General features: G+C 70.7%; 50 protein-coding genes, 2 tRNA genes and 2 pseudogenes (2 of these 54 only partly in view). 35 read left to right on the top strand and 19 right to left on the bottom strand.

Annotation, left to right across the window (positions count from 1 at the left end; all coding sequences use genetic code 11):
* Nucleotides 1-439 carry the 3' portion of a GNAT family N-acetyltransferase gene (locus AB5J55_RS15275; protein ID WP_369271211.1) on the top strand. Its footprint begins 71 nt before the window's first position, so only the last 439 of its 510 coding nucleotides appear in the window; its start codon lies off the left edge, out of view; its stop codon occupies nt 437-439.
* Nucleotides 440-470: 31 nt separating this feature from the next.
* On the opposite strand, the gene tesB is transcribed toward AB5J55_RS15275, so the two are convergent.
* From tesB to AB5J55_RS15290, 3 genes are all read right to left on the bottom strand, one after another.
* Entirely contained in the window at nt 471-1,337 is an 867-nt protein-coding gene (gene tesB, locus AB5J55_RS15280; protein ID WP_369271212.1) for an acyl-CoA thioesterase II, read from the bottom strand.
* Between the two features lie 35 nt (nt 1,338-1,372).
* Entirely contained in the window at nt 1,373-2,530 is a 1,158-nt protein-coding gene (locus AB5J55_RS15285) for an acyl-CoA dehydrogenase family protein (protein ID WP_369276191.1), read from the bottom strand.
* Nucleotides 2,531-2,642: 112 nt separating this feature from the next.
* Nucleotides 2,643-3,323 (bottom strand): DedA family protein, encoded by a 681-nt coding sequence (locus AB5J55_RS15290; protein ID WP_369271213.1) that lies wholly within the window; start codon nt 3,321-3,323, stop codon nt 2,643-2,645.
* A 105-nt stretch (nt 3,324-3,428) separates the two neighbouring features.
* Between AB5J55_RS15290 and AB5J55_RS15295 the strand changes: the two are divergent.
* Both AB5J55_RS15295 and AB5J55_RS15300 read left to right on the top strand, forming a co-directional pair.
* Nucleotides 3,429-3,546, top strand: a pseudogene (locus tag AB5J55_RS15295) (sensor histidine kinase); the annotation flags it as partial.
* A pseudogene (locus tag AB5J55_RS15300) lies at nt 3,543-4,174 on the top strand (LuxR C-terminal-related transcriptional regulator); the annotation flags it as partial. The pseudogenes AB5J55_RS15295 and AB5J55_RS15300, both read left to right, overlap by 4 nt.
* Nucleotides 4,175-4,208: 34 nt before the next feature.
* Here AB5J55_RS15300 and AB5J55_RS15305 read toward each other — a convergent pair.
* On the bottom strand, nt 4,209-4,805 hold the full coding sequence (locus AB5J55_RS15305; protein WP_369271214.1) for a TetR/AcrR family transcriptional regulator: 597 nt from the start codon (nt 4,803-4,805) through the stop codon (nt 4,209-4,211).
* A 97-nt stretch (nt 4,806-4,902) separates the two neighbouring features.
* Here AB5J55_RS15305 and AB5J55_RS15310 point away from each other — a divergent pair, with 97 nt between their 5' ends.
* Genes AB5J55_RS15310 through AB5J55_RS15325 form a run of 4 tightly spaced genes read left to right on the top strand, consistent with a single transcriptional unit; the run spans nt 4,903 to nt 10,594 of the window.
* A complete protein-coding gene (locus AB5J55_RS15310; protein ID WP_369271215.1) occupies nt 4,903-6,519 on the top strand; it encodes a carboxyl transferase domain-containing protein in 1,617 nt (538 codons plus the stop codon).
* A 14-nt stretch (nt 6,520-6,533) separates the two neighbouring features.
* A complete protein-coding gene (locus tag AB5J55_RS15315; protein WP_369271216.1) occupies nt 6,534-8,498 on the top strand; it encodes an acetyl-CoA carboxylase biotin carboxylase subunit in 1,965 nt (654 codons plus the stop codon).
* On the top strand, nt 8,495-9,427 hold the full coding sequence (locus AB5J55_RS15320) for a hydroxymethylglutaryl-CoA lyase (RefSeq protein WP_369271217.1): 933 nt from the start codon (nt 8,495-8,497) through the stop codon (nt 9,425-9,427). The genes AB5J55_RS15315 and AB5J55_RS15320 overlap by 4 nt, the downstream gene beginning before the upstream one ends.
* 6 nt (nt 9,428-9,433) lie before the next feature.
* Nucleotides 9,434-10,594, top strand: a complete 1,161-nt coding sequence (locus tag AB5J55_RS15325; protein WP_369271218.1) for an acyl-CoA dehydrogenase family protein — start codon at nt 9,434-9,436, stop codon at nt 10,592-10,594.
* Between the two features lie 3 nt (nt 10,595-10,597).
* On the opposite strand, the gene AB5J55_RS15330 is transcribed toward AB5J55_RS15325, so the two are convergent.
* The 3 genes from AB5J55_RS15330 to AB5J55_RS15340 are packed head-to-tail and all read right to left on the bottom strand — an operon-like array spanning nt 10,598 to nt 13,130.
* A complete protein-coding gene (locus tag AB5J55_RS15330) occupies nt 10,598-11,755 on the bottom strand; it encodes a sensor histidine kinase (protein ID WP_369271219.1) in 1,158 nt (385 codons plus the stop codon).
* On the bottom strand, nt 11,748-12,422 hold the full coding sequence (locus AB5J55_RS15335) for a response regulator transcription factor (protein WP_369271220.1): 675 nt from the start codon (nt 12,420-12,422) through the stop codon (nt 11,748-11,750). The genes AB5J55_RS15330 and AB5J55_RS15335 overlap by 8 nt, the downstream gene beginning before the upstream one ends.
* Before the next feature lie 9 nt (nt 12,423-12,431).
* Complete coding sequence (locus tag AB5J55_RS15340; protein WP_369271221.1) at nt 12,432-13,130, bottom strand: VanZ family protein; 699 nt, start codon at nt 13,128-13,130, stop codon at nt 12,432-12,434.
* Between the two features lie 249 nt (nt 13,131-13,379).
* Here AB5J55_RS15340 and AB5J55_RS15345 point away from each other — a divergent pair, with 249 nt between their 5' ends.
* The 6 genes from AB5J55_RS15345 (at nt 13,380) to AB5J55_RS15370 (ending at nt 20,483) form a co-directional block, all read left to right on the top strand.
* Nucleotides 13,380-14,426 (top strand): ABC transporter substrate-binding protein, encoded by a 1,047-nt coding sequence (locus AB5J55_RS15345; protein WP_369271222.1) that lies wholly within the window; start codon nt 13,380-13,382, stop codon nt 14,424-14,426.
* An 8-nt stretch (nt 14,427-14,434) separates the two neighbouring features.
* Complete coding sequence (locus AB5J55_RS15350) at nt 14,435-15,301, top strand: siderophore-interacting protein (protein WP_369271223.1); 867 nt, start codon at nt 14,435-14,437, stop codon at nt 15,299-15,301.
* A 173-nt stretch (nt 15,302-15,474) separates the two neighbouring features.
* A complete protein-coding gene (desA, locus tag AB5J55_RS15355; protein WP_369271224.1) occupies nt 15,475-16,917 on the top strand; it encodes a lysine decarboxylase DesA in 1,443 nt (480 codons plus the stop codon).
* On the top strand, nt 16,901-18,178 hold the full coding sequence (locus AB5J55_RS15360) for a lysine N(6)-hydroxylase/L-ornithine N(5)-oxygenase family protein (RefSeq protein ID WP_369271225.1): 1,278 nt from the start codon (nt 16,901-16,903) through the stop codon (nt 18,176-18,178). Before desA ends, AB5J55_RS15360 begins: the two co-directional genes overlap by 17 nt.
* The gene (locus tag AB5J55_RS15365) at nt 18,175-18,714 is read left to right on the top strand and encodes a GNAT family N-acetyltransferase (protein ID WP_369271226.1); all 540 of its coding nucleotides are present in this window, start codon (nt 18,175-18,177) and stop codon (nt 18,712-18,714) included. Before AB5J55_RS15360 ends, AB5J55_RS15365 begins: the two co-directional genes overlap by 4 nt.
* Nucleotides 18,711-20,483, top strand: a complete 1,773-nt coding sequence (locus AB5J55_RS15370; protein ID WP_369271227.1) for an IucA/IucC family siderophore biosynthesis protein — start codon at nt 18,711-18,713, stop codon at nt 20,481-20,483. Before AB5J55_RS15365 ends, AB5J55_RS15370 begins: the two co-directional genes overlap by 4 nt.
* 174 nt (nt 20,484-20,657) lie before the next feature.
* On the opposite strand, the gene AB5J55_RS15375 is transcribed toward AB5J55_RS15370, so the two are convergent.
* Entirely contained in the window at nt 20,658-22,187 is a 1,530-nt protein-coding gene (locus AB5J55_RS15375; RefSeq protein WP_369271228.1) for a beta-N-acetylhexosaminidase, read from the bottom strand.
* A gap of 157 nt (nt 22,188-22,344) precedes the next feature.
* On the opposite strand from AB5J55_RS15375, the gene AB5J55_RS15380 reads away from it, so the two are divergent.
* Nucleotides 22,345-23,229 (top strand): DUF4429 domain-containing protein, encoded by an 885-nt coding sequence (locus AB5J55_RS15380; RefSeq protein WP_369271229.1) that lies wholly within the window; start codon nt 22,345-22,347, stop codon nt 23,227-23,229.
* 25 nt (nt 23,230-23,254) lie between these two features.
* Here AB5J55_RS15380 and AB5J55_RS15385 read toward each other — a convergent pair whose 3' ends face one another.
* Nucleotides 23,255-24,817 (bottom strand): purple acid phosphatase family protein, encoded by a 1,563-nt coding sequence (locus tag AB5J55_RS15385; RefSeq protein ID WP_369271230.1) that lies wholly within the window; start codon nt 24,815-24,817, stop codon nt 23,255-23,257.
* Nucleotides 24,818-25,025: 208 nt separating this feature from the next.
* Between AB5J55_RS15385 and AB5J55_RS15390 the strand changes: the two genes are divergently transcribed.
* Together AB5J55_RS15390 and glmS are read left to right on the top strand one after the other, a co-directional pair.
* Nucleotides 25,026-25,283, top strand: coding sequence for a hypothetical protein (locus AB5J55_RS15390; RefSeq protein WP_328427477.1), 258 nt, complete (start codon nt 25,026-25,028; stop codon nt 25,281-25,283).
* Between the two features lie 14 nt (nt 25,284-25,297).
* The gene (glmS, locus tag AB5J55_RS15395) at nt 25,298-27,115 is read left to right on the top strand and encodes a glutamine--fructose-6-phosphate transaminase (isomerizing) (protein WP_369271231.1); all 1,818 of its coding nucleotides are present in this window, start codon (nt 25,298-25,300) and stop codon (nt 27,113-27,115) included.
* 161 nt (nt 27,116-27,276) lie between these two features.
* On the opposite strand, the gene AB5J55_RS15400 is transcribed toward glmS, so the two are convergent.
* Nucleotides 27,277-27,843, bottom strand: a complete 567-nt coding sequence (locus AB5J55_RS15400) for a GPR1/FUN34/YaaH family transporter (RefSeq protein ID WP_369271232.1) — start codon at nt 27,841-27,843, stop codon at nt 27,277-27,279.
* 149 nt (nt 27,844-27,992) lie between these two features.
* Nucleotides 27,993-28,520 carry a universal stress protein gene (locus tag AB5J55_RS15405; RefSeq protein WP_328881464.1) on the bottom strand — a complete coding sequence of 176 codons (528 nt, stop codon included), beginning with the start codon at nt 28,518-28,520 and terminating at the stop codon, nt 27,993-27,995.
* Between the two features lie 349 nt (nt 28,521-28,869).
* Between AB5J55_RS15405 and AB5J55_RS15410 the strand changes: the two genes are divergently transcribed.
* The 5 genes from AB5J55_RS15410 to AB5J55_RS15430 all read left to right on the top strand — a co-directional run bounded on the left by AB5J55_RS15410 (nt 28,870) and on the right by AB5J55_RS15430 (nt 32,318).
* A complete protein-coding gene (locus AB5J55_RS15410; protein WP_328881463.1) occupies nt 28,870-29,187 on the top strand; it encodes a hypothetical protein in 318 nt (105 codons plus the stop codon).
* A 377-nt stretch (nt 29,188-29,564) separates the two neighbouring features.
* Nucleotides 29,565-30,785, top strand: coding sequence for a helix-turn-helix domain-containing protein (locus tag AB5J55_RS15415; protein WP_369271233.1), 1,221 nt, complete (start codon nt 29,565-29,567; stop codon nt 30,783-30,785).
* Nucleotides 30,786-30,883: 98 nt separating this feature from the next.
* Nucleotides 30,884-31,486, top strand: coding sequence for an oligoribonuclease (gene orn, locus AB5J55_RS15420; protein ID WP_369271234.1), 603 nt, complete (start codon nt 30,884-30,886; stop codon nt 31,484-31,486).
* 127 nt (nt 31,487-31,613) lie between these two features.
* A tRNA-His gene (locus AB5J55_RS15425) sits at nt 31,614-31,686 on the top strand.
* 131 nt (nt 31,687-31,817) lie between these two features.
* Nucleotides 31,818-32,318, top strand: a complete 501-nt coding sequence (locus tag AB5J55_RS15430; RefSeq protein WP_369276192.1) for a GNAT family N-acetyltransferase — start codon at nt 31,818-31,820, stop codon at nt 32,316-32,318.
* Nucleotides 32,319-32,378: 60 nt separating this feature from the next.
* On the opposite strand, the gene AB5J55_RS15435 is transcribed toward AB5J55_RS15430, so the two are convergent.
* Nucleotides 32,379-33,434 carry a LacI family DNA-binding transcriptional regulator gene (locus AB5J55_RS15435; RefSeq protein WP_369271235.1) on the bottom strand — a complete coding sequence of 352 codons (1,056 nt, stop codon included), beginning with the start codon at nt 33,432-33,434 and terminating at the stop codon, nt 32,379-32,381.
* Nucleotides 33,435-33,771: 337 nt separating this feature from the next.
* Here AB5J55_RS15435 and AB5J55_RS15440 point away from each other — a divergent pair, with 337 nt between their 5' ends.
* The 4 genes from AB5J55_RS15440 (at nt 33,772) to AB5J55_RS15455 (ending at nt 38,600) form a co-directional block, all read left to right on the top strand.
* Nucleotides 33,772-35,097, top strand: coding sequence for an ABC transporter substrate-binding protein (locus AB5J55_RS15440; RefSeq protein WP_369271236.1), 1,326 nt, complete (start codon nt 33,772-33,774; stop codon nt 35,095-35,097).
* A complete protein-coding gene (locus tag AB5J55_RS15445; RefSeq protein ID WP_369271237.1) occupies nt 35,094-36,122 on the top strand; it encodes a carbohydrate ABC transporter permease in 1,029 nt (342 codons plus the stop codon). Before AB5J55_RS15440 ends, AB5J55_RS15445 begins: the two co-directional genes overlap by 4 nt.
* The gene (locus AB5J55_RS15450) at nt 36,119-37,021 is read left to right on the top strand and encodes a carbohydrate ABC transporter permease (protein ID WP_369271238.1); all 903 of its coding nucleotides are present in this window, start codon (nt 36,119-36,121) and stop codon (nt 37,019-37,021) included. Before AB5J55_RS15445 ends, AB5J55_RS15450 begins: the two co-directional genes overlap by 4 nt.
* Nucleotides 37,022-37,169: 148 nt before the next feature.
* Nucleotides 37,170-38,600, top strand: a complete 1,431-nt coding sequence (locus AB5J55_RS15455; protein ID WP_369271239.1) for a GH1 family beta-glucosidase — start codon at nt 37,170-37,172, stop codon at nt 38,598-38,600.
* Between the two features lie 77 nt (nt 38,601-38,677).
* Here the strand turns inward: AB5J55_RS15455 and AB5J55_RS15460 are convergent, their stop codons facing one another.
* The 3 genes from AB5J55_RS15460 to AB5J55_RS15470 form a co-directional block, all read right to left on the bottom strand.
* Entirely contained in the window at nt 38,678-40,144 is a 1,467-nt protein-coding gene (locus AB5J55_RS15460; protein WP_369271240.1) for a cellulose binding domain-containing protein, read from the bottom strand.
* Between the two features lie 107 nt (nt 40,145-40,251).
* Complete coding sequence (locus AB5J55_RS15465; RefSeq protein WP_369271241.1) at nt 40,252-41,655, bottom strand: sensor histidine kinase; 1,404 nt, start codon at nt 41,653-41,655, stop codon at nt 40,252-40,254.
* Nucleotides 41,652-42,341, bottom strand: a complete 690-nt coding sequence (locus AB5J55_RS15470) for a response regulator transcription factor (RefSeq protein WP_369271242.1) — start codon at nt 42,339-42,341, stop codon at nt 41,652-41,654. The genes AB5J55_RS15465 and AB5J55_RS15470 overlap by 4 nt, the downstream gene beginning before the upstream one ends.
* 139 nt (nt 42,342-42,480) lie before the next feature.
* Between AB5J55_RS15470 and AB5J55_RS15475 the strand changes: the two genes are divergently transcribed.
* Nucleotides 42,481-43,005: a hypothetical protein gene (locus AB5J55_RS15475; protein ID WP_369271243.1), complete on the top strand. Its 525-nt coding sequence runs from the start codon at nt 42,481-42,483 to the stop codon at nt 43,003-43,005.
* A 22-nt stretch (nt 43,006-43,027) separates the two neighbouring features.
* Here the strand turns inward: AB5J55_RS15475 and AB5J55_RS15480 are convergent, their stop codons facing one another.
* Nucleotides 43,028-43,897, bottom strand: coding sequence for a spermidine synthase (locus tag AB5J55_RS15480; protein ID WP_369271244.1), 870 nt, complete (start codon nt 43,895-43,897; stop codon nt 43,028-43,030).
* 46 nt (nt 43,898-43,943) lie between these two features.
* On the bottom strand, nt 43,944-44,399 hold the full coding sequence (locus AB5J55_RS15485; protein ID WP_369271245.1) for a hypothetical protein: 456 nt from the start codon (nt 44,397-44,399) through the stop codon (nt 43,944-43,946).
* A 277-nt stretch (nt 44,400-44,676) separates the two neighbouring features.
* Between AB5J55_RS15485 and AB5J55_RS15490 the strand changes: the two genes are divergently transcribed.
* On the top strand, nt 44,677-46,173 hold the full coding sequence (locus AB5J55_RS15490) for a hypothetical protein (protein WP_369271246.1): 1,497 nt from the start codon (nt 44,677-44,679) through the stop codon (nt 46,171-46,173).
* Nucleotides 46,174-46,202: 29 nt separating this feature from the next.
* Here AB5J55_RS15490 and AB5J55_RS15495 read toward each other — a convergent pair whose 3' ends face one another.
* Nucleotides 46,203-46,799: a histidine phosphatase family protein gene (locus tag AB5J55_RS15495; protein WP_369271247.1), complete on the bottom strand. Its 597-nt coding sequence runs from the start codon at nt 46,797-46,799 to the stop codon at nt 46,203-46,205.
* A gap of 185 nt (nt 46,800-46,984) precedes the next feature.
* On the opposite strand from AB5J55_RS15495, the gene AB5J55_RS15500 reads away from it, so the two are divergent.
* From AB5J55_RS15500 to AB5J55_RS15530, 7 genes are all read left to right on the top strand, one after another.
* Entirely contained in the window at nt 46,985-48,010 is a 1,026-nt protein-coding gene (locus AB5J55_RS15500; protein ID WP_369271248.1) for a phosphatase PAP2 family protein, read from the top strand.
* A complete protein-coding gene (locus AB5J55_RS15505) occupies nt 47,961-49,199 on the top strand; it encodes a hypothetical protein (protein ID WP_369271249.1) in 1,239 nt (412 codons plus the stop codon). Before AB5J55_RS15500 ends, AB5J55_RS15505 begins: the two co-directional genes overlap by 50 nt.
* Nucleotides 49,190-50,794 (top strand): hypothetical protein, encoded by a 1,605-nt coding sequence (locus AB5J55_RS15510; protein ID WP_369271250.1) that lies wholly within the window; start codon nt 49,190-49,192, stop codon nt 50,792-50,794. Before AB5J55_RS15505 ends, AB5J55_RS15510 begins: the two co-directional genes overlap by 10 nt.
* Nucleotides 50,791-52,125, top strand: a complete 1,335-nt coding sequence (locus AB5J55_RS15515) for an AAA domain-containing protein (protein WP_369271251.1) — start codon at nt 50,791-50,793, stop codon at nt 52,123-52,125. The genes AB5J55_RS15510 and AB5J55_RS15515 overlap by 4 nt, the downstream gene beginning before the upstream one ends.
* Before the next feature lie 324 nt (nt 52,126-52,449).
* A complete protein-coding gene (locus tag AB5J55_RS15520) occupies nt 52,450-52,815 on the top strand; it encodes a hypothetical protein (RefSeq protein WP_369271252.1) in 366 nt (121 codons plus the stop codon).
* Nucleotides 52,816-52,969: 154 nt separating this feature from the next.
* Nucleotides 52,970-53,545, top strand: coding sequence for a bifunctional DNA primase/polymerase (locus AB5J55_RS15525; RefSeq protein WP_369271253.1), 576 nt, complete (start codon nt 52,970-52,972; stop codon nt 53,543-53,545).
* A tRNA-Lys gene (locus AB5J55_RS15530) sits at nt 53,536-53,609 on the top strand. Before AB5J55_RS15525 ends, AB5J55_RS15530 begins: the two co-directional genes overlap by 10 nt.
* A 358-nt stretch (nt 53,610-53,967) precedes the next feature.
* On the opposite strand, the gene AB5J55_RS15535 is transcribed toward AB5J55_RS15530, so the two are convergent.
* The gene (locus tag AB5J55_RS15535) at nt 53,968-55,389 is read right to left on the bottom strand and encodes a M6 family metalloprotease domain-containing protein (RefSeq protein WP_369271254.1); all 1,422 of its coding nucleotides are present in this window, start codon (nt 55,387-55,389) and stop codon (nt 53,968-53,970) included.
* Nucleotides 55,390-55,730: 341 nt separating this feature from the next.
* Between AB5J55_RS15535 and AB5J55_RS15540 the strand changes: the two genes are divergently transcribed.
* On the top strand, nt 55,731-56,176 hold the beginning of the coding sequence (locus tag AB5J55_RS15540; protein ID WP_369271255.1) for a putative bifunctional diguanylate cyclase/phosphodiesterase. 1,426 nt of this gene lie beyond the right edge of the window; the window shows 446 of its 1,872 coding nt (coding positions 1-446); it begins with the start codon at nt 55,731-55,733; its stop codon lies beyond the right edge, outside the window.

Genomic DNA, 56,176 nt, shown 5'->3' on the forward strand with positions numbered 1-56,176 from the left:
GGCGGACCTCGGCGGACCGCTCCCGCGCGAGGGCATACGGGAGAAGGTCCTGCGGGACGCCCGGGAGGCGGCGGCGGACCTCGCCTGGATCAAGATGATCGTGCCGGCGCCGGACGCGCCCGACGTGGTGGCGGGGAACGTCACCCTCTGGTCGCACGACACGGACGACGGGCCCGTCTCCGAGATCGGCTGGATGGTCCTGCCGGAATTCCAGGGCCGGGGACTGGGAAAGCGCGCCGTCCGGGCCCTGCTCGAACAGGCCCGGGACGAGGACCGCTGGGGTGTCGTGCACGCCTTCCCGGCCACGGGGAACGGAGCCTCGAACGGCATCTGCCGCTCGCTCGGCTTCCGGTTGCTCGGCGAACGCGAGGTGACGTTCGCCGACCGGGTCCTGCGAAGCAACCACTGGACCGTCGACCCTCGCGTCGATCTGGCCTGACGTCAGGGCCGCCGGGCAGGGATCGGGCGGGTCACCGCGGGATGCGGACCACGCCCTCCTGGATGACCGAAACCGCCAGCTGCCCGTCCTGGGTGTAGATGCGGGCCTGCCCGAGGCCGCGTCCGCCGTGCGCCGACGGTGACTCCTGGTCGTACAGCAGCCACTCGTCCGCGCGGAAGGGGCGGTGGAACCACATCGCGTGGTCCAGCGAGGCGCCGACCACGTCGCCGACCGCCCAGCCGCCCCGCCCGTGCGCGAGCAGCACGGAGTCGAGGAGGGTCATGTCGGAGACGTAGGTGGCGAGTACGACGTGCAGGAGGGGGTCGTCGGCCAGCTTGCCGTTGGTGCGGAACCACACCTGGGAGTGCGGTTCGCGGGGCTCGCCGAACCTGCCGTACGGCGGCTCGTCGACATAGCGCAGGTCGACCGCCTCGCGTGCCTCCAGGAACTTCTCCACCACCGCCGGATCGAGGTGGTCGTAGTCCCGCAGCCGCTCTTCGGAGGTGGGCAGCGTCGCCGGGTCGGGCGCGGGGGGCATGGGGGCCTGGTGGTCCATCCCCTCCTCGTACAGCTGGAAGGAGGCCGACAGGGCGAAGATCGGCTTGCCGTGCTGCACCGCGACCACCCGGCGGGTGGTGAAGGAGCGGCCGTCGCGCATGCGGTCGACGTTGTAGACGATGGGCGCGCCCGGGTCCCCGGCGCGCAGGAAGTACGCGTGGAGCGAGTGGGCGTGGCGGTCCTCGGGGACCGTACGCCCGGCGGCGACCAGCGCCTGGGCCGCGACCTGTCCGCCGAACACGCGCGGGACGACGGCGGACCGGGACTGGCCGCGGAATATGTCCTCCTCGATCTGCTCCAGGTCGAGCAGATCGAGGAGTCCCTGTAGTGCCTGGTTCATGGCACCTTTTCTACTGGCAGGTAATTGCGCGGACCTTACAGGCCCATGTCCTTCGCGATGATCGACTTCATGATCTCGCTGGTGCCGCCGTAGATCCGGTTGACGCGGTTGTCCGCGTACAGGCGGGCGATCGGGTACTCGTTCATGAAGCCGTAGCCGCCGTGCAGCTGGAGGCAGCGGTCGATCACGCGGTGCGCGACCTCGGTGCAGAAGAGCTTCGCGGAGGCGGCCTCGGCGGGGGTCAGCTCGCCGGCGTCCAGGGCCTCCAGCGCGCGGTCGGCGACCGCCTCGGCGGCGTCGACCTCGGCCTGGCAGGCGGCCAGCTCGAACTTGGTGTTCTGGAAGGACGCGACGGTCTTGCCGAAGACGGTGCGCTCCTGCACGTACTGCTTGGCGAACCGGACGGCCGCCTTGGCCTGCGCGTAGGCGCCGAAGGCGATGCCCCAGCGCTCGGAGGCGAGGTTGTGGCCGAGGTAGTAGAAGCCCTTGTTCTCCTCGCCGAGCAGGTCCTCGACCGGGACCTTCACGTCGACGAACGCCAGCTCGGCGGTGTCGGAGGTCTTCAGGCCGAGCTTGTCGAGCTTGCGGCCGACGGAGTAGCCCTCGGACTTGGTGTCGACGGCGAACAGGGAGATGCCGTGGCGGCGGTCCTCGGCGCTGGGCGCGTCGGTGCGGGCGCAGACGATCACGCGGTCGGCGTGGACGCCGCCGGTGATGAAGGTCTTGGCGCCGTTGAGGACGTAGTGCGTGCCGTCCTCGCTCAGCTTGGCGGTGGTCTTCATGCCCGCGAGGTCGGAGCCGGTGCCCGGCTCGGTCATCGCCAGCGCCCACATCTCCTCACCGGAGACGAACTTCGGCAGGAACCGCTTCTTCTGCTCGTCGCTGGCGAGCATCTTGATGTACGGCAGGCCGAGCAGCACGTGCACGCCGGAGCCGCCGAACTGGACGCCCGCGCGGGACGTCTCCTCGTACATCACGGCCTCGAACTTGTACGAGTCGATGCCGGCGCCGCCGTACTCCTCGTCGACGCGGATGCCGAAGACGCCGAGCTCGGCGAGCTTGTAGTAGAAGTCGCGGGGCGCTTGGCCCGCCGCGAACCACTCGTCGTAGACCGGGACGACCTCGGCCTCGATGAAGGCGCGGATGGTCTCCCGGAACGCCTCGTGATCCTCGTTGAACACCGTACGGCGCACCGCCGCCACCTCCACACGTCCATGTCTAAGCGCTTGCTCACTCAACCGTACCGGCGGGTATCCACAGGCGTCCAGAGGTCAAGGTCCGTAACGCTCGTCACTCCAGGACCGGCTAGCGGCGCCTCTCGGAACCGGACCCGACCGGGCGCCGCCGCTGTCCGCGCCCCGCCCGCAGCAGCCGTACGCCCACGAACGCCAGGGCCGCCACGACCACGATCACCAGGATCGCCTTGGAGTAGAGGCCGACCAGGTCGGTGACCTCGTGCCAGCGGGCGCCGAGGGCGTAGCCGGCGGCGATGAAGGCGGTGTTCCAGATGAGGCTGCCCGCCGTGGTGAGGGCGAGGAACACGGGGAGCCGCATGCGTTCGACTCCCGCCGGTATGGAGATCAGGCTGCGGAAGATGGGCACGAAGCGGCCGAAGAACACGGCCTTGGTGCCGTGCCGGAGGAACCAGGCCTCGGTCCGTTCCACGTCCGCGACCTTCACCAGCGGCAGCCGCGCCGCCACGGCGATCAGCCGGTCCCGGCCCAGGAGCGCGCCCAGCAGGTAGAGGGCCAGTGCGCCGACCACCGAACCGGCCGTCGTCCAGGCGACGGCCCCGACGACGTCCATCCGGCCCTGACTCGCCGTGAACCCCGCCAGCGGCAGGATCACCTCGCTCGGCAGCGGCGGGAAGAGGTTCTCCAGGGCGATGGCCAGTCCGGCGCCGGGGCCGCCCAGCTTCTCCATCAGGTCGGCGGCCCAGCCGGCGACTCCACCGACGGGCGCCTCGGACGCAGCAGCAATGATCATGCGGGTCACTTTACGAAGTCTTGACCTAAGGACGGTATGAGGAGGGCCTCATATCGGGCTGTGGGAACTCGCACAGGTACCGGCGGCGCCCCCCACCGTCCCGCCACCGGCGGCCTCCTCGGCCTCTCCCGCCGCATCGCCGCCCTCGACGGCCACCTGAACCATCCACAGCCCACCCGGCGGCCCCACCCTCATCACCGCGGAGCTCCCGTGCGCGTCATGATCGCCGAGGACTCGGCACTGCTGAGCGAAGGCCTCGTGCGGCTGCTCGCCGAGGAGGGGCACGTCGTGGCGGCGGCCGTGGGGGACGCCGAGGCGTTGCTGGTGGCGGTGGCGGCCGAGCCGCCCGACATCGTCGTCGTGGATGTCCGGATGCCGCCCACGCACACCGCCGAGGGGCTGCGCGCCGCGCTGCGGTTCCGGGAACGGCATCCCGGCACTGTGCTGGTGCTGTCGCAGTACGTCGAGCGCCGCTACGCCACCGAGCTGCTCGGCGGCAGCAGCGAGGGCGTCGGGTACCTGCTCAAAGGACCGGGTCATGCAGGTGGAGGAGTTTCTCGCCGCACTGGAGCGCGTCGGCGCCGGGGGCACCGCCTTCGACCCCGAGGTGGTCCGGCGGCTCCTCGCCCGCAGCGCCCGCACCGACCCGCTGCACGGGCTCACGCCCCGGGAGCGCGACGTCCTGGCACTGGATGGCGCAGGGCTGTACCAACGCGGCCATCGCGCGGCAGCTCTACGTCTCACAGAGTGCGGTCGAGAAGCACACCAACGCGATCTTCGACAAGTTCGGCCTGACCGGCACGACCGGATACAGCCGCCGCGTCCTCGCGGTACCGCGCCATCTGAGCGCCCCGGCCGAGGGGTGGCACCGGTCCGCCGTACGGCTCACTCCGCCCCGGCCGCCCCGAACGCCCCCCGCGCCATCCGGTGCAGCAGCACCGCTGTGACGCCCCGCCCCGGCAACGCCCCCGGCCGCCCCAGGTGCGGTGTCGAGTTCAGCAGCCCGAACACCGAGTGCACGGCCGACCGGGCCGTCGGCTCCGTGAGCTCCGGGTACACCTTGCGCACCACCTCCACCCACAGCTCGACGTACTGCCGCTGGAGCTGCCGTACGAGCTTGCGGTCGCTGTCGCGCAGGCGGTCCAGCTCGCGGTCGTGCAGGGTGATGAGGGGACGGTCGTCGAGGGCGAAGTCGATGTGGCCCTCGATGAGCGAGTCGAGCACCGCCTCCGGCGGCACGCCGTCGGCCTCCGCGAGGCGCCGCTTCGCGCCGGTCAGCAGCTGGCCGCTGATGCCGACCAGCAGTTCGGCGAGCATCGCGTCCTTGCCGGCGAAGTGCCGGTAGAGACCGGGGCCGCTGATGCCCACGGCGGCGCCTATCTCGTCGACACCGACGCCGTGGAATCCACGCTCGGCGAAGAGCCGCGCGGCCTCCTTGAGGATCTGTTCGCGGCGGGTCGGGGCGTCGGTTCTGGTGGCCATGGAATCAATTCTAGACAGGGAGGTTAGCGGTCGTTAACCTGAAGGAAATGCGTTAACGCTCATTAACTGGTCGACCACTGGGTGAGGGGACCGCACGATGCACGAGGCACCGGAGCTTGCGAGCGCGGCAGATCCCGCGTCCCAGGCCTGGCAAGCCAACGAGGAGGCCCACCGGGCGCTCGTGGAGGAGCTGCGCGGCAAGCTCGCCGCCGCCCGGCTGGGAGGCGGTGAGAAGGCCCGCGCCCGGCACACCGCGCGCGGGAAGCTGCTGCCGCGCGACCGCGTGGACGCCCTCCTCGACCCCGGCTCGCCTTTCCTGGAGCTCGCTCCGCTCGCCGCCGACGGCATGTACGACGGGCAGGCCCCGGCCGCCGGTGTCATCGCCGGGATCGGGCGGGTCAGCGGGCGCGAGTGCGTGATCGTCGCCAACGACGCCACGGTCAAGGGCGGGACGTACTACCCGATGACCGTGAAGAAGCACCTGCGCGCGCAGGAGGTGGCCCTGGAGAACCGCCTGCCGTGCCTGTACCTCGTCGACTCCGGCGGCGCCTTCCTGCCCATGCAGGACGAGGTCTTCCCGGACCGGGAGCACTTCGGGCGGATCTTCTACAACCAGGCCCGCATGTCGGGCGCCGGCATCCCGCAGATCGCCGCCGTGCTGGGCTCGTGCACCGCGGGCGGCGCCTACGTGCCCGCCATGAGCGACGAGGCCGTCATCGTCCGCAACCAGGGCACGATCTTCCTCGGCGGCCCCCCGCTGGTGAAGGCCGCCACCGGTGAGGTCGTCACGGCGGAGGAACTGGGCGGCGGTGAGGTCCACTCCCGGGTGTCCGGCGTGACCGACCACCTCGCCGAGGACGACCCGCACGCGCTGCGGATCGTGCGGAACATCGTCGCGACGCTACCCGCGCGCGGCACCCTCCCCTGGGAGGTCACTCCGGCCACGGAACCGAAGGTCGACCCCTACGGCCTGTACGGCGCGGTCCCCGTCGACTCCCGCACCCCCTACGACGTACGCGAGATCATCGCGCGCGTGGTCGACGGCTCCCGTTTCTCGGAGTTCAAGTCCGAGTTCGGCCAGACCCTCGTCACCGGCTTCGCCCGGATCCACGGCCACCCGGTCGGCATCGTCGCCAACAACGGCATCCTGTTCTCCGAGTCCGCCCAGAAGGGCGCCCACTTCATCGAGCTGTGCGACCAGCGCGGCATCCCGCTGGTCTTCCTGCAGAACATCTCCGGCTTCATGGTCGGCAAGGACTACGAGGCGGGCGGCATCGCCAAGCACGGCGCCAAGATGGTCACGGCGGTGGCCTGCACACGCGTGCCGAAGCTGACGGTCGTGGTCGGCGGGTCGTACGGCGCCGGGAACTACTCGATGTGCGGCCGCGCCTACTCCCCCCGCTTCCTGTGGATGTGGCCGGGCGCCAAGATCTCCGTCATGGGCGGCGAACAGGCCGCCTCCGTCCTCGCGACCGTCAAGCGGGACCAGTTGGAGGCACGCGGCGAGGACTGGCCGGCCGGGGAAGAGGACGCGTTCAAGGCGCCGATCCGGGAGCAGTACGAGCGGCAGGGCAACGCCTACTACGCGACGGCCCGCCTCTGGGACGACGGCGTGATCGACCCGCTGGAGACCCGTCAGGTGCTGGGCCTCGCCCTGACCGCCTGTGCCAACGCGCCCCTGGGTGACCCCCAGTTCGGCGTCTTCCGGATGTGAGGGGGACTGTGCAGATGACGCAGACCATGTTCGACACGGTCCTCGTGGCCAACCGGGGCGAGATCGCCGTCCGCGTGATCCGTACGCTGCGCTCGCTGGGCGTGCGCTCGGTGGCCGTCTTCTCCGACGCGGACGCCGACGCCCGCCATGTCCGGGAGGCCGACACGGCGGTACGGATCGGTCCGGCGCCGGCGGCCGAGAGCTATCTGTCGGTGGAGCGGCTGCTGGAGGCGGCGGCCCGCACCGGCGCCCAGGCCGTCCACCCGGGATACGGCTTCCTCGCGGAGAACGCCGGGTTCGCGCGCGCCTGCGCCGACGCCGGGCTGGTCTTCATCGGACCGCCCGCCGACGCCATCTCGCTGATGGGCGACAAGATCCGGGCCAAGGAGACGGTGAAGGCGGCCGGCGTCCCGGTCGTCCCGGGCTCCAGCGGCAGCGGGCTCACGGACGCCCAACTGGCCGACGCCGCCCGTGAGATCGGCATGCCCGTGCTGCTCAAGCCGTCGGCCGGCGGTGGCGGCAAGGGCATGCGGCTGGTGCGGGACGCGGCCGTGCTGGGCGACGAGATCGCCGCCGCCCGCCGTGAGGCCCGCGCTTCCTTCGGTGACGACACACTCCTCGTGGAGCGGTGGGTCGACCGGCCGCGGCACATCGAGATCCAGGTCCTGGCCGACGGCCACGGGAACGTGGTCCACCTCGGGGAGCGCGAGTGCTCCCTCCAGCGCCGGCACCAGAAGATCATCGAAGAGGCGCCCAGTGTGCTGCTCGACGAGGCGACCCGGGCGGCGATGGGCGAGGCGGCCGTACAGGCGGCGCGCTCGTGCGGCTACCGGGGCGCGGGCACGGTGGAGTTCATCGTGCCGGGCGGCGACCCGTCCTCGTACTACTTCATGGAGATGAACACCCGCCTCCAGGTCGAGCACCCGGTCACCGAGCTCATCACCGGACTCGACCTGGTGGAGTGGCAGCTGCGGGTGGCGGCGGGCGAGCCGCTGGCCTTCGCGCAGGAGGACGTACGGCTCACCGGGCACGCGGTCGAGGCCCGGATCTGCGCCGAGGACCCCGCGCGCGGGTTCCTCCCCTCGGGCGGCACGGTCCTCAAGCTGCGCGAGCCCCAGGGCGACGGCATCCGCACCGACTCCGGGCTCAGCGAGGGCACCGAAGTCGGCAGCCTGTACGACCCGATGCTGTCCAAGGTGATCGCCTACGGCCCCGACCGCGCCACGGCGCTGCGCAAGCTCCGGGCGGCTCTCGCGGAGACGGTCACGCTGGGCGTGCAGACGAACGCCGGGTTCCTGCGGCGGCTGCTCGCGCATCCGGCGGTCGTCGCGGGCGAGTTGGACACCGGGCTCGTCGAGCGCGTGGTGGACGACCTGGTCGGCACCGACGTACCCGACGAGGTCTACGAGGCGGCGGCGGCCGTACGTCTGGAGGCGCTGCGGCCGACGGGCGGCGGCTGGACGGACCCGTTCTCGGTGCCGAGCGGCTGGCGGCTCGGCGGGACCCCGAAGCCCGTCGGCTTCCCGCTGCGGGTGCAGGACCCGGTGGAGTACGCCCCGCGCGGCTCCGCCACCGTCACGGGCGGCCGCGTGTCGGTGACCCTGGACGGCGTCCGGCACACCTTCGACCTTGCCGCCCTGCCGGACGGCACCTGGCTGGGCCGGGACGGCGACGCCTGGCACGTACGCGACCACGACCCGGTCGCCGCGTCCCTCACCGGAGCCGCGCACTCCGGCGCCGACTCCCTCACCGCGCCGATGCCGGGCACGGTGACGGTGGTGAAGGTCGCCGTCGGGGACGAAGTGGCCGCCGGGCAGAGCCTGCTGGTCGTCGAGGCGATGAAGATGGAGCACGTCATCTCCGCCCCGCACGCCGGCACGGTCGCCGAACTGGACGTCACACCGGGCACCACCGTCGCCATGGACCAGGTCCTGGCGGTCATCACGCCGGTGAGCGACGCCGCGCAGGAGGAGCGATGACACTGCCCATGGTCGTGCCGGCGCCGGGGCTGCCCGCCCGCGTGCGCATCCACGAGGTCGGGGCACGCGACGGCCTGCAGAACGAGAAGTCGACCGTCCCGACCGAGGTCAAGGCGGAGTTCGTGCGCCGCCTCGCCGAGGCGGGGCTGACGACGATCGAGGCCACCAGCTTCGTCCACCCCAAGTGGGTGCCCCAACTGGCCGACGCGGAACAGCTGTTCCCGCTCGTCAGCGACCTCCCCGTGGCGCTCCCCGTCCTGGTCCCCAACAACCGCGGCCTGGACCGCGCCCTGGCCCTGGGCGCCCGCCGGGTCGCCGTCTTCGCCAGCGCCACGGAGTCCTTCGCCAAGGCCAACCTCAACCGGACGCTCGACGAGTCGCTGGCGGTGTTCGAGCCGGTCGTGGCCCGGGCCAAGGCCGAGGACGTCCATGTCCGCGGCTATGTCTCCATGTGCTTCGGCGACCCCTGGGAGGGCGCGGTCCCGATCCACCAGGTGGTCCGCGTGTGCAGGGCGCTGCGGGACATGGGCTGCGACGAGCTCAGCCTGGGCGACACGATCGGCGTCGCCACGCCCGGACATGTGCTGGAACTCCTCTCCATGCTCAACGAGGAGGGCGTCCCCACGAACGTCATCGGTGTCCACTTCCACGACACCTACGGCCAGGCACTGGCCAACACCTACGCCGCCCTCGAACACGGCGTCACCACCGTCGACGCCTCCGCCGGCGGCCTCGGCGGCTGCCCCTACGCCAAGTCCGCCACCGGCAACCTCGCCACCGAAGACCTCGTGTGGATGCTGCGGGGCCTCGGCATCGACACCGGAGTCGACCTCGACCGCCTAGTCGCCACGAGCGCGTGGATGGCCGAGCAACTGGGCCGACCCAGCCCTTCCCGCACCGTACGAGCCCTGTCCCACAAGGAGCAGTGAACAGCCATGGACCACCGTCTCTCCCCCGAACTGGAGGAACTCCGCCGCACGGTGGAGGCGTTCGCCCACGATGTCGTGGCGCCCAAGATCGGCGACTTCTACGAGCGCCACGAGTTCCCGTACGAGATCGTGCGGGAGATGGGCCGCATGGGCCTGTTCGGCCTGCCGTTCCCCGAGGAGTACGGCGGCATGGGCGGTGACTACCTGGCGCTCGGCATCGCGCTGGAGGAGCTGGCCCGCGTGGACTCCTCGGTCGCCATCACGCTCGAAGCGGGCGTCTCCCTCGGCGCGATGCCGATCCACCTCTTCGGCACCGACGCCCAAAAGCGGGAGTGGCTCCCCCGCCTCTGCTCCGGCGAGCTGCTCGGCGCCTTCGGCCTGACCGAGCCCGACGGCGGCTCGGACGCGGGCGCGACGCGCACCACGGCACGCCTGGACGAGTCGACGAACGAGTGGGTGATCAACGGCACCAAGTGCTTCATCACCAACTCCGGCACGGACGTCACCGGCCTGGTCACGGTCACGGCGGTGACGGGCCGCAAGCCTGACGGCAAGCCGCTCATCTCGTCCATCATCGTCCCGTCCGGCACGCCCGGTTTCACGGTCGCGGCCCCCTACTCCAAGGTCGGCTGGAACGCCTCCGACACCCGTGAGCTGTCCTTCGCGGACGTCCGCGTACCGGCGGCCAACCTCCTGGGCGAGGAGGGCCGCGGGTACGCCCAGTTCCTGCGCATCCTGGACGAGGGCCGCATCGCCATCGCGGCGCTCGCGACGGGCCTGGCGCAGGGCTGTGTGGACGAGTCGGTGAAGTACGCGAAGGAACGTCACGCCTTCGGCCGCCCCATCGGCGCCAACCAGGCCATCCAGTTCAAGATCGCCGACATGGAGATGAAGGCCCACACGGCCCGCCTGGCATGGCGCGACGCGGCGAGCCGCCTGGTCGCCGGGGAGCCCTTCAAGAAGGAGGCGGCGCTCGCGAAGCTGTACTCCTCCACGATCGCCGTGGACAACGCCCGTGACGCCACCCAGGTCCACGGCGGCTACGGCTTCATGAACGAGTACCCGGTGGCCCGCATGTGGCGCGACTCCAAGATCCTGGAGATCGGGGAGGGCACGAGCGAGGTGCAGCGGATGCTGATCGCGCGGGAGTTGGGGCTGGTGGGCTGAGTCTCACCGCCGGGCGGGCCCGCTGTCCCGGGAGCCTCGGCTCCCTTCGACGGTCCAGTGGGCCCCGCTCGGGGGCGATGCCGACGGCGTGCCGGGAAGCCGGACCGTGACGAGGAGACCGCCGGCGGGGCGGGGGACGAGGTCGAGGGTCCCGTCGTGGGCGCGGACGACGCTGTGCACGATGGCCAGGCCGAGGCCGACGCCCGCGTGCTCGTCGGTGCGTACGCGTTCCGTGCCGCGCTGGAAGGGTTCGGTGAGGGTCGGCACCAGTTCCGGTGGGAGCGGACGGCCCGTGTTCTCGACCCGCAGCACGCTCGTGTCGCCGTGCGCCTCGGTGTGGACCGTCACGGTGCCGCCGGCGGGCAGGTTGTGGACGATGGCGTTCTGGACGAGGTTCGTCACCATCCGCAGCAGGAGCTCCGCGGAGCCGCCGGTCCGTGTCGCCCCGCCGGTGACGTCGAGCGTGATCCCGCGCTGTTCGGCGAGGGGGAGCAGCGTCTCGGCGGCCTCTTCGGCGACGAGGGAGAGGTCGACGCTCTCGCGGGTGACGTTCCCCCGGTCGCTGCGGCTGAGCAGCAGCAGGGCCTCGGTGAGGTCGATCGCGCGCGTATTGGCGGCCTGCAGGCGTTCGATGAGTTCGCCCCGGTCCCGCGTGGGGTCCTTGCGGGCGACGTCGAGGAGCGTCCGCGAGATGGCCAGCGGGGTGCGCAGTTCGTGGGAGGCGTTCGCGGCGAACCTCTGCTGCTCGGCGACATGGGACTCCAGTTGCTGGAGCATCGAGTCGAACGTGTCGGAGAGTTCACGGAACTCGTCCCGGCGGCCCTTCATGCGGATCCGGTGGGACAGCGACCCGTTCCCGGCCCTCCGTGCCGCGTCCGTGATCCGGGTGAGCGGTGCGAGCATCCGGCCGGCGAGGATCCATCCCCCGACGAGGCCGAACACGAGCAGGAGGACCATCGCCACGGCCGCGGCGGGGGCGAACGTGCGCACAAGCAGGTAGCGGTTGGGCGAGATCCCCAGGAGACCCTGGGAGTTGTCGGGTACGTAGCGCAACAGGAACCACCACACCACGGCCAGCAAGAGAGCGCCAGCGACGGCGAGGAACCCGGCGTAGCTGAGGGTGAGCTTCAGTCGGGCGCTGAGCCCTGGGCGTCTATTCACGCGTGGTTCCGGTGTCGATCCGGTAGCCGACGCCGGGCACCGTGGCGATGATCCATGGTTCGCCGAGCCGTTTGCGCAGTGCGGAGACGGTGATGCGCACGGCGTTGGTGAGGGGATCGGCGTTCTCGTCCCAGGCCCGTTCCAGGAGTTCTTCGGCGCTGACGACCCCGCCCTCGGCGGCGACGAGTACTTCGAGGACGGCGAACTGTTTGCGGGTGAGCGCGACGTAGCGTCCGTCGCGGAAGACCTCCCGGCGGAAGGGATCGACCCGCAGGCCCGCGATCTCGCGGACCGGGGGCCGGGCATACGCGCGTCTGCGGTCGAGCGCCCTCAGCCGCAGGACGAGTTCCCGCAGTTCGAAGGGTTTGGTGAGGTAGTCGTCGGCGCCGAGCCCGAACCCGGAGGCCTTGTCGTCGATCCGGTCGGCGGCGGTGAGCATGAGGATCGGGATGCCGCTGCCGGAGGCGACGATGCGCAGGGCGACCTCGTCGCCGGAAGGGCCGGGGATGTCCCGGTCGAGGACCGCCAGGTCGTAGGAGTTGACGCTGAGCAGTTCCAGGGCGGTGTCTCCGTCGCCCGCGATGTCGGCGGCGATCGCCTCCAGCCGTAGACCGTCACGGACGGCTTCGGCCAGGTCGGGCTCGTCCTCCACGATCAGTACGCGCATGTGCGGAGCCTAAGCAGCGGAACATATCGCCGACGTATGGTCCGACGGCGCTTGTGCCGTGGTGCGCCACCAGCGGCGCGACGCCAGCGCGGCCAGCACCGCGCCGACCGCGTTGACCAGCACGTCGTCCACGGACGACACCCGGTCGAGGCGCAGCACGTACTGTGCGGTCTCGACCAGGACCGAGCAGCCCGCCCCGAGCGCCAGGATCCGCGGCACGGACGCCAGCGCCGCGAACCGCATCGGGGCGAAGAACCCCAGTGCCGCGAAGACCAGCAGGTTGCCGACGATCCCGAGCGGCCCCATCGTGACCAGGTCCCGCAGCGGCACCAGACTCACCCGGGCGGGGGCGGTGCCGGGTGCGGCGCCCGGCATCATGGTCAGCCACAGGAACGGCACCGTCCCGTGGACCATGCCCACCTCGGCCAGCGACCTCCGCCAAGCCGAGGTAGCCCCCGCGGCACGCCGACGCCGCGCCAGTGCCCACGCCACCAGCACGGCCAACGGCAGCGCGACCAACGTCATGAGCACCACACCGTTGAACGTGTCGAAGCAGCCGTGCCACCGCCCCGCCATGCACCTCGGAGCCGACATCATGAGCGGCCCCCGCACGACGAACAGGGCACTCGCCAGGCCGAGGACCGCCAGGCCGAGGAACACGATCCTGCGCGTACGGCGGGGTGCCGACAGGGATGCGTTGGGGTTCATGCCCCCATTGAGACGGAGGTCCCGTTGCCGTGGCGTACGCGATTTTCGATACGCCCGCGATACACGTACACGGCGTCAACCAGCCCTCAATGCAAGGGAGTTGAAGCTTGCTGGTTCAGGTACGCATCTCTCAGGGCACGCACGGCTTCGATCACAAGGGCCCCACCCCTGGGAGATCAGCTCAGGTTAGGCTAACCTACCTTCGAATTGTCCGGCCGGTGATCCGCCCTGTTCGAAAGCAGCGTACCCATGTCCAACGCAAGAGCCACCCACCTCACCCGTCGCGGCATCCTCGCCGCGGGCGGCGCCCTCGGCCTCGGTGCCGTGCTCGCAGCCTGCGGGGACGACGACGCGAAAAACGGTGGCTCGGACGAGGCCACGACCGCTGCCAAGTCCGGCCCCTGGACGTTCAAGGACGACCGCGGCACCGCCGTGAAGCTCGACAAGGTTCCCACCAAGATCGTGGCCTTCGTCGGCGTCGCGGCCGCTCTCCACGACTACGGCATCGAGGTCAAGGGCGTCTTCGGTCCCACCAAGACGCAGGACGGCAAGGCCGACGTCCAGGCCGGCGACATGGACGTCAGCAAGCTGACCGTCTTCGGCAACGTCTGGGACCAGTTCAACGTCGAGGAGTACGCGGCGTTCGCCCCCGAGGTCCTCATCTCCACGACCTTCGACAGCGCGGGCACCCTCTGGTACGTCCCGGAGGCCTCCAAGGACAAGATCGCCAAGCTCGCCCCGAGCGCCGCGATCTCCGTTTACGACCGCCAGATCACCCAGCCGCTGCAGAAGATGTGGGAGCTGGCGGAGTCCCTCGGCGCGGACATGAAGGCCGACAAGGTCGCCCAGTCCAAGAAGGACTTCGAGGCCGCCGCCGAGCGCCTGCGCAAGGCCGCCAAGGCCCGCCCCGAGATCAAGGTGATGGCCGGTTCCGCGAGCCAGGACATCTTCTACGTCTCCGGCACCAACCTCTCCATCGACCTTGAGTACTTCAAGGCCCTCGGCGTGAAGTTCGTCGAGCCGCCGGAGAGCGCCAAGAAGGAGGGCGGCGGCTGGTTCGAGAGCCTCAGCTGGGAGAACGTCGACAAGTACCCGGCCGACATCATCATGATGGACGACCGCTCCTCGACGATCCAGCCGGCCGACATCACCGAGGCCACCTGGAAGAAGCTGCCCGCGGTGAAGGCCGGTCAGGTCATCGCTCGCTCCCCCGAGCCGATCCTGTCCTACGACAAGTGCACGCCGCTTCTCACGAGCCTCGCGGAGGCCATCGAGAAGGCCAAGAAGGTCAGCTAGGAGTCACTGTGACGACCGCCGTAGCCGCCCCGTTCCGTTTCTTCTCCCTCCAGGTCGTACGGACGAGGCGGCTCGGCCCGTCTCTGGTGCGGGTCTCCTTCGCCGGGGAGGACCTCAGGCACTTCCTGTCCGACGGGTGCGACCAGTCCCTGTCGCTGTTCCTGCCGCACCCGGGCCAGAGCGAGCCGCAGGTGCCGATCGAGCTCGGCGACGGCTGGTGGCAGGCGTGGCGTGAACTCCCGGACGACGTACGGGCCGTGATGCGGTCCTACACGCTCCGCGCGCTCAGGCGTGACGCCTACGGGCACACGACGGGGATCGACATCGACTTCGTGCTGCACGGCGTCGAGCCCGGCGCCGCAGCCCCCGCCGGCCCCGCTTCCCGCTGGGCCTCCCGCGCCGGCACCGGTGACCGCGTCCTGCTGCTCGGTCCGGCCATCGCCGACAACCGCGCGATCCGGTTCCGGCCGCCGCAGGACACCGACCTGGTCGCCATCTGGGGCGACGACACCGCCGTACCCGCCGTCTCCGCCATCCTCGAGACCCTGCCAGCCGGCACCCGCGCACGGGTGTGGCTGGAGGTGCACGACGCCGGGGACATCCAGGACCTGGTGACCGAGGCCGACGCCGAGATCACCTGGCTGGTCCGGGAGGGCACGCGCGCCGAGGGGTCCCCCATGGCCCTCGACGCCATCCGCGCCGCCCAACTCCCCGCCGCCGCAAACCCGTACGTCTGGATCGCGGGCGAGTCCGGCTGCGTGAAGGCGCTGCGCCGACACTTCGTCGGCGAGCGCGGGGTGGACCGGCGCCGGGTGACCTTCGTGGGGTACTGGAGGCAGGGACTGAGCGAGGAGCAACTGCGCGAGCAGGCATAACTGCCCCTGAAACCAAGGCAATCGGATGGCTACCACTGCGTAAGTGATCGCAGTCACCCTTGACGCTGCCATGATCCAAAGTAACTTAGGTTAGGCTAACCTAAGTTGCACCCCACCTCGTACGTCACGGCAACCCCGCACTTCACGGCCCGTCCCCACCGGAGGACCTCCCCATGCGCTCGCACCTGCTCAATGACACGACCGCGGAGCAGTACCGCCGCTCCGTGACCGAAGGTATAGAGCGGGTGGCAGCCAAACTCGCCGCCACCGACCGTCCGTTCACCGGTGTCACCGTCGACGCCCTCGCCCCGACCATCGACGCGATCGACCTCGACCAGCCGCTCCTCGACCCCGCCGCGGTCCTCGACGAGCTGGAGGACGTCTACCTCCGGGACGCGATCTACTTCCACCACCCCCGCTACCTCGCCCACCTCAACTGCCCGGTCGTCATCCCGGCCGTGCTCGGCGAGGCGATCCTCTCCGCAGTCAACTCCTCCCTGGACACCTGGGACCAGTCGGCCGGCGGCACCCTCATCGAGCGCAAGCTCATCGACTGGACGACCGCCCGAATAGGCCTCGGCGAGAACGCCGACGGTGTCTTCACCTCCGGCGGCACGCAGTCCAACCTCCAGGCGCTGCTGCTGGCGCGCGAGGAGGCCAAGACCGACAGCCTGGCCAAACTGCGCATCTTCGCCTCCGAGGTCAGCCACTTCAGCGTGAAGAAGTCGGCGAAACTGCTGGGCCTCGGCCAGGACGCCGTGGTCTCCATCCCCGTCGACCAAGACAAGCGCATGCAGACCGTCGCGCTCGCCCATGAGCTGGAGCGCTGCAAGAAGGACGGCCTGGTCCCCATGGCCGTCGTCGCCACCGCCGGCACCACCGACTTCGGCTCGATCGACCCGCTGCCCGAGATCGCCGAGCTGTGCGAGCAGTTCGGCACCTGGATGCACGTCGACGCCGCCTACGGCTGCGGTCTGCTCGCCTCCGTGAAGTACCGGGGCCGCATCGACGGCATCGAGCGCGCCGACTCGGTCACCGTCGACTACCACAAGTCCTTCTTCCAGCCGGTGAGTTCGTCCGCCGTGCTGGTCCGGGACGCCTCGACGCTGCGCCACGCGACCTACCACGCGGAGTACCTCAACCCGCGCCGTATGGTCACCGAGCGCATCCCCAACCAGGTCGACAAGTCCCTGCAGACGACCCGCCGTTTCGACGCCCTCAAGCTGTGGATGACCTTGCGCACCATGGGCGCCGACGGCATCGGGCAGCTCTTCGACGAGGTCTGCGACCTGGCGGTGGAGGGCTGGAAGCTGCTGGCCGCCGACCCGCGCTTCGACGTCGTGGTCGAGCCGACGCTGTCCACCCTGGTCTACCGCTACATCCCGGCGGCCGTCACCGACCCCGCCGAGATCGACCGCGCCAACCTGTACGCCCGCAAGGCCCTGTTCGCCTCCGGCGACGCGGTCGTCGCGGGCACCAAGGTGGGCGGTCGCCACTACCTGAAGTTCACCCTGCTCAACCCCGAGACGACGACCGAAGACATCGCCGCCGTCCTCGACCTGATCGCCGGCCACGCCGAGCAGTACCTGGGAGAGTCCCTTGACCGCGCGTCCTGAAAACCCGACCAAAACCCATGACTTCGTGGGGATCGGGCTCGGCCCGTTCAACCTCGGCCTCGCCTGCCTGACCGAGCCGATCGACGAGCTCGACGGCGTCTTCCTGGAGTCGAAGCCGGACTTCGAGTGGCACGCGGGCATGTTCCTGGACGGCGCCCACCTCCAGACCCCGTTCATGTCGGACCTGGTCACCCTGGCCGACCCGACCTCGCCGTACTCCTTCCTGAACTACCTGAAGGAGAAGGGCCGGCTGTACTCGTTCTACATCCGGGAGAACTTCTACCCGCTGCGGGTCGAGTACGACGACTACTGCCGCTGGGCCGCGAACAAGCTGAGCAGCATCCGCTTCAGCACGACGGTCGCCGAGGTGAGGTACGAGGACGACCTGTACGTCGTGACGACGACCGCCGGTGACACCTACCGCGCCCGTCACCTGGTCCTCGGCACCGGCACCCCGCCCTTCATACCCGAGGCCTGCCAGGGCCTGGGCGGCGACTTCATCCACAACTCCCGCTATCTGCAGAACAAGGCGGAGCTGCAGAAGAAGGAGTCGATCACGCTGGTCGGCTCCGGGCAGTCCGCGGCGGAGATCTACTACGACCTGCTCAGCGAGATCGACGTCCACGGCTACCGGCTGAACTGGGTCACCCGCTCCCCGCGCTTCTTCCCGCTGGAGTACACCAAGCTCACGCTGGAGATGACGTCGCCGGAGTACGTCGACTACTTCCGCGAGCTGCCGGAGGCGACCCGCTACCGCCTCACAGCCGAGCAGAAGGGCCTGTTCAAGGGCATCGACGGCGACCTGATCAACGAGATCTTCGACCTGCTCTACCAGAAGAACCTCGGCGGCCCGGTCCCCACCCGACTGCTCACCAACTCCTCGCTGAACGGCGCGACGTACGAGAACGGCACGTACACGCTGTCCTTCCGCCAGGAGGAGCAGCAGAAGGACTTCGACCTCGACTCGCAGGGCCTGGTGCTGGCCACCGGCTACAAGTACGCCGAGCCGGAGTTCCTCGCGCCCGTGAAGGACCGCCTGGTCTACGACTCGCAGGGCAACTTCGACGTTGCCCGCAACTACGCCATTGACGTCACCGGCCGCGGCGTCTTCCTGCAGAACGCCGGCGTCCACACGCACAGCATCACGAGCCCGGACCTGGGCATGGGCCCGTACCGGAACGCGTACATCATCCGCGAACTGCTCGGCACCGAGTACTACCCGGTCGAGAAGACCATCGCGTTCCAGGAGTTCTCCGTATGAGCATCGGCACCTTCACCGTCCGCGCCCTCGATCCCCTGAAGGACGCCGAACTGCTGCACCGCTGGGTCACCGACCCCAAGGCGGCCTTCTGGATGATGCAGGACGCGAAACTCCAGGACGTCGAGCGCGAGTACATGCGCATCGCGGCCCACGAGCACCACCACGCGTACCTGGGCCTGCACGACGGCGAACCGGCGTTCCTGATGGAGAAGTACGACCCCCGGTACGTCGAGCTGGTCGGCCTGTACGACCCCGAGCCCGGCGATGTCGGCATGCACTTCCTGGTCGCCCCCACCGACCGCCCGATCAGCGGCTTCACCAGGGCCGTCATCACCGCCGTGATGGACGAGCTGTTCGCCGACCCGCGCACCCGCCGGGTCGTCGTGGAGCCCGACGTGGGCAACAAGGCCGTGCACGCCCTGAACGAGGCCGTCGGCTTCGTGCCCGAACGTGAGATCGACAAGCCGGAGAAGCGCGCGCTGCTGAGCTTCTGCACGCGCGAACAGTTCCTGGCCGCCCGAGGAGTAGCTGTATGACCCTGTCCGACGCCGTAGCGCATCTGTCCCCCCACCGCTGGGCGCGGGCCAACCGCCTCCTGATCCGCAAGGGCCTCGCCGAGTTCGCCCACGAGCGGCTCATCACGCCGGAGGCCACCGGCGCCGGCGAGTACGCCGTCCGCAGCGACGACGGTCTGACGCGGTACACCTTCAAGGCGGTGATCCGGGCCCTCGACCACTGGCAGGTCGACGCCGACTCGATCACCCGCCACCGGGACGGCGCCGAACTCCCGCTCGCCGCCCTGGACTTCTTCGTCGAGCTGCAGAAGTCCCTGGGCCTGAGCGACGAGGTCCTGCCGGTCTACCTGGAGGAGATCTCCTCCACCCTCTCCGGCACCTGCTACAAGCTCACCAAGCCGCAGGTCCCGGTCGCCGAGCTGGTGAAGAGCGGCTTCCAGGCCATCGAGACGGGCATGACCGAGGGCCACCCCTGCTTCGTCGCCAACAACGGGCGGCTCGGCTTCGGCATCCACGAGTACCTGTCGTACGCCCCCGAGACCGCGAGCCCGGTCCGGCTGGTGTGGCTGGCGGCGCACCGCGACCGGGCGGCCTTCACGGCCGGTGTCGGCATCGAGTACGAGTCCTTCGTACGGCAGGAGCTGGGCGAGGAGACCGTCGAGCGCTTCAACGGCGTCCTGCGCGACCTGGACCTCGACCCCGCCGACTATCTCCTCATCCCCGTCCACCCCTGGCAGTGGTGGAACAAGCTCACCGTCACCTTCGCCGCCGAGGTCGCCCGCCGGCACCTCGTCTGCGTCGGCGAGGGCGACGACGAGTACCTGGCCCAGCAGTCGATCCGGACCTTCTTCAACCGGTCCAGCCCCGAGAAGCACTACGTGAAGACGGCCCTGTCCGTCATCAACATGGGCTTCATGCGCGGCCTCTCGGCGGCGTACATGGAGGCCACCCCGGCCATCAACGACTGGCTCGCCCAGCTCATCGACAACGACCCGGTGCTGCGGGACACCGGCCTGTCGATCATCCGCGAACGCGCCGCCGTCGGCTACCGGCACCTGGAGTACGAGGCGGCCACGGACCGCTACTCGCCGTACCGCAAGATGCTGGCCGCGCTCTGGCGCGAGAGCCCCGTCGCCTCCCTCCAGGAGGGCGAGTCGCTGGCCACCATGGCCTCCCTCGTCCACGTCGACGACGAGGGCGCGTCCTTCGCGGGCGCGCTGATCGCGCAGTCGGGGCTGACGCCGGTGGAGTGGCTGCGCCGCTACCTGAAGGCGTACTACACCCCGCTGCTGCACAGCTTCTACGCCTACGACCTGGTGTACATGCCGCACGGCGAGAACGTGATCCTGGCCCTGAAGGACGGCGTGGTCCAGCGCGCGATCTACAAGGACATCGCCGAGGAGATCGCGGTCATGGACCCGGACGCGGTGCTGCCGCCGACGGTCGAGCGGCTGCGCGTGGACGTCCCCGAGGACAAGAAGCTCCTGTCCATCTTCACGGACGTCTTCGACTGCTTCTTCCGCTTCCTCGCCGCGAACCTCGCGGCCGAGGGGATCCTGGAGGAGGACGACTTCTGGCGTACGGTCGCCGAGGTCACCCGGGACTACCAGCACTCGGTGCCCGAACTCGCCGACAAGTTCAAGCAGTACGACATGTTCGCCCCCGAGTTCGCCCTGTCCTGCCTCAACCGCCTCCAGCTGCGCAACAACAAGCAGATGGTCGACCTCGCGGACCCGGCCGGCGCCCTCCAGCTGGTCGGCAACCTGAAGAACCCCATCGCAGGGCTGTAGTCCACGGCCCCACAAGACAGGCGTGCACCCCCGGAGTACGGTCCTCCGGGGGTGCACGTCCATACGTGCGGGGCGTGCGCGCCCCTTGTTCTCAGGGGCGCGGGGCTGTGTCAATTTGCGGCTCCACCGCGGGGCGCGACCAGCCCCCACCGGCCCGCAGACGAATCACCACCCTCACGCCGTGGGCCAAGGCACCTGAGGCGACCGGTAGAACCCGATCCCCAACGCCTCCCACCGCTCAGCCTGCGCAGCAAGCCGCACCTTGTAGGCATCCCAGTCATGCGTGGAAGCCGGCGACCAGCCCAGCTCGGCCACACCCGGCAGCCTCGGGAAGGCCATGTACTCGATGTCCGCGGACTTGGTGAGCGTCTCGCTCCACAGCGGCGCCTCGACACCCCGGATCGCCGAAGCGGGCGCCCCGGAAAGGTAGTTGCCGGGATCCCAGTCGTACGACCGCTTCACCTCGACCAGACCGGCCCAGTCCAGCCCCAGCGGAGTGTCCGCCGTGTACTTCATGTCGAGGTAGATCCGGTCGGCCGGGGACAGCACGATCCCCGTCCCGTTCTGCGCGGCCTTGGCGACCTGGGCCTTCTCCTCGGCGCTCGTACCGTCCAGCCCCCAGTACTGAGCGAGAGCGCCCTTCGCCGGAGTCGCCCCGGTCAGCTGATGCCAGCCGACCACCGTCTTGCCGTACTTGGCGACGAGCGGCTGCACCCGGTCCATGAACTTCACATAGTCCTCGTGGCTGGTCGAGTGCGCCTCGTCCCCGCCGATGTGGAGGTACTTGCCCGGCGTGAGCGCGGCGAGCTCCCGGATCACGTCGTCCACGAAGTCGTACGTGATGTCCTTGCCGACGCACAGCGAGCTGAAGCCGACCTCGGTGCCGGTGTAGAGCGGAGGCGCGACGCCGTCGCAGTTCAGCTCGGCGTACGAGGCGAGGGCGGCGTTGGTGTGGCCGGGCATGTCGATCTCGGGGACGACCTCCAGATAGCGGGAGGACGCGTACCGGACGATCTCCTTGTAGTCGGCCTTGGTGTAGTGGCCGCCGGGCCCGCCGCCGACCTGGGTCGAGCCGCCGTACGTCGCAAGGCGCGGCCAGGAGTCGATGGCGATGCGCCAGCCCTGGTCGTCGCTGAGGTGCAGATGGAGTTTGTTGATCTTGTAGAGGGCGAGCTGGTCGATGTAGCGCTTGACCTGGTCGACGGTGAAGAAGTGCCGGGAGACGTCGAGCATGGCGCCGCGCCAGCCGTAGCGCGGGGTGTCCTTGATCGTGCCGCCCGCGACCAGCCAGGGGCCCCGCTGGACGGAGTCCTTCTCGACGGCCGCCGGCAGCAGCTGGCGCAGGGTCTGGACGCCGTGGAAGAGGCCCGCCGGCTGGGCCGCGGTGATGGTGACGCCCTTGCGGCCGCTGTCGAGGCGGTAGCCCTCGGCGCCGTACGAGCCCTTCGCCAGGCGCAGTTGGATGCCACCGCCACCGTGGGCGGTGACGGGGATGCGGTAGCCCGTGGAAGGACGCAGGACGGCCGCGAGGTACTCGCCGACGCGGCGGGCCTCGCGGGAGGCGTCGACGCGTATGTGGGTGTCGCGGGTGATGCGGTAGGGGGATCCGCTCGCGGCGACCGAGGCGGGCGCGGGGACCACCCGGTCGAGCGGGGTGGTCGATGCCGCCGGCACGGGAGCGGCCCCCGTCACGGAGACACCCATCGCGACCAGCAGCAGGCAACCGAGAAGGCGAAACGATCTGTGGCGCTGTCTCACAAAGCCGTCCCTTCCATGAGCCGTTGAGCCCTTGAGCCGTTGGCCTCGGGGCTCCAAGAGGTCTGGACCACTCTCTCGTGAGACTGGTGGAACAATCCACCCCATGGCGGAAATCATCCAGAAGGACGGCACGTGGGTCTTCGACGGCGATGCACTGCGGCTGACTCCCGGACGGGACAAGAACGTCAGCCTGTTCCGCAAGACGCTGGGTGAACTGGTCGTCCCCCTGGGGGCGTTGGCGGGGGTCTCCTTCGAGCAGGGCAAGAAGGCCGGGCGGCTGCGACTGCGGCTGCGCGACGGCGCCGACCCGCTGCTGCACGCCACCGGCGGCCGGCTCACCGAGCCCAACGACCCGTATCAGCTGATCGTCGAGTCCGACCGCTACGGCGTCGCCGAGTACTTCGTGGACGAGGTGCGCAACGCCCTGCTGCTCGACCAGGTCCCGGCCGACCCGGTCGACGCGTACCTGCTGCCGGGCCCGTCGGTGCCCCTGTCGGTCTCCGCCGGGGACGGCACCGCGACCTTCGACGGCGAGAACATCCGCCTGGAGTGGAACTGGAAGACGGAGGACGCCAAGGCCGCCGCCGGCAGCCGCTCCCTCACGGTCACCGACATCGCGGCCGTGGAGTGGCATCCGGCGGCGGGCCTGGAGAACGGCCACCTCCGCTTCACCGTCAGGAACGCGCCCACCAAGGCCCCGCCCAAGTACGACCCGAACGCGGTGGAGCTGTGGGGCTTCAAGAAGGACCCGCTGATGGCCCTGGTCGCGGCGGCGGTGCAGGCCCGCCTCCCGCACCCAACCAGGGCCACCGGCGCGGACGTGGCGGACGCGCGACCGGAGCTGCCTTCCCCTCCGGTCGCGGCCGCCGAGGACGATCACGACGCCCTCCTGCGCCGCCTGCGCGAACTCGGCGAGCTCCATCGCACGGGCGTGCTGACGGACGAGGAGTTCGCCTTGGCCAAACAGGCGGTTCTCAAGCGGATGTAGCGGACCTGCCGGGCCCTGCGCGGGCCTACTTGGCCCGGCGGGCCACCGTGAAGTGGTCGATCCGGTCACCGGTCTCGGCGATGCCCTGGACCTTCAGCGTGGCGTATCGGCCCCGCGGGGCGGGCTGGACGTCCACGCGCAGGAACGAGTAGTTGAGGTAGCGCACCCGCGACCAGGTGACCGTCTCGTTCTGCTTGCCGTCCTTGAGGTTGACGAAGGAGGCCACGGAGTCGACCTCGTTCTCGTGCCCCTCGTAGGAGTCCGGAGCGCTGAACGCGTACAGGCTGCGGCCCGCCGCACCCGCGGTCACGTACACCACGCCCTCGGTCTCGGGGTACGCCGTGCCGCCGATCTCCAGCTTCTTCGCGACCTTGTCGCCCTTGATCACGTCCGTCCGCTCGTACTGGTGGTTGTGGCCGTTGATGACCAGGTCCACCTGGTACTTCTCGAACAGCGGCACCCACTCCTGGCGCACACCCCCCTCCGAGGCGTGCGCGGTGGAGGTGCAGTACGCGCAGTGGTGGAAGAACACGACGACGAAGTCGATGTCGTGGGCCGCCCGGAACTTCTTCAGCTGCGCCTCGAACCACTTGGTCTGCGTGCCGCCGGAGATGCCGAGGTTGGCGGGGATCTCGTACGACACGTCGTTCGGGTCGAGCGAGATGACCGCGGTGTTGCCGTGGACGAAGGAGTAGACGCCCGGCAGGTTCTTCCGGTCCGGCCCGTTGTCGGGGAGCGTGAAGCGGGCCTCCTCGCCGCCGTAGCCGTTGGGCGAGTACCAGGCCTCCATGTCGTGGTTGCCGTAACTCACCATCCACGGAACCGACTTGGCGACGGACTCGGTCTGGGCCAGGAACTGGTCCCACACCCGCGAGTCGAAGCCGGTGTCGGCGGACTTGCCCTGGCCGGCCGGGTCGGCGTACGCGATGTCACCGGCGTGCAGGTGGAACGCCGGGTTCTGGCCGAGGAGCAGGCTGTCGTTGGCGAGGCCGTGGTAGCTGACGCCCTGGTCGCCGAAGGCCGTGAAGGTGAACGGCTCCTTGTGGCCCGGCGCGGTGGTGAAGGTGCCGAGGGTGCCGAGCAGGTGCGACTCGGCGGGGTCGAAGCCCTGATGGCCGACGCCGTAGTAGTACGTCCGGCCCGGGCGCAGGTGGCTGAGCCTGGCGTGGACGTAGTACTGCGTGTGGTCGGCACTCGCCCCGACGCCGGCCGGGGTGTGGAGGGTGCGGACCTCGGCCTCGATCTTGCGCGAGAGGTCCCAGGGGTGGGCGCCGATCCGGACGAACGGCTTCTTCACGGCGACCGGGACCTGCCACGAGACGGTCATCTCGGTGCGCGCGTCGTTGCCGTAGGCGAGGTGGCGGCCGAAGGGGGCGACGAGGGCGCCGTCGACGGTCTCGGTGCGCGGGGCCGTCTGCGTCGGCACGGCGGCCTGTGCGGTGGCGCCGGGTACGAACGCGCCACCCGCGACGGCGCCCAGCGTGACGGCGCCGCCTCTGATCATCGTGCGCCGCGAGAACTTGGCGCGCAGGTACTCGTGCTGCTCGGCCATGCTCATGCGCTCGGCCAGCTGCTGGGGTACTCCCATGCGAGGAATGTCCATGGCGTCCGAAACTCGTCCCCTCAGGCAACGGGATACGGACCGCGGTATGGACGGCTCCGGAACAGGCTCCCATGAGACCCTCAATGTTCTTCCAAGGAGTTTCAACAGGAGCTTGCCAGCCGATTACCGGGCAGCTGCCCGAAATCGGGCAGGATTCTTGCGAAGCGCTCCCCGATACCCCAGGATCTACCGAGTGCACGACGACCTTGTTGATCACCTGACCCGCAGCACGCCCCTCAGCCGGGGCGAGGCACTGCGGGTGATCCAGGACGTGCTCGCCTACTTCGACGAGACGACCGAGGAGGTCGTCCGTCGCCGCCACCGCGAGCTCCAGGCCCAGGGCCTGGTGAACGCGGAGATCTTCGAACGGATCGAGGCGGACCTGAAATACCGGGCGGTGGCACCTCCGGAGCTCACGCTCCGCCAGCTGCGCCGCATTGTCTACGGCTAGGGATACCTATATATATGTGCGGAATCGTCGGATACATCGGGAAGCGTGACGTGGCGCCCCTGCTGCTGGAGGGCCTGCAGCGTCTGGAGTACCGCGGCTACGACTCGGCCGGCATCGCCGTCACCTCTCCGAAGACGGCCGGTCTCAAGACCGTCAAGGCCAAGGGCCGGGTGCGCGACCTGGAGGCCAAGGTCCCGGCGCGCTTCAAGGGCACGACCGGCATCGCCCACACCCGCTGGGCCACCCACGGCGCCCCCTCCGACGTGAACGCCCACCCGCACCTGGACGCCGAGGGCAAGGTCGCCGTCGTCCACAACGGCATCATCGACAACGCCTCCGACCTGCGCCGCAAGCTGGAGGCGGACGGCGTCGAGTTCCTCTCCGAGACCGACACCGAGGTCCTCGTCCACCTCATCTCCCGCTCGCAGGCGGAGAAGCTCGAGGACAAGGTCCGCGAGACCCTGCGCCTCATCGAGGGCACGTACGGCATCGCGGTCCTGCACGCCGACTTCCCGGACCGCATCGTCGTCGCCCGCAACGGCTCCCCGGTCGTCCTCGGCATCGGCGAGAAGGAGATGTTCGTCGCCTCGGACATCGCGGCCCTGGTCGCCCACACCCGGCAGATAGTGACGCTGGACGACGGCGAGATGGCCACCCTCAAGGCCGACGACTTCCGTACCTACACGACGGAGGGCACCCGTACGACGGCCGAGCCCACGACCGTCGAGTGGGAGGCCGCGTCGTACGACATGGGCGGCCACGACACGTACATGCACAAGGAGATCCACGAGCAGGCCGAGGCGGTGGACCGCGTCCTGCGCGGCCGCATCGACGACCGCTTCTCCACCGTGCACCTCGGCGGCCTCAACCTGGACGCCCGCGAGGCCCGCAAGATCCGCCGCGTGAAGATCCTGGGCTGCGGCACCTCGTACCACGCGGGCATGATCGGCGGCCAGATGATCGAGGAGCTGGCCCGCATCCCCGCGGACGCCGAGCCCGCCTCGGAGTTCCGCTACCGCAACGCCGTGGTGGACCCCGACACCCTCTACATCGCGGTCTCCCAGTCCGGCGAGACCTACGACGTCCTCGCCGCCGTCCAGGAGCTGAAGCGCAAGGGCGCGCGGGTCCTGGGCATCGTGAACGTGGTCGGCTCCGCGATCGCCCGCGAGGCCGACGGCGGCATCTACGTGCACGCCGGCCCCGAGGTCTGCGTGGTCTCGACGAAGTGCTTCACGAACACGACGGTCGCCTTCGCCCTGCTGGCGTTGCACCTGGGCCGCACCCGCGACCTCTCGGTCCGCGACGGCAAGCGCATCATCGAGGGCCTGCGCAAGCTGCCCGCCCAGATCGCCGAGATCATGGAGCAGGAGGGCGAGATCGAGAAGCTGGCCCAGCAGTACGCCGAGGCCCGCTCGATGCTCTTCATCGGCCGCGTCCGCGGCTACCCGGTCGCCCGCGAGGCCTCCCTCAAGCTCAAGGAGGTCTCCTACATCCACGCCGAGGCCTACCCGGCCTCCGAGCTCAAGCACGGTCCACTGGCCCTGATCGAGCCGGCCCTCCCCACGGTCGCGATCGTCCCCGACGACGACCTCCTGGAGAAGAACCGCGCCGCCATGGAGGAGATCAAGGCCCGCAGCGGCAAGATCCTCGCGGTGGCCCATCAGCCCCAGGAAAAGGCCGACCAGACGATCGTCGTCCCCAAGAACGAGGACGAACTGGACCCCATCCTGATGGGCATCCCCCTCCAACTCCTCGCCTACCACACGGCCCTGACCCTGGGCCGAGACATCGACAAGCCGCGCAACCTCGCCAAGTCGGTAACGGTCGAGTAGAGGCTTTTGGCTTTCAGGCTTTTAGGGGCGCGGGAACTGCGCGATCAGTCCCCACGCACCCGCAGAGGCCAGCGAAACAGCGACGAACCCCCCGTGATGCCACCACTAACGGGGGGTCCGTCATTTCGCCGGGGAGCCGCCCAACCCCCCAGCCGGCGCAGCTAACCGGTGGCCGTCACCCCCCGGCCCGCAGCGCGTCGCGGAAGTGCGGTCGGCCAGTGCGCGAGAGCCGCAGTCGCGGCGTACCAGGCCACCGCACCCGCGGCGACGGCGAACCAGCCACCCACCTTGGTGAGCCCGTCGTTGTCCGCGAAGCCGGCGATGGCCATGAGCAGCAAGGACACGAAGAACAACCCGTACGCGGCCTGACCGAGCTGGTCGCCCCCCGCGAGGGTCAGCGTCAGCGCCACGAGGGCGAACAACAGCAGGAACAACCCGGCCGCGTTGGCGGACACCTGGTTGTCGGCGGAGACGGCCCACGTGAACCACAGGGCGCCGAGCGTCACGAACGCGGTCCCGTTCGCGGAGTCGTGGTCGCGCAGGGCCATCAGGCCGGCGACGAAGAGGGCAATGCCGCCCACGTACTGGGCGATTGATACGGCGTCAGCAGCTGACACGCCGTCGATCACATCGGCGTACCCCAGCCCGAAGGCCAACAGGGTGACACCGAGGGCGAGTCGGCCGACCACGGTGGTTATTCCGCTTCCCGCAGAGACGTCGTTGTCCACGGCGGGCTCCCTTCATGCATGTGCAGTTGTGCAGTGAGCGATATATGCCCTTCACAAAGGCACAAACACCTCTACGCGCGAGTAAGTTCACGCATTGCAAGAAGGGGGCGACGTCCCGAACGGCTCATCTCACCTGGGACAGCGGCAAGTTACGGAATGACAACGACGGGACGCTTGGCCCGCTTGGCGAGCCGCCCCGCCACGGAGCCGAAGATCCGCCCGACGATGCCGTGCGTGGAGCCGACGACGATCGCGTCCGCCTCGTACTCCCGCCCGACCTCTTCGAGTTCGTGGCAGATGTCCCCACCGCGCTCGACGAGGATCCAGGGCACCTCGGCGAGGTACTCCGCGCAGGCGAGTTCGAGGCCGAGCACCTCGGTGCGGTGGTCCGGCACGTCGACGAAGACCGGCGGCTCGCAGCCCGCCCACACCGTGGTGGGCAGCCGGTTGGCGACGTGGACGATGATCAGGCCCGACCCGGAGCGATGGGCCATACCGATGGCGTACGCGAGGGCGCGCTCACTGGAGGTGGAGCCGTCGAAACCGACGACGACGCCGTGCTTGAAAGCGGGGTCGCAGGAATGGCGTGGCTGTTCCGCCGCCAGGGGCTCGGCCGCCGTGGGGTCGGCGACAGGCCGCTTGCGGTCCGCGGGTTCGAAGAATTCGTGACCGGCCATGGCTGTCTCGGCGTATTGATCCTTTATGGGTGGGCCCGCGAGCGGAGCTCGCTGACGGATCCAGCAGTCTGCGGCGGAGCTGTGTCCGGGAATGGTCTTCCCAACCCCATACCCCAAGGGTACGGCGGCACGCCTCCTTCGCCCAGATCCCCGCTCTCGGTCGGTGCGGGTTCCAGGGAGCATGCACGAGGGGGCGCCCGTAACGCAATGGTTGCTGCGGTGTACAGGCGGTTTGCACAGGGTTCACCTGCGTCGGAGGTCATGACCGCCGCGTACCAGTGACCGACCGCTCGAGCACGCGTTGATCACCACGAGCCACCGCCCAGGGAGCCCAGGGAGCACGCACCCAATGTCCGCACCCCGCACACCCACCGAGGACAGCGTCACCGACGTGGTCCGCTGGGCGGCCTTCAGCTGCGTCCTCGTCCCCGTGGTGCTCCTCTGGTACGGCACCTCGCTCGCCGGCGCCGCCGGCACCGCCTTCGGCCTGGCCGCCGTGACGGCCGTGTGCCGCCTGCTGCTGCGCCAGTCGGAACGCGGCGCGGCCCGCCTGAAGGCCGGGGAACAGTTCGGCCCGACGCCCCGGCGCCGCGGACGTCACCACCGGACCGGAACGGGCGCACATAGAGGCGGACGTCACACTGGGGGAAATACACCGGTCGGTTGACCGGTTTCCGCGCACGGGCACGCTGCTTTTCAGCCAACTTCTGGCGCGCATGCATCCCCCGCCCAGAACACCCCCCAACCCCCGTTCCACCTGCACGGAAAGGGCCTCAGGGGCCCTGCGCACCCTACGTGGATTGGCCACTGCGACAAGGCGCACTTCCCTGCACGGCCCGCGAGTGCAACGCTTCGTGATCGAATGCTTCACGCCAAGTTGCCAAGTCGACAATCTACCGAGTGCCGAACCGGCCACTCAGGCGTGACGCGACACAGTAGATTCGATCTTGACTGTCTACGGCGGGGGACTCGTGCAGGACCGAGGGGAAACGTGCAGGAGCGACACAACCGAGGAGCCGCGACCACCGAGGGGGGCTTAGCAGTATGAGCCACGACTCCACTGCCGCGCCGGAAGCCGCGGCCCGGAAACTTTCCGGGCGACGCCGCAAGGAGATCGTCGCGGTGCTGCTGTTCAGCGGCGGCCCCATCTTCGAGAGTTCCATACCGCTGTCGGTGTTCGGGATAGACCGCCAGGACGCCGGCGTGCCGCGCTACCGCTTGCTCGTGTGCGGCGGCGAGGAAGGCCCACTGCGGACCACAGGGGGCCTGGAACTCACCGCACCACATGGCCTGGAGGCGATCTCGAGGGCGGGCACGGTCGTAGTACCGGCCTGGCGCTCGATCACTTCGCCACCGCCCGAGGATGCGCTCGACGCCCTGCGCCGAGCGCACGAGGAGGGCGCCCGCATAGTCGGGCTGTGCACCGGCGCCTTCGTCCTCGCCGCGGCGGGCCTGCTGGACGGCCGCCCCGCGACGACACACTGGATGTACGCACCGACGCTGGCCAAGCGCTATCCGTCGGTGCACGTGGATCCGCGAGAACTCTTCGTGGACGACGGCGACGTACTGACGTCGGCGGGCACGGCTGCCGGCATCGACCTCTGTCTCCACATCGTGCGGACGGACCACGGCAACGAGGCGGCCGGGGCTCTGGCCCGCCGCCTGGTGGTCCCGCCGCGCCGGACCGGCGGTCAGGAGCGCTACCTCGATCGGTCTTTACCAGAGGAGATCGGCGCCGACCCGCTGGCCGAGGTCGTCGCCTGGGCGCTGGAGCACCTGCACGAGCAGTTCGACGTAGAGACGCTGGCGGCACGCGCGTACATGAGCCGCCGCACCTTCGACCGTCGCTTCCGCTCCCTCACCGGGAGCGCCCCGCTGCAGTGGCTGATCACCCAGCGGGTGCTGCAGGCGCAGCGGCTGCTGGAGACGTCGGACTACTCGGTGGACGAGGTGGCGGGCCGCTGCGGCTTCCGCTCCCCGGTGGCACTGCGCGGCCACTTCCGCCGTCAGCTCGGCTCGTCGCCGGCCGCGTACCGGGCGGCGTACCGTGCGCGCCGACCGCAGAGCGAGCGGCCGACGGACGCGGAGCCCACGGTCGGTCCGGGCGCGGGCCCCCCGCCCAGCCCGTACGGGGAGGGCGGCCCGGTCCCGCCCCAGACCCGCCGCACCCCGGCCCCCGTAGGCCCGCCCGCTCCCTCGGAGAACGGGCGCGAGCTGTACATCGGAGGCCGGGCGACCCTGCCGGGGCAGCGCAGCGGAGCGTGACCTCATGACGCCGGACGGGCATCTCGGCCCGTCCGGCGTTCGTGCGCCCACTGCGACGCGGGGCACCCAAAGACGGACGTCAGCCTTAGGGTGGTCGCATGAACGATCGCATGGTGTGGATCGACTGCGAGATGACCGGCCTCTCGCTGTCCGACGACGCGCTCATCGAGGTTGCCGCCCTCGTCACCGACTCCGAGCTGAACGTCCTCGGCGAGGGAGTGGACATCGTCATCCGCCCGCCGGACGCGGCGCTGGAGACGATGCCGGAGGTGGTGCGTCAGATGCACACCGCGTCCGGACTGCTCGACGAACTCGCCGGCGGCACGACGCTGGCGGACGCCGAGGAGCAGGTCCTGACGTATGTACGCGAGCACGTGAAGGAACCCGGCAAGGCCCCGCTGTGCGGCAACTCCGTCGGCACCGACCGCGGCTTCCTGCTGCGCGACATGCCGACGCTGGAGGACTACCTCCACTACCGGATCGTCGACGTCTCGTCGGTCAAGGAGCTGGCCCGGCGCTGGTACCCGCGCGCCTACTTCAACAGCCCCGAGAAGAACGGCAACCACCGCGCCCTCGCCGACATCCGCGAGTCGATCGCCGAACTCCGCTACTACCGCGAGGCCATCTTCGTACCGCAGCCCGGCCCGGACTCGGACACCGCGAAGTCGATCGCCGCGAAGCACGTTCTGCCTGCTCAGTAGGAGTCCTGGAGGGGTGCGAGGGCGCCGCTCGGCCCCGCCGCGAAAAGCTGTGCGCGAGCACCCCTTCGGACCCTGTACACTTTTTCTCGGCCGGTCGGGGATTCCACGGAAGACATCGCCGGTCATGGTGGGTGTAGCTCAGCTGGTAGAGCACCTGGTTGTGGTCCAGGATGCCGCGGGTTCGAGTCCCGTCACTCACCCTGAGCAGTCAGCCGGTGACCTCGACACAGAGGTCACCGGCTGATCGCGTTCTGCGGCACCGACAGGACCCGGCACGCTGAGGCGAGTTGAGAGGACCCCCGTGCTGACCGAACCGATCCGCACGCCCCGCATGGATCTCCTCCCCCTCCGGGCCGACCACGCGGCGGAGATGGCCCCGGCCCTGTCCGACCCGGCCCTGCACACCTTCATCGGCGGCTCGCCCCTGTCGCCCGAAGCTCTGCGAACCCGGTACGAACGCCTGGTCGCCGGCTCCCCGGACCCGTCCGTCACCTGGTGCAACTGGGTCCTGCAGCTGCGCACGGACTCCCGCCTCATCGGCACGGTCCAGGCCACGATCAGCGATACGACCGCGGAGATCGCCTGGGTGGTGGGCACCCGGTGGCAGGGGCGCGGGTACGCCCGCGAGGCGGCGCAAGGGCTGGTGGCGTGGCTGCGGCAGCGGGCCGCCGTGCGTTGCGCACATGCCGCCGCCCCTCCCGTCCGCACGGTCGTGGCCCACATCCACCCCGACCACCTCGCCTCCGCCGCCGTGGCCAGGGCCGCGGGGCTGCTCCCGACGGACGAGGAGCAGGACGGCGAGACCAGATGGCGACGGGTGCTACGCCCCTGAGGTCACCACGCCCGTGACGTCACGACGCCCGTGACATCACCGCACACCCCGAGACGCCCGCTAGGACGACGCCCGCTCCACCAGTTCCGTGGCCAGCACCACCTGTCTCCTCTCCAACCCCCGTGACACCGCCGGACGGCGGTCCGCGATCTCGGTGAGGAGGAGGTCGATCATGCGGCGGCCCATCTCCTCGATGGGCTGGCGGACGCTGGTGAGCGGCGGGTCCATGTGGCGGGCGATGGCGGAGTCGTCGTAGCCGACGAGCGCGACGTCGTCGGGGATGCGGCGGCCCACCTCGCGCAGGGCCTGGCGGGCGCCCGCCGCCGTCACGTCCGACCCCGCGAAGACCGCGTCCAGGTCGGGGCGGCGCGCGAGAAGGGCCTCCATCGCTCGCCGGCCGCCCTCCTCCGTGAAGTCCCCCGGCTCGATCAGCTGCTCGTCCACGCCGGCCCCCGCGTCACGCAGGGCGTCGCGGTAGCCGTCGACGCGGCGCTGGGCGCCGTAGACGTCGAGGCGGCCGGTGATGTGGGCGATTCGGCTGCGGCCATGGGACATGAGGTGCTCGACGGCCGAGCGGGCGCCGCCGTAGTTGTCCGAGTCCACCGACGTCAGGGTCTCGGCGGCCGAGCGCGGGCCGCTGATCACGGCCGGGATCTCCAGCTGGGCCAGCAGGTCCGGCAGGGGGTCGTCCGCGTGCACCGAGACCAGCAGGACGCCGTCGACGCGGTGCGCCGCCAGGTACTGGGCCAGGCGGCGGCGCTCCTTGTCGCTGCCCGCGAAGATCAGCAGCAACTGCATGTCGGTGTCGGCGAGTTCGGCGCCGACGCCCTTCAGCATGTCCGAGAAGTACGGTTCTGCGAAGAAGCGAGTCTCCGGCTCGGGCACTACCAGGGCGATCGCGTCCGTACGGTTGGCGGCCAGGGCGCGGGCCGCGGTGTTGGGGACGTAGCCGAGCTCCGCCACCGCCGCTTCCACCGCAGCGCGGGTCGCGTCGCTGACCCGGGGCGAGCCGTTGATCACCCGGGAGACGGTGCCCCGGCCCACCCCCGCACGGGCGGCCACCTCTTCGAGGGTGGGCCGACCGCCGCTCCGGCCCCGCGCTCCGTGGGTTGCCATGGGCTCCGCCTTCCCGCCGTTGTCTTTGCGCCGGCCTGGAATTTAACAGTCCTGCCAGGGAGAGTGACCGTTGCCGACGGCCGGCGCCCCTGTCCCGGACGGGCTCAACTTGGTCCAGTTAACGGCCCGATAACTGAACGCAGAACTCCGCGTCTGCTCCCTTGACACCCCCGCCCGGACCGACGACCCTTCAACACATCACCTGTGGGAGCGCTCCCACAGTACCTGACACATACACATCCCGCACGTTCCCCGCCCGAGCCGCAGCGAGAACAAAGAACGGGCCCAACAGTGCAGTTGGCCGGGGGGTCGGCACGTCAGGCAACAGGAGGACGCAATGCGCACGAGTACCCGCGGGTCCCGCCGGGTGATGGCCCTCGCGGTCGCAGCCGCGCTGACGACAGGGCTGCTCGCCGGCTGCGCCGAGGACTCGGACGACGGCTCTTCGGGCGAAGGGGGAGGCAACGGCGGAGGCGGCAAGACCACGCTCACCATCGGCACCTTCGGTGTCTTCGGCTACAAGCAGGCCGGTCTCTACGACGAGTACATGAAGCTCAACCCCGACATCACCATCAAGGAGAACGTCACCACCCGTACCGACGTCTACTGGCCCAAGACCCTCACGCGCCTCCAGGCCGGTTCCGGCACCGACGACATCCAGGCGATCGAGGTCGGCAACATCACCGAGGCCGTGCAGACGCAGGCCGACAAGTTCGTCGACCTCGGCAAGGAGGCCGACAAGTCCCAGTGGCTGGACTGGAAGAACGCCCAGGCCACCACCAAGGACGGCAAGCTGATCGGGCTCGGGACGGACATCGGGCCCATGGCGATCTGCTACCGCAAGGACCTCTTCGAGAAGGCCGGTCTGGAGACCGACCGCGCCAAGCTCGCCGAGCAGTGGAAGGGCGACTGGGGCAAGTACGTCGACCTCGGCAAGGAGTACATGAAGAAGGCGCCCAGCGGCACCAAGTTCGTGGACTCCGCCTCCTCCGTCTACAACGCGGCCCTCGGCGGCGAGGTCGAGCGGTACTACGACAAGGACGGCAACGTCGTCTGGGACAAGTCCGCGGGTGTGAAGAAGGCCTGGAACGTCGCCATGGAGGTGGCGACCAGCGACATGTCGGCGAAGCTGAAGCAGTTCGACAAGCCGTGGGACCAGGGCTACGCCAACGGCACCTTCGCCACGGTGGCCTGCCCGGCCTGGATGATCGGCTACATCCAGGAGAAGTCCGGTGACTCGGGCAAGGGCAAGTGGGACGTGGCGGCGGCGCCGACCGCGGCCAACTGGGGCGGTTCGTTCGTCGGCGTGCCGACGGCGAGCAAGAACCAGAAGGAGGCCGTCAAGCTGGCGAAGTGGCTGACCGCGCCCGAGCAGCAGGCGAAGGTCTTCGCCAAGCAGGCCAGCTTCCCGTCGACCCCGTCGGCGTACTCCGGTCTGAAGCCGGCGACCGCGACGCAGGCGTACTTCTCGGACGCCCCGATCACGGAGATCTTCTCCGCCTCCGCCGAGACCATCCCGACCCAGTACCTGGGCGCCAAGGACCAGCCGATCGGCACCGCGATCACGGACATCGGCATCCTCCAGGTCGAGCAGAAGGGCAAGTCCGCCGACGAGGGCTGGGACGCGGCCACCGCGGAGATCAAGGACGTGCTCGGCCAGTGACCAGCTCCAAAGAGGCCCTCGCGCATCCCGCGTCGAGCGCCGACGCCGCGCCCGGTGACCAGCCGGGCGCGGCCGGCCGCGCGCACGGTCGCGGTACGCCGCCGCCGGGGAGCAGTTCCTGGCGGAGCCGGCTGTACCGCTGGGACATGAAGGCGTCGCCGTACGCGTTCATCGCCCCCTTCTTCATCGTCTTCGGGGCGTTCTCGCTGATCCCGCTCCTCTATACGGCCTGGTACTCGCTGCACAACGTGCAGCTGGCGAACCTGGACGGCCAGTCCTGGGCGGGCCTGGACAACTACCAGAACCTGCTGTCCTCGGACTTCTTCTGGAACGCCCTGTGGAACACCTTCACCATCGGCGTGATCTCCACGGTCCCCCAGCTGCTGATGGCGATCGGCCTGGCCCACCTGCTCAACTACAAGCTGCGCGGTTCGACCGTGTGGCGGGTCGTGATGCTCACCCCGTACGCCACCTCGGTGGCCGCGGCGACGCTGGTGTTCGTGCTGCTGTACTCCTGGGACGGCGGCATGATCAACTGGCTGCTGGAGTTCGTCGGCGTCGACCCGGTCAACTGGCGTGAGTCCGACTGGGGTTCGCAGTTCGCGGTGTCCTCGATCGTGATCTGGCGCTGGACCGGCTACAACGCGCTGATCTATCTCGCCGCCATGCAGGCGATCCCGGCCGACCTGTACGAGTCGGCGGCCATCGACGGCGCCAACCGCTGGCAGCAGTTCATCCATGTGACGATCCCGCAGCTGCGGCCGACGATCCTGTTCACGGTCGTCGTCTCGACGATCGGCGCGACCCAGCTCTTCGGTGAGCCCCTGCTGTTCGGCGGGGTGAGCGGCTCGAAGGGGGGCTCCGAGCACCAGTACCAGACGCTCGGTCTGTACATGTACGACCAGGGCTGGATCATCGGCAACCTCGGCAAGGCGTCCGCGATCGCCTGGTCGATGTTCCTGATCCTGCTGATCGTCGCCGTGATCCAACTGCTGGTGTCCCGACGGCTGAGGAAGTCCCAATGACAACAAGTGAACTGACGACTCCTCAGGCAGCGAAGCAGAAGGTACGACAGCCCCGGAGCACCCGTGTGATGGGCGCGGGCAAGCAACTGCACGCCGGCCCGCTCACCTACGTCGTCCTGGCCGTCTTCGCGCTCGTCTCGCTGGCCCCGCTGGTGTGGACGGCGATCGCGGCCTCGCGCACGGACCGGCGGCTCGCGGAGACGCCTCCGCCGCTGTGGTTCGGCGGGAACCTGTTCAAGAACATGGACCGGGCGTGGGAGGAGGCCGGGCTCGGAAAGGCGATGTTCAACACCATGTTCGTCGCGGGCACGATCACCATCAGCACGGTGCTGTTCGCCACGCTGGCCGGCTTCGCCTTCGCCAAGCTCCGCTTCCGGTTCTCCGGCGTCCTGCTGCTGCTGACGATCGGCACGATGATGATCCCGCCGCAGTTGGCGGTCGTACCGCTGTATCTGTGGATGGCGGACCTCGGCTGGTCGAACCAGCTCCAGACGGTCATCCTGCCGACGCTGTGCACGGCCTTCGGTACGTTCTTCATGCGGCAGTACCTGGTGCAGGCGCTGCCGAGCGAGTTGATCGAGGCGGCTCGGGTGGACGGTGCGAGCAGTCTGCGGGTCGTCTGGCACGTGGTGTTCCCGGCCGCCCGGCCCGCGATGGCCGTCCTCGGCCTGCTGACCTTCGTGTTCGCCTGGAACGACTTCCTGTGGCCGATCATCGCCCTGAATCAGGAGAACCCGACCGTGCAGGTCGCCCTCAACTCTCTCGGCACCGGCTATGTCCCCGACCAAGCGGTGATCATGGCGGGCGCCCTGCTCGGCACGCTGCCGCTGCTGATCGCCTTCCTGCTGTTCGGCAAGCAGATCGTGGGCGGCATCATGCAGGGCGCGATCAAGGGCTGACGCTTGGTCATATCGCCCTTTCAGTACGTCACTTGGGGCCGGGTCATTGCCGCCTCGGCCCCTCTTCCCCTCGCCCCCTTCCCTCATCCCCCTCCCCCTTCTCCCCTTCTACCCGTCGGTCTCCACGACCCCCTATGGGAGCGCTTCCATGCCTGAGCCCATGACCTCCGTGTCGTTTCCGCCCGCCTTCCTCTGGGGCGCCGCGACGTCCGCGTACCAGATCGAGGGGGCGGTGCGGGAGGACGGCCGTACCCCGTCGATCTGGGACACCTTCAGTCATACGCCGGGGCGGACCGCCGGCGGCGAGCACGGTGACATCGCTGTCGACCACTACCACCGCTACCGCGACGACGTGGCGCTCATGGCCGAGCTCGGCCTCACCGCGTACCGCTTCTCGATCTCCTGGTCGCGCGTGCAGCCCACGGGCCGGGGCCCGGCGGTCCAGCGGGGTCTGGACTTCTACCGCCGGCTGGTGGACGAGCTGCTCGCGCACGGCATCAAGCCGGCCGTCACCCTCTATCACTGGGATCTGCCGCAGGAGCTGGAGGACGCAGGCGGCTGGCCGGAGCGCGACACGGCGTACCGGTTCGCCGAGTACGCGCAGATCGTCGGCGAGGCGCTCGGCGACCGCGTGGAGCAGTGGATCACTCTGAACGAGCCGTGGTGCAGCGCGTTCCTGGGCTACGGGTCGGGCGTGCACGCGCCGGGGCGTACGGAACCGGCGGCCTCGCTGCGGGCGGCCCACCACCTCAACCTCGCGCACGGCCTGGGCACCTCGGCCCTGCGTACGGTGATGCCGGCCCGCAACTCGGTGGCGCTCAGCCTCAACTCCTCCGTGGTCCGGCCCCTTTCGCAGGATCCGGCGGACCTGGTGGCGGCCCGGAAGATCGAGGATCTGGCCAACGGGATCTTCCACGGCCCGATCCTGCACGGCGTCTACCCCGAGACGCTCTACGCGGCGACGGAGCTGGTGACGGACTGGTCGTACGTCCTGGACGGCGACCTCGCGGCGATCAACCAGCCGCTGGACGCCCTGGGCCTGAACTACTACACCCCGGCGCTGGTGTCGGCGGCCGAGACGGACGTCAGCGGCCCGCGGGCGGACGGCCATGGGGCGAGCGAGCACTCGCCGTGGCCGGGCGCGGACGACGTGCTGTTCCACCAGACCCCCGGTGACCGCACGGAGATGGGCTGGACCATCGACCCGACCGGGCTGCACGAGCTGATCATGCGCTACTCCCGGGAGGCCCCGGGCCTGCCCCTCTACATCACCGAGAACGGCGCGGCCTACGACGACAAGCCCGACCCCGACGGCCGCGTCCACGACCCCGAGCGCGTCGCCTACCTCCACGGCCACCTCTCCGCGGTTCGCCGCGCGATCGCCGACGGCGCCGACGTCCGCGGCTACTACCTGTGGTCCCTGATGGACAACTTCGAGTGGGCGTACGGGTACAGCAAGCGGTTCGGGGCGGTGTACGTGGACTACTCGACGCTCGCCCGGACGCCGAAGTCCAGTGCGTACTGGTACGGGGAGGCTGCTCGGACGGGGACCTTGCCGGCGGTGGAACCGGAGATCTAGACGGATCCGCCCCGGCCGGATGGGGGAAAGACCGGCCGGGGCGCGCCCCCGTGGGCTCGATGGACCCGCTTGGTGGGTCAGTTGTAGGCCGCGAACGCCTTCGAGAACGCGAACTTCTCCTGGAGGATCGAGCTGCACGTCGCGTCCGCCGCCGGCTTCTCGCCGCCCGCGCACTGCTTGTCGCGGGTCGCCGACCACATCGACAGCCAGCCGAGGCCCTTGGACTTGGCGAAGTTCACCAGCTGGGTGGCGTCGTCGACCTTGAAGATCTCGGTGACGACGTCGTTGACGCCGATCATCGGGGTGACGGCGACCGTCTTCCAGGCCGCGCTGTCGGAGAGCCCGAGCACGCTCTTGACCTGGGCCTGGGTTGCGGTGGCCGCCTGCTCGGCGTAGGTGCCCATGTCGTCGCTGTACGCGGGGCCGTAGTCCATCGCCATGATGTTGACGGTGTCGATCTGCACGCCGTTCTTCTCGGCGTCGGCGAGGAGGTCGACGCCGGGCTGGGTCAGGCCCTCGGGCATCACGGGGAGGGTGAAGGAGACGTCCAGGTCGGGGTGGTCCGCCTGGAGCCGGGCTATCGCCTGGGCGCGGCGGGTGTTGGCCGACTTGTCCGGCAGGGCGCCGCCCTCGACGTCGAAGTCGACCTTGGTCAGCTTGTACGCGCTCACGACCTTCTCGTACGCCGCCGCCAGCGCGTCCGCCGAGGAGCAGGTCGTCGCCAGCTCGCTGCCGGCCGCGCCGCCGAAGGAGACACGGACGTCGCCGCCCTTGGCACGCAGGTCACCGATCTGCGCGGCCACCGCGTCGCCGCCGAGGTCGGTGACGCCGCCCCACTTCGGGGTGCAGCCGCCGCCGTCGGTGACGAAGGCGAGGTTGTAGTCCTTCACGCCGGTCGCCTCGGCGCTCGCGACCATGTCGAAGGCCGGGTGGAGCGAGGTGTCGATGTACGGGGCGAAGCCGGCGGTGGCGGCCGTTCCGGATCCGGGGGTCTGCGAGGGCTCGGCGGTGGGGGTCGCGGACTGGGTGGGCGACGCGCTCTGGGTGGGGGTGGCCGTCGGCTTCGGCGGGGCGGATTCGGTGGCCGTCGGGCGGCCGCTCGGCTCGGGTGTCGCGCTGTCGTCCGCGGAGCACTTCGCGTCGTCGATCAGACAGCCCGCCGGAGCGCCCGTGCCGTTGACGACGAAGCCGACCGTCACCGACTCCCCGGCGGCCAGGCCGTCCTTGTCCCACTTCGGCGGCGTCGCGGTGACGTGCTGCCCGCTCACGCTCGACTCGGCGTTCCACAGCGAGCTCAGCTTCGAGCCCGACGGCAGGTCGAACTCCAGCTTCCAGTCCTGCTGCGCCTGCCCGCTGTTGTTCGTGACGACGTACTGCGCGGTGTAACCCGTCGACCAGTCACTGGTCTTGGTGTACGCCGCTCCGATCCCGGCGGCCTGCGCGGTGCCGGTGAACACGAGCGCGGCACCGCCGACCACGGCCGCGGCGACGAGACCGCCGATCGCCTTGTTCCTGCCGCTGATCTTGCGCCGGTGCGTGCTCATCGCGTGTCTGCCTTTGCTGTTCGGGGTGGGGGTGCGGCAGCACGCTAGCGATCTCGAATCGGGCAAAGCGCCTGATCCGGGCGGGGGTTGGGGACCTTAGGGTGCGCTTAAGGAAGGGATCGGGGGCGGTTAAAGGTTGAGACCAATCTGCCCGGCCGGCGACGGCGTACCGAACCCCGGTGGCCCCTGCGCACCGGCGCCCGGGCGTCCAGCTGGATCCAGATCCGCACCTCGGTCCCGCCGAGCACCGACGACCCGATCCGCACGTCCCCGCCCGTCGACTCCGCGAGCTGCCGCACGATGTCCAGCCCGAGCCCGGTCGACCCGGCGCTGCCCGAGCCGCGCCCGCGTGCCATCGCGGCCTCGGGGTCGGATATGCCGGGCCCCGCGTCCGAGACGAGCACGATGACCGCGTCCTCGCCGTTGTGCACGTCGACCGCGAACGCCGTGCCCTCGGCGGTGTGCCGGAAGACGTTGCCGAGCAGGGCGTCCAGCGCGGCCGCCAGATCCGCCCGGGCCACGGGTATCCGCACCGGCCGGTCCACGCCGGCCACCCGCACCTTACGGCCCTCGTCCTCCGCCAGCGCCGACCAGAACGCCATGCGCTCGCGCACCACCTCGGCCGCGTCGCACCCGGCGCCCGGGCCCGCCGCCACCGTCTGCGGCTTGGCCTCCCGGGCCGTACGGATGATCGTGTCGACCTCGCGCTCCAGCTGTGCGACGGCGGCCCTGGTCTGCTCGGCGGCCGGACCGTCCCCGAGCGAGGCCGCGTTCAGCCGCAGCACCGTCAGCGGCGTCCGCAGGCGATGGGACAGGTCGGCCGCCAGCTCCCGCTCGTTCGCGAGGAGTTGAACGACCTGGTCGGCCATCGAGTTGAACGCGACGGCCGCCAGCCGCAGTTCGTTCGGCCCCTCCTCGGGCACCCGGGCGCCCAGCTTGCCCTCCCCCAGCTCGTGCGCGCCCTCGACCAGGCGCTGCGCGGGCCGCACCATCCGCACGCCGAGCCGGTCGGCAACCGCGACTGATCCGACGATCAGGGCGAGGCCGACCCCGGCGAGCACCGCCCAGGCCGTGGTGAGGCCGTTGGTGACCTCCGCCTCGGGGACGTACACCTCGACGACGGCGATCTCCCCGGAGCTCAGCGCGACCGGCTGGAGCAGCGTGGAACCGCCCGCGACCTCGGCGGTCGAGGCACGGCCCAGCCGTCGTACGGTCGCGATGTCCTCGGCGGCGGCGCGCTGCCGCCCGAGGTCGACGGCGGCCGCGTCACCGGAGGCCGGTATGTGCACGGCCATGCCCGCGTCCGACCCGGCCGAGGCGACGACCCGCTCCAGCTGGTCCCGGTCGGTGGTGATGGACAGCGCCGGGGCGACTGCGGCGGCCTCCCGCTCGGCGTTGGAGAAGGCACGGTCGCGGGCCATCTCCCTGATGACCAGGCCGAGCGGGACGGCGAAGGCGACCACGACCATGGTGGTGACCGCCAGGCAGACCTTGACCAGTGCCCATCTCATCGCGGCGGCTCCAGCTTCACGCCGACGCCCCGCAGGGTGTGCAGATAGCGCGGGTTGGCGGCTGTTTCGCCCAGTTTGCGGCGCAGCCAGGACAGATGGACGTCGATGGTCTGGTCGTCGCCGTACGACTGCTGCCACACCTCGGCGAGCAGTTCCTTGCGCGGGACGACGACCCCGGGCCGTCCGGCCAGGAAGGCGAGCAGGTCGAACTCGCGGCGGGTGAGGTCGAGGCTCGCGCCGTCCAACTCGGCCTGGCGGCGCAGCGGGTCGACGGTCAGGCCGCCTACGCGCAGCACGCTGGAGGGGGCCGCTTCGCCGCCGCTCGACCGGGCCCGGCGCAGGACCGCGGACATCCGGGCCGACAGGTGCTCCACCGAGAACGGCTTGGTCAGATAGTCGTCCGCCCCCGCGTTCAGCAGCCGGACGATCTCCGTCTCGTCGTCCCGGGCGGTGGCGATGATCACAGGCACGTCCGTGATGCCGCGCAGCATCTTCAGGGCCTCGGAGCCGTCCAGATCGGGCAGACCGAGGTCCAGGATGACCACGTCGAAACGGAAATGGGCGACCTCGCGCAGCGCCTCCAGTGCCGTGCCGACGCTGCGCACCGTGTGGGTGGCGTCGGTCAGGTGCCGGATCAGCGCCGAGCGTACGAACTGGTCGTCCTCGACCACGAGCACACTTGCCATGCGCCGCACCGTACGCCATGCGACCGAGCCCGGTCCGGGCCTGTGGACAACTCGCCCCCTGTGGACAACTCGGCGCCCAGGGGCGCCCGTGCGGCAACCGCGCGACACGTCCGGGACGCGTGAGGCAGTATGGCCCGCGATGCGCAGAGGACTCGTACACGTACTGGCTTGGTCGCTCGCCACGGGCGCGGCGGTCACGCTGTCGTGGTGGGGTGTCCACACGGTGATGGCCGGCACGGTGTACGACCGGCCGCGCGCCCTGCCCATCACGGCGGCGGACGGGACGACCCAGGAGTCGAAGCCGCTGGCGTCGTCCACGAACCGGCCGACCCCCTCGAAGACTCCCTCCACCAGTCCCTCGCCGAAGCCGACGGGGACGCCTCGGACGCCGGCCCCGTCGAAGACACCGCCGAAGAGCACCGGCCCGTCCCCCACCACCTCCGGCCAGGTCAAGAGCTACGACACCGACGGCGGCCGCGCGGTCTTCGACATCGGCGAGACCTCCGCGACCCTCGTGTCGGCCACCCCGGGTGCGGGCTGGTCGATGCAGGTGTGGAAGACGGAGACGTGGATCCGGGTGGAGTTCGGCTCCGGCGCCGACCGGGTGTCGGTGTTCTGCACCTGGCACGACGGGCCGCCGCGGGTGGAGATCGGAACCTACTGACCGCCCCCGCGCCCGCGCCGGCTCACCTGAAGACGGAGGCCGGCGGCGCCGGTGAGGCGACCGCCGCCGCGTCGGTGACGGCTGCGGCGCCGCCGGTGAAGTCGGTGAGGGACCTGCCGTGTTCGACCCGGCCCGGGTGCGGGTCGGAGGCGGCGAGGCGGGTCAGTTCGGCGATCGGGAGGGGCCGGTCGGCGGCGACCAGAACCGCGTTGCCGAAGCGCTTGCCGCGCAGCACCGTCGGATCGGCGATCAGCGCGCACTCGGCGAACCGGGCGGCGGCGGTGGCGATCTGGCCGCGCAGATGCGCGAGCGGCGGCCCGTCGGCGAGGTTGGCGGTGTAGACGCCGCCGGGTCTCAAGGCCCTGCGTACGTCGTCGAGGAACTCCGTCGAGGTCAGGTGGGCGGGGGTGCGGGCCCCGCTGAACACGTCGGCGATGACGAGGTCGGCCCACCCGTCGGGCACCTTGGCGAGGCCGTCCCGGGCATCCGCCGACCGCACCCGGATCCGGGCGTTCGGATCCAACGGCAGTTCCCGCCTGACCAGTTGGACGAGGGCGCCGTCCCGCTCGACGACCTGCTGGGTGGAGCGGGGCCGGGTGGCGGCGACATAGCGGGCGAGCGTGAGGGCGCCGCCGCCGAGGTGCACGGCCTGCACGGGTTTGCCGGGTGCGGCCACGAGGTCGATGACGTGCCCGAAGCGGCGCTGGTATTCGAAGGAGAGGAAGGCGGGGTCGTCGAGGTCGACGTGCGACTGGGGAGCGCCGTCGATGAGGAGCGTCCAGGCCCGGGCACGGTCCGGGTCGGATATCAGCTCGGCGAGCCCTCCGTCGACCTGTTCGACGACGGCATCGACTGCGGCCGACCGGCGCCGGGCTTTCCTGGGCTTCCTCATTGGGTCATTGTCGCAAGTGGGAGGCGGTGCCGCCCGGGCAGCGGCGTCAGCTGCAGTTGTCGGCCGCCTCGATCAGCCGCGCGGCCTCCCCCAGCGCCTTGCGCAGCACGGCGGGATCCGTCGCCAGGTCCGCGTCCCCGGGCGGCAGGAGCCAGTCCGAGCCCTCGACGGGCGGCTCGGGGTTCAGGTTCAGGCTCATCCCGCGGCCGTCGGTCTCCGTGCAGGTGCTGCCGGGCACGTCCCAGGCGGCCGCGGTGCCCGGCGGGACCACGAAGCCGAGGGTGTCGCAGTCGTCGTCGTGCAGGACGGGGCCCACCGCTTCCCCGGTCGCGCCCCGCCGCAGGATGTCGACCGCCTCCAGGCCCTGCCGCGCCGGAACCGTGACCACGTCGCAGCCCGCCTCCGGCGGCTCACTGCACTGTGCGGTCGGCGCGTGCCCCACCGTCGTCGACGGCGTATGCGGAGCGATGCTCTGGCTGGTCTCCATCTCGACCTCCACCACGGAACCCCTTTTGCAGTCCGAAGAGTTCAACGCGGCACGGCGTCAACGGCTACGGCGGAAGTCCGCCGCAAAGGATGGCAGTTCATGGCAGATCCTGCATGAGATATCCGTTTTGTAGCCAAACACTGCGTGGCGGCTCCGCTACAGCAGGTACGTTCTTGCCCGCTGGAAGCAAGGGCACCACACGGATTTTCGGTATGGATACCCGGTACGGACATTCCGTTCAACTCGCCCGGATTCCGGCATGGTTCGACGGTTCGCACGAGAGGACCCGGCCATGGCGTCGTCAGAGCTGACCTCGTCCCAGTCCCCCAGGCCGCCACGGCCGAATCTCGCGTTCCGGCAGTTGCGCGGACAGCGCTCGCCGGCCGAGTTCGCCGCGGCGGTACGACGGGCCGCGCGCGAGATCGGCGAGCGGGTCAGCTGTGACGCGCGTTACGTCGGGCGAGTCGAGGCAGGCGAGATCCGCTGCCCCAACTACGCGTACGAACGGGTGTTCCTGCACATGTTCCCCGGCCGCACGCTCACCGACCTCGGCTTCGCGCCCCGCTCGTCCGTACGCGGACGCCGGGCGCACGCCGACGAGGACGCGCCCCTCGTGCACATCACGAGCCCGGTGTGCGCCACGAGTGAGACGTCGGGGGCCCACGAGCCGTATGACCAGAAGGACTCGCTGAACCCGCAGGACCCGTACGACCCGTACGCCGCGTACGGAGCACAGCAGAACCACGAGAACGACGAGATCCACGAGGAGAGCGACGTGCTGCGTCGCGCATTCATGACCGGCGGGGGCGCCACGATGGCCGCCGCCTCGCTGACCCCCCTGGGGCTCACCTTCGACGCCGCGGCCGCGGAGCGTCCCGTCAGACGTGTCGGGGGCCGAGAGGCGGACGCGCTGGAGGAGGCCGTGCGCCGCATCCGGCTGCTCGACGACCGGCACGGGGCCGACGGCCTCTACCGGCGCGCGGCCGCTCCGCTGCGTGCCGCGTACGAACTGCTCGACGCCGGTACGACCCGGCAGGCGACCGGCGAACGGCTCCACTCGGGCGCCGGTGAACTGGCCATCTCGGTGGGGTGGCTGGCGCACGACTCGGGGCGGTTCGATGACGCGCGCTCGCACTACGCGGAGGCGTTGGCCACGGCCCGGATGGCGGGCGACGCGGCGCTGGAGGCGCACGCCTTCTGCAACACCTCGTTCCTCGCGCGGGACGCGGGCCGGCCGCGGGAGGCCGTGCGGGCGGCGCAGGCCGCGCAGCGCGTCGCGCGGCCCCTGGGCTCCTCACGCCTGATGTCGCTGCTGGCGCTGCGCGAGGCGGGCGGCTGGGCGGGGCTCGCCGACCGCACCGGCTGCGAGCAGGCCCTCGCCCGCGCGCAGGCCCTCTACGACCGGGGCCGCTCGGACGCCGACCCCGAGTGGATGAGCTTCTACGGAGAGGCCGAGCTGGAGATCCTGGAGGCGCAGTGCTGGTCGATGCTGGGCAACTGGCAGCGGGCCGCGCGGCACGCAGGGCGGGCGGCCCAGCTCCAGGACCCGCACTTCACACGCAACATCGCCCTCTACACGGCGGAACTGGCGGACGACCTGGCCCGCGGGGGCCGGCCCGATGAGGCGGCGACGGCCGGGATGCGCGTGCTGGACCTCTTGGACCAGGTGCAGTCGTCTCGGGTGCAGACGATGCTGGCGGGGACGGCGCGGGTGCTGCTGCCGCACCGCAGGGCGCGTGGGGTGTCGGCGTTTCTGGAACGCCACGCGAGCGTGCCGCGCACGGTGTGACTGCCCGCGGGCCACGCCACGGGAAAGCGCTATCCGGCCAGATGCCCCAAGTCGTTCCAGCTCTCGATCGCCGGCTCCCCGTAAGCCCACCCGAGTACTGACAGCGACGTCGGGTTCAGCCGTATCCGTGCCGCGAAGTCGAGCGGCAGCCCGAGCCAGCGCGCGCCTATGGACCGCAGGATGTGCCCGTGCGCGAAGACCAGCACGTCACGGTCCTCACCGCGCGCCCATGCCACCACCTCGTCGGCCCGGGCCGTCACCTCGGACAGAGTCTCACCCTCGGGCACGCCGTCGCGCCAGATGAGCCAGCCGGGGCGGACGGCCTGGATGTCCGCCGGGGTCATGCCCTCGTACGCGCCGTAGTCCCACTCCACGAGCGTGTCCCAGGAACGCGCGCGGTCGCCGAAGCCGGCGAGTTCGCACGTCTCACGCGCGCGTGACAGCGGGCTGGTGCGGATCTCGACCCCCGCCAGCCCGTCGTACGGCGACCCGTGCAGGCGTTCGCCGAGCAGCTTCGCGCCCTGGCGGCCCTCCTCCAGGAGCGGCACATCGGTCCTGCCCGTGTGCTTGCCGGACAGCGACCACGCCGTCTGTCCGTGCCGGGCGAGCAGGATGCGCGGTGCCATGAAGGAGCCTTTCCCGGGAGAAATGAGAAGCGGAACCCATCCATCATCGCGCACGCTGTGCCGGGGCAACCCGGTGGGCGATCTCTGCGTCTTGAGGGCCGGGGCGCCTGAAGGGGGCTCGCGCATACACCGTAAAGTGGTACGACCGGTCAACCGGGCGCTGACAAGAAGGGGGAGGCGATCGGATGCCACACGCCGAAATAGCTGGCGTGGAGGCGACGCCGCGGACCCGCCTGCGCTGGTGGACCGAGCTGCCGCTGATACTGCTGGTCTACGCCTGCTACTCGGCGGGCCGGCTGCTCGCCCGGGGCGATGTCTCGCACGCCGTCGACCACGGCCTGGCGATCCTGGACATCGAAAAGGCCCTGCACCTGAACGCGGAGCACCCGCTCAACCGCCTCTTCACGCGCGAGCCCTGGATCGGCGTCCCGGCGGACTTCTGGTACGCGTCGCTGCACTACCTGATCACGCCCGTGCTGCTGGTCTGGATCTTCAGGTCCCGCACCGTGCACTACCGCGCGGCCCGCACCTGGCTGATGACGTCTACCTTCATAGGCCTGATCGGCTTCACCCTGCTGCCCACCTGCCCGCCCCGGCTGCTCGCCGGGAGCTACGGCTTCGTGGACACGATGGCGCAGTACAGCTCGTACGGCTGGTGGGGCGGCGAGGCGAGCGCGCCCAAGGGTCTCGGCGGCATGACGAACCAGTACGCGGCCATGCCGAGCCTGCACGTCGGCTGGGCCCTGTGGTGCGGAGTGATGCTGTGGCGGTACGGCGGGACGCGCCTCACGAAGGTCGCGGCCGTCGCCTACCCCCTGATCACGACGATCGTGGTGATGGGCACCGCCAACCACTACTTCCTCGACGCGGTGGCGGGCGCCGCCGTCATGGGCGCCGGGCTGCTGCTGACGCCGTACGTCATGCGGACCGCGGACCGGGTCCGGGCACGCTTCGGGACGGTGGCCGCACCCGTCGCGACCGCCTCCGTCGGCACGGTCACGACGACGGCCGGTGCCATGGTCCCGAGCCGCGCCGGTGCCACGGTCACGAGCGGCTCTGCCGACGCTTCTTCCTCAATTGTCAGTGGCGGATGCCAGACTTCCGCGGGTGAGCGAATTCCACGGCAGCGCGAGTCCCGGTTCGGATCCGGAGCCGAGCCGAGTGCCTCTCCCCAGGACGCGGGGGACGGCGCTCCGGCACCGGCTCGCTGAGCTGCGCGGTCCCGAAGTCCCGGCCAAGGCGCTGGACGCGCGCGCCCTGGCCGCCCTCGCCGCCAACCCCGGCTGCAAGCGCAGAGCGATCCTGGACGGCGCCGGGGTGAACAAGGCCGCACTGGCGAGCGCGCTCGGCTCGCCGGCGGTCTTCGGGCAGTCACAGTTCGCCTTCACGCGCGGCAACGCCTTCGAGGCCAAGGTCAAGGCGGACGGCGGCGCGGAGCTGCTGCGCCTGGTCCACGAGAAGCTGGACCGCGCTGCCGAACCGCCCGCCCACGCACGCGTGCCCGAGCTCGTGGCCTCCGGCCCCGAGGGCCGCACGGCCCGTACGGCACTGGCGCTGCGCGAGGCCACCGAGGCACGCGGCGAGTGGACGCTGCTCGACCACCCCATGCTCGCGCTGGACGTCGCCGGGTCGCCCGCCTTCCTGGAGCCGGACGCGGTCGTCGTGCACCCGGACGGCAGCTGGACGGTCGTGGAGATCAAGTCCTTCCCGATGCTGGACGGTTCCGCGGACCCGGCGAAGGTGGGCGCGGCCGCACGGCAGGCGGCGGTGTACGTGATGGCGCTGGAGCAGATCGCCGCCCGTCTCGGCGCGGAGCCGGGGGGCGGGGCCGAGACCGCGGAGGCCCGGAGGCAGAGCGCCTCGAACAGCGCTCCCGCCCCCCGCGTACGCCACCGGATCCTGCTCGTCTGCCCGAAGGACTTCTCCAACCTCCCCACCGCGTCGGCCGTCGACGTCCGCAAGCAGCGCGCGGTGACCTCCCGCCAGCTGGCCCGCCTCACCCGCATCGAGGACATCGCCGACACGCTCCCGGCCGGCACCTGCTTCTCACCCGAGTTGCCCGAGGCCGACCTGACGGCTGCCGTCGAGTCGGTCCCGGCGACTTACGCGCCCGAGTGCCTGTCCGCCTGCGAGCTGGCCTTCCATTGCCGCGCCCGTTCGCGCGCGGCCGGCGCGGTGACGTCGCTGGGCCGTTCGGTGCGGGCCGAGCTGGGCGGCCTGACGACGGTCGAGGACGTCCTGTCGGCGGCCCGCGGCGAGTCCGGCGACCCGGACGACCCGGCGGTGGCGGCCCTGCGCAGGGCCGCGCGGCTGCGCGCCGAGGCCCTCGGCCGGGACGCCCGGGACCTCGGTCGGGATACCGGTGCCTTCGGCGAGGAGGCGGTGGCCGCGTGTCACTGATCTCCACCCTCGCCCGCCTCGAAGCCGTCAGCACGGGCCGCGCCCAGCCCGCCGCCACCGTCCGCCACCGGCGCCTGTCCGAGCGGCCCCTGGTCTTCGTGCCCCTGACCACCGCCGGTGAGGCCGGCGCCCCGCTCGGCGCGCTCGTCGGCACGGACCGGGACGCCCCGCACCTGCTGGTGGTACCGCAGCCGCGCGACCGGGACCTCAGGTTCGCCTTCCTGTCCGAGCTGGCGGACGTCGTCCTGCCGTACATCGATGCCTTCGCCGAGGACGTCGAGGCCGCCGAGCGGGGCGAGACCGATCCGGAGACCGGCAAGCGGGTCAAGGTCGAGGTCGAACTGTGCGCGGACGCCCCGCAGTTGATCGTGCCGAGCCGCGCGGGCGTCGACTTCGTACGACTCCTCGGCCGCTCCATGCGCTTCAGGCGTACGGCGGAACAGGACCCGGAGACCCCCTATCCCGCGCCCCCGCGCGTGCCGCTGCTCGGCCGCTGGCTGACCCACTTCGGCGAGCGGGCCCGGGTGCCGGGCTCCTCGCTGCTGCTGGCCATGACCGACGTTCTGGCCCGGCACTGGGCGACCGGGCAGTCCACGCTGGAGGACCAGCACCTGGGCGCGCTGCTGGCGTGGATCGCCCCGCCGCAGGGTGAGACAGGCGCTGAGGCGGCACTGCGCGCGGAACTCGCGCGGGACCGCGACGGCCAACTGCTGTGCCCGCCCGCCGGTCCCGCCACCGACCCGGCCTTCGACAACAAGCTGCTCGCCCCCGCCATCGAGCGCTACGACCGCGCGCGTACGGCCCTCGCCGCCGCCGAGGACGGGCTGGAGGCCGACGACCGGCTCGGGGACCTGACCGGCGCCGAGCGGGAGATCCGCGCCCTCGTCGAGAGTCGGACCAGGCCCACCTGGGACGCGGTGTGGCGGGGCCTCGACCTGGTGCGGGAGCTGCCCGAGGCCGGGCGGGTCGAGGAGCGGTGGACCCGGGACCGCTGGTCGTTCACCGGCCACCGCGACCGCGTCGTGGCCGGCGAGCCACCGCAGCCGCGCCGCGACGACGCGGTCACCGCCGCCAACAAGCTCGCTGCGCGCGAGCGCGAACAGGCCCGGCTGGAGGCGCAGGAGGCGCTCGACGACCCGCTGGTGATGGCGGGGCGGCGGCTGGCCGGGGAGGCGTTCGCGGGCGAGGTCACCGATGTCGTCATGGCGTACAGCGAGGGCAAGCGCCCGAGTCCACGCCCCCTGGTCACCGTTCGCACGGATGACCGGCCGCATTTGGGCGAGCGCGCCAAGGTGTTCCGGTCGCTGGGTGGGAAGCCTCAATCGGCGGAGTTCGTCGGCTATGAAGGGGACTTCGGGGATGACGGAGCGCTGATGGTGCTGCGGGTGCTGGACAAGATGGGCCGCGGCAAGGAGCCGGAGGAGGGGTCGGTGCCGGAGAAGGGCGACCTGGTCTGCTTCACGCTGTTCGAGCACGAGCAGCGCGGCGGCGCGAAGCTGCCCGACCCGGAGGAGACGCCGTGGACGCACGGGGGGCCGCCCGGGGAGCAGGTGTCCGAGGCCGCCGATCCGCTGACCCAGGAGGACGTGCTGTGACGGTTGTGTTCGACCCCGGCGCCGCGGCGACCGAGGCCACCGACGCGATCCTCCACGACACGCTGCACGGCACCGCGCGCGGTGTCGTCGTCGACTCCCCGCCCGGCGCCGGCAAGTCCACGCTCGTCGTCCGCGCGGCACTCGAACTCGCCGACGCCGGGCGCCCGCTGATGGTCGTCGCGCAGACCAACGCCCAGGTCGACGACCTGGTGCTCAGGCTCGCCGAGAAGAACCCCGAGCTGCCGGTGGGACGCCTGCACAGCAGCGACGCCGACCCGTACGACAAGGCGCTGGACGACCTGCCGAACGTACGCAAGTCGGCGAAGGCCGGCGACCTGAGCGGCCTGGCGGTCGTCATCTCGACGGCGGCCAAGTGGGCGCACGTCAAGGTCGACGAGCCCTGGCGGCACGCGATCGTCGACGAGGCGTACCAGATGCGCTCGGACTCGCTGCTCGCGGTGGCCGGCCTCTTCGAACGGGCCCTGTTCGTCGGCGACCCGGGTCAGCTGGACCCGTTCTCCATCGTCGGCAGCGAGCAGTGGGCGGGCCTGTCGTACGACCCCTCCGGGTCCGCCGTGACGACTCTTCTGGCCCACAATCCGGAACTGCCCCAGCACCGCCTGCCGGTCTCCTGGCGCCTCCCGGCGTCGGCCGCACCTCTGGTCTCCGACGCCTTCTACCCCTACACGCCCTTCCGCAGCGGCACGGACCACGGCGACCGCAGCCTGGCCTTCGCGGTCCCGTCGGACGGCTCGGGCCCGGACCGGGTGATCGACGAGGCGGCTCAGTCGGGCTGGGGACTGCTGGAGCTGCCCGCCCGGCACACCCCGCGCACGGATCCCGAGGCGGTACGGGCGGTCGCGACGGTCGTGCGGCGCCTCCTGGACCGGGGCGGCGCGGCGACGTCGGAACGCTCGCCGGATGCCGCGCCCCTCACCTCCGACCGGATCGCGGTCGGCACGGCCCACCGGGACCAGGCGGCGGCGGTCCGGGCGGCACTGACCGAGCTGGGGGTGACGGACGTCACCGTGGACACGGCGAATCGCCTCCAGGGCCGTGAGTACGACGTGACCGTGGTCCTCCACCCCCTCTCCGGCCGCCCCGACGCCACCGCCTTCCACCTGGAAACGGGCCGCCTGTGCGTCCTCGCCTCCCGCCACCGCCACGCGTGCATCGTGGTGTGCCGGGCAGGGGTGAGCGAACTGCTGGACGACTATCCGTCGACGGAGCCGGTGCAACTGGGGACGGTGGTGAAGTTTCCTGATGGGTGGGAGGCGAACCATGCGGTGCTGGCGCGACTCGCCGAGCATCGAGTGGCGTGGCGGCCATGAGCGAAACGGCACCCACACCACCGGGCCCGAACCGCAATGCCGCCCCTGCTCCGGACGGAGTCCGGCACGCCGCCGGAGGCGGCCAGATGAATACAGCCCTGATGGGTGGGAGGCGAACCATGCGGTGCCGGCGCGACTCGCCGAGCATCGAGTGGCGTGGCGGCCCGGGTAGAACCCGGCGACCGTCCCTCTGACCTGCGTCCCGGTGCCCACTTGCGTGGGCGCGGGACAATGGACGGTGGGCCGGTCCGCTGGGGATGCCTCCGCTCGCGGGGGAGGGGGACGGTGACCTACGAGATCGGTGACGTACGAGGAGGACAAGACATGGCGGAGCCCACGCCGCGTCGGAACGAACCGCGGCTACGCCCCGCGCCCCTGCTCTTCGAGCCCGCGCAGGCGGCTTCCGATCCGGAGCACTTCTTCGACCTGGAGTCGATCGACGACCCGCGGGCGCTGCTGGCGCGGGCGACCGAGCTGACGCAGGCGTTCCGGGCGGCGACGGACCGTGCGATGGAGTTCCAGGCCATCGCGGCGGCCCAGCTGGCGGATCCCCGGCGCTTCGACCGGCTGACGCCCGCCGACATCGCCGCGCAGGCCGAGTGGACCGAGGACTACGCCAAGAAGATGGTGGAGTTCGGCAGGGATCTGATGCGGGGGGTCGAGGGACCGGGGCACGTCGACCCGGTGTGACCGACGGGACGGACGGGACGGGTGGGACCGATCCCCGCGTGCCCCCATGGCATATGCCAGGCGGGCGGGCAAGATACGCCCTGCCACCCCGCCCTGTCCCGGTTTCCGGGAACTCTTGGGAACGAAGCGCTCACCGTCGGTAGATGTATCTGCCATGAGCAGCACAAGCAACGCCCCGTTCTCGCCCGCCTCCCTCACCGCGGACGGCGCCGCCTGGCTCGCTTCCGCAGAACCGTATCCGCGCAGCACCCGGGCGCTCTGGGACGAGCAACCGACGGCCCCCGTGGTCCTGGGCTGCGGTTCCGTCTTCGACATCGTGAGCGCACCCGCGATCTTCGGGCGACGCATGGTCGACCAGCTCTGGGAGGAAGGCCCGGGATCGGGGCCGGTGGCGATGCTCCGGGGCCGGATGCTGCTGTTCGCCGCGCCCGGCACGGCCCAGCGGCTGCCCTCGCTGCTGCGGTGGGAGGAACTCGGCCGTGTGGGCGACGTCCCACCGCTCCTGTGTCACGGCACCGGAGACGCGGTGACCGTCCCGGGCGGCTCCGCCGCCGACACCCCCTCCGGTGCCCGCTGGCTGGTCGCCCCCGACACCCGTAATCCCTGGTTACCGGGCCCCGAGGTACTGCTCTGGGCGGCCGTGCGGGCGGCTCGCGCTGCCGTTCGGATATCGATTTTTCCCCACCCCGATCAGGGTGCTAAGGTCTACGACGTCAGCAGGCGCCGCTAGCTCAGTTGGTTAGAGCAGCTGACTCTTAATCAGCGGGTCCGGGGTTCGAGTCCCTGGCGGCGCACAGACAGTGAAGGCTCCTCGCCAGTGCGGGGAGCCTTCGCCATTGAAGAGGGATCTCCCGGTCTCGCAGGGGCGGCTGGGGGTCCGGGGGTTATCCCCCGGGGAATGCAGCATCGGCGGGTCCGGGGTTCGAGTCCCTGGCGGCGCACAGACAGTGAAAGCCCCTCGCGGAAGCGAGGGGCTTTTCGCATGTCCCCGGCGCACAACCCGCTCTCCGGGCGCACAACCGGTCGGCCCGGCACACAACCGGCCCACGGCACGTACCGCTACCGCCCCGGCACACCACCAGGCACCAGGCGTGCCCGTACCACCCCGGCGCACACCCGGCCCGCCGCGCGACCCCGCACTCGGCGCACGCGCTACCTGACCGCCGTGATCTTCACCGTCCACGCCCCCGCAGCCGTCCGTCCCTCCACGTCCACCCGCACACCCTCCTCCCGCACCGTGAAGCTCTCGCCGAGCCCCACCGGCGCGTCCGCGAGCGGTGGATACACGGACTCCTCCCAGCAGGCCTCACTGTGCGGATGGGCGTCGATCACCTCGACCGGCCCACCCCCGGACTCGGTCTCGCTGCGCACCCGGTACACCAGGACCCCCTGCCGGCAGCCCTGCACGTCGCTGCCCACCGAGCCGCGTACCTCGAAGGCGAGGGCGCTCTCCGGCCCGGTGGGGACGACGGCGAGCTTGATGCCGCGACCCAGCCCGAAGCCCGGGACGGCGGCGCCGGACGAACTGCCGTAGGAACCGCCGTACGCCCCTTCGTACGCCCCGTACGTACCGACCGCTTCGTACGGGCCGGGCGCCCCGGCCGCCCCCGTCTGCGCCGGGACCCCCGGCCCCGCCGACAGCGGCTCCAGCGTCAGCCGCGTGGAGCCGGAGCCCTGCCCCTGCACGCACACCACCTGCCGCGACTCCAGCCACCCCAGCTTCCACTTGTGCCAGCCGAACAGATCCGGCGCCATGCCGAACTGGCTGCCCATCAGGTCCCAGTCGCCGACGTAGGTGTCCCAGTCGCCCTTGCCGTCCACCGGGCGGTGGTACAGATCCGGCAGGTCGAAGACATGGCCGGTCTCGTGGGCGAGGACCAGCCGGTCCGGCGGATGGTTCTCGAACACCGTGACGACGCGCCGGATGTCGGTGCCGTCGGCCCGCAGCGGGGTGTCCAGGTTGACGACCTTCGTGGCGTCGGAGTCGACGCCGGGCGCGTCCGGGTCGGCGACGAAGTAGACGATGTCGTAGCGGGAGAAGTCCACCGCCCGGTCCGCCACGGCGAGCGCGTCACGCAGATAGGCGGCCCGGTCGGTGACGCGCCAGTCACGCTGTATGGCGTACGCCGTCGACGGGCGCGGCATGCGGAGCCAGTGCCGGAGCGGATGCGGGCGCAGGGTGAATCTGCCGTAGGAAGCGCGTTCGAAGAAGCGGGTGGTGGCCGGGAAGTGGTCGGCCGTCAGTTCGGCGGGTGTCGTCAGGGGTGCCGAGTCCGGGAAGGACAGGAACACCATGACGGCGTCGAGTTCGCTGGTCGGGCGCGGATAGGCGGCGTTCCAGGTGTCCAGGCCCTCGGAGTGGTGGGCCGCGGTGCGCTTGAGGGCACACGGGGCGGGGTCGAACGGTTCGGCGACCGAGGGGCCGGCGAACAGGGAGGTCGCGGCGAGAGCGGACATCGTGGTGAACACCGCGGCGGTGCTGCGCAGTCGGGGCCGGTCCCGCAGCAGGCCCATCCCACGGAGCAGGGGGAACTGACGCGGCACGTGGACCTCCGGGAGCGGTTCGCGGGACACCGCACCCAGCCTGTGTCGGATTGTCGTACTACGTCCTGTTCAGCTGCACCAGACGGGTGAGAGGGACGAGGGATCGTCAGAACCGACACCCCCGAATCGCTCACGGAACGTCACAACTGGTCGGGGGGTCTAAGAAGCCGTCCACGTGCGGGCAGAAACGATCTGTCAGAAGCGCGCGTCACGCGGGAACACTGAACAGTAGGTGGAAGGCCCTCGGGCCAGCCTCTATGATCGGCACACTTTCCTGACACTTTCCTGCACGGACACGGCCCGGTGGCCGCCCCCAGGGCTCGACTTCGCTCGAGCAGGGGGGCACACCCTCCACCCGGTCGGCCATTCCGATGAGACCCATCCGAAGAACGAGTGCACTGCGGGAGCGAGCGGTGAGCGGAACGTCCGAAGGGCCGACGCCCGCGGCAGACCTCATCGGGGCAGCCGTGACAGAGAGTAATCAACAGCCTTCCCCCGGTACGGCGGCGCCGCCCCACCCCGCCGCCTCAGCCGCCTTCAGCGCCGCCCCCCTGGCCATGGCCGTGGTCGACCGCGAGGGCCTGGTGACCGGCGCCAACCCGTCCTTCGCCGACCTGCTCGGCACAACCCCCGAGGACCTGCCCGGGGCGGTCGCCGCCGATCTGGTGGACCTGGCCTCCGACGCCCGCACCTGGCACACCTACCGCGAGGTACTGCGCGGCCGGCAGGCCGAACTGAGCTGCACGCGCCGAATCAAGCACCCGGACGGAAGCTCCCTGTGGGCGCAGGTCACGGTCGCGCCCCTGCCCGGTGCGGA

The organism is Streptomyces sp. R11, assembly GCF_041051905.1.
In the GTDB taxonomy this organism is placed as follows: Bacteria; Actinomycetota; Actinomycetes; order Streptomycetales; family Streptomycetaceae; genus Streptomyces.

Bases quoted from the DNA above. Each gene is read 5' to 3' on its own strand.
- tesB (WP_369271212.1), bottom strand. From the start codon at position 1,337: ATGAACCAGGCACTACAGGGACTCCTCGATCTGCTCGACCTGGAGCAG.
- AB5J55_RS15290 (WP_369271213.1), bottom strand. From the start codon at position 3,323: ATGATCATTGCTGCTGCGTCCGAGGCGCCCGTCGGTGGAGTCGCCGGC.
- AB5J55_RS15305 (WP_369271214.1), bottom strand. From the start codon at position 4,805: ATGGCCACCAGAACCGACGCCCCGACCCGCCGCGAACAGATCCTCAAG.
- AB5J55_RS15310 (WP_369271215.1), top strand. From the start codon at position 4,903: ATGCACGAGGCACCGGAGCTTGCGAGCGCGGCAGATCCCGCGTCCCAG.
- AB5J55_RS15315 (WP_369271216.1), top strand. From the start codon at position 6,534: ATGACGCAGACCATGTTCGACACGGTCCTCGTGGCCAACCGGGGCGAG.
- AB5J55_RS15320 (WP_369271217.1), top strand. From the start codon at position 8,495: ATGACACTGCCCATGGTCGTGCCGGCGCCGGGGCTGCCCGCCCGCGTG.
- AB5J55_RS15325 (WP_369271218.1), top strand. From the start codon at position 9,434: ATGGACCACCGTCTCTCCCCCGAACTGGAGGAACTCCGCCGCACGGTG.
- AB5J55_RS15335 (WP_369271220.1), bottom strand. From the start codon at position 12,422: ATGCGCGTACTGATCGTGGAGGACGAGCCCGACCTGGCCGAAGCCGTC.
- AB5J55_RS15340 (WP_369271221.1), bottom strand. From the start codon at position 13,130: ATGAACCCCAACGCATCCCTGTCGGCACCCCGCCGTACGCGCAGGATC.
- AB5J55_RS15345 (WP_369271222.1), top strand. From the start codon at position 13,380: ATGTCCAACGCAAGAGCCACCCACCTCACCCGTCGCGGCATCCTCGCC.
- desA (WP_369271224.1), top strand. From the start codon at position 15,475: ATGCGCTCGCACCTGCTCAATGACACGACCGCGGAGCAGTACCGCCGC.
- AB5J55_RS15365 (WP_369271226.1), top strand. From the start codon at position 18,175: ATGAGCATCGGCACCTTCACCGTCCGCGCCCTCGATCCCCTGAAGGAC.
- AB5J55_RS15370 (WP_369271227.1), top strand. From the start codon at position 18,711: ATGACCCTGTCCGACGCCGTAGCGCATCTGTCCCCCCACCGCTGGGCG.
- AB5J55_RS15375 (WP_369271228.1), bottom strand. From the start codon at position 22,187: ATGGGTGTCTCCGTGACGGGGGCCGCTCCCGTGCCGGCGGCATCGACC.
- AB5J55_RS15380 (WP_369271229.1), top strand. From the start codon at position 22,345: ATGGCGGAAATCATCCAGAAGGACGGCACGTGGGTCTTCGACGGCGAT.
- AB5J55_RS15385 (WP_369271230.1), bottom strand. From the start codon at position 24,817: ATGGGAGTACCCCAGCAGCTGGCCGAGCGCATGAGCATGGCCGAGCAG.
- glmS (WP_369271231.1), top strand. From the start codon at position 25,298: ATGTGCGGAATCGTCGGATACATCGGGAAGCGTGACGTGGCGCCCCTG.
- AB5J55_RS15405 (WP_328881464.1), bottom strand. From the start codon at position 28,520: ATGGCCGGTCACGAATTCTTCGAACCCGCGGACCGCAAGCGGCCTGTC.
- AB5J55_RS15410 (WP_328881463.1), top strand. From the start codon at position 28,870: ATGTCCGCACCCCGCACACCCACCGAGGACAGCGTCACCGACGTGGTC.
- AB5J55_RS15415 (WP_369271233.1), top strand. From the start codon at position 29,565: ATGAGCCACGACTCCACTGCCGCGCCGGAAGCCGCGGCCCGGAAACTT.
- orn (WP_369271234.1), top strand. From the start codon at position 30,884: ATGAACGATCGCATGGTGTGGATCGACTGCGAGATGACCGGCCTCTCG.
- AB5J55_RS15430 (WP_369276192.1), top strand. From the start codon at position 31,818: ATGGATCTCCTCCCCCTCCGGGCCGACCACGCGGCGGAGATGGCCCCG.
- AB5J55_RS15435 (WP_369271235.1), bottom strand. From the start codon at position 33,434: ATGGCAACCCACGGAGCGCGGGGCCGGAGCGGCGGTCGGCCCACCCTC.
- AB5J55_RS15440 (WP_369271236.1), top strand. From the start codon at position 33,772: ATGCGCACGAGTACCCGCGGGTCCCGCCGGGTGATGGCCCTCGCGGTC.
- AB5J55_RS15450 (WP_369271238.1), top strand. From the start codon at position 36,119: ATGACAACAAGTGAACTGACGACTCCTCAGGCAGCGAAGCAGAAGGTA.
- AB5J55_RS15455 (WP_369271239.1), top strand. From the start codon at position 37,170: ATGCCTGAGCCCATGACCTCCGTGTCGTTTCCGCCCGCCTTCCTCTGG.
- AB5J55_RS15460 (WP_369271240.1), bottom strand. From the start codon at position 40,144: ATGAGCACGCACCGGCGCAAGATCAGCGGCAGGAACAAGGCGATCGGC.
- AB5J55_RS15465 (WP_369271241.1), bottom strand. From the start codon at position 41,655: ATGAGATGGGCACTGGTCAAGGTCTGCCTGGCGGTCACCACCATGGTC.
- AB5J55_RS15470 (WP_369271242.1), bottom strand. From the start codon at position 42,341: ATGGCAAGTGTGCTCGTGGTCGAGGACGACCAGTTCGTACGCTCGGCG.
- AB5J55_RS15475 (WP_369271243.1), top strand. From the start codon at position 42,481: ATGCGCAGAGGACTCGTACACGTACTGGCTTGGTCGCTCGCCACGGGC.
- AB5J55_RS15480 (WP_369271244.1), bottom strand. From the start codon at position 43,897: ATGAGGAAGCCCAGGAAAGCCCGGCGCCGGTCGGCCGCAGTCGATGCC.
- AB5J55_RS15490 (WP_369271246.1), top strand. From the start codon at position 44,677: ATGGCGTCGTCAGAGCTGACCTCGTCCCAGTCCCCCAGGCCGCCACGG.
- AB5J55_RS15495 (WP_369271247.1), bottom strand. From the start codon at position 46,799: ATGGCACCGCGCATCCTGCTCGCCCGGCACGGACAGACGGCGTGGTCG.
- AB5J55_RS15500 (WP_369271248.1), top strand. From the start codon at position 46,985: ATGCCACACGCCGAAATAGCTGGCGTGGAGGCGACGCCGCGGACCCGC.
- AB5J55_RS15520 (WP_369271252.1), top strand. From the start codon at position 52,450: ATGGCGGAGCCCACGCCGCGTCGGAACGAACCGCGGCTACGCCCCGCG.
- AB5J55_RS15525 (WP_369271253.1), top strand. From the start codon at position 52,970: ATGAGCAGCACAAGCAACGCCCCGTTCTCGCCCGCCTCCCTCACCGCG.